The following is a 57,671-nucleotide window of genomic DNA, read 5'->3' as shown; positions in this document are numbered from 1 at the left end:
ATGGTCTCCTCGGTGGCCTCGGCCTCGACCATCATGATCGCGACGTCGCCGTCCTCCAGGGTGCGGCCCGCGACGACCATGTCGAAGACGGCGTCCTCGAGCTCGGTGTGCGTCGGGAAGGCCACCCACTGGCCGCGGATCAGCGCGACGCGTACGCCGCCGATCGGGCCGGAGAAGGGCAGACCGGCCAGCTGCGTGGACGCGGACGCGGCGTTGATCGCCACGACGTCGTACAGGTGGTCGGGGTTGAGCGCCATGATCGTGGCGACGACCTGGATCTCGTTGCGCAGGCCCTTCTTGAAGGACGGGCGCAGCGGGCGGTCGATGAGGCGGCAGGTGAGGATGGCGTCCTCGGACGGCCGGCCCTCACGACGGAAGAAGCTGCCGGGGATCTTGCCGGCGGCGTACATCCGCTCCTCGACGTCCACCGTCAGCGGGAAGAAGTCGAGCTGGTCCTTGGGCTGCTTGGAGGCGGTGGTGGCCGACAGCACCATGGTGTCGTCGTCCAGGTAGGCCACGGCGGAACCGGCGGCCTGCTTGGCCAGGCGGCCCGTCTCGAAGCGGATGGTGCGGGTGCCGAAGGAGCCGTTGTCGATGACGGCCTCGGCGTAGTGGGTCTCGTTCTCCACTAGCGTTTTCTCCGTTACTTTTCGTCTTTTGTCCCGGTCCGCCCGTGTGGCGGAGGGACGTGGTCGGAGAAGCGCTCCATCTGGTGCGGGCCGGTCTTCGATCGAAGCACCCGGGGTTCGCATCGCCCGGGGGCCACTACCGAGGACCGGCGGCGGCGAGGTGCACTTCTCCTCGTACTGCGTTGTGCTACCACACTACAAAGCGGGTGTGATACTCCGCACGTTTCCGTATGTACGGCAAAGGGAGCGGCTCCCGATCCTTCCGGGAACCGCTCCCCTCACGGCGTCTTACTTGGCGCCCGCCGCACCGCGGCGGATGCCGAGGCGGTCGACCAGCGCACGGAAGCGCTGGATGTCCTTCTTCGCCAGGTACTGCAGCAGGCGACGGCGCTGACCGACCAGGATCAGCAGACCACGACGGGAGTGGTGGTCGTGCTTGTGGGTCTTGAGGTGCTCGGTCAGGTCGGAGATCCGACGCGACAGCAGAGCGACCTGGACCTCGGGGGAGCCGGTGTCACCCTCCTTGGTACCGAACTCGGACATGATCTGCTTCTTCGTAGCGGCGTCGAGCGACACGCGTACTCCTCGTGGGTCTTCTTCTTGCCACCGAGTGCCCCTGGTCTGCTTCTCAGGGGAGCTTCCGTGACTCGGGAGGCGGGGATCCGCTGGGCGCAGCCCCCAGGTGGACCGGGGACGCGTACACAAACGGCCGTTACACAGCGTACCAGCCCACGAGCACGGTCCTGACCGGCGGCCGGGGCCGGTCAGACCCCGCCGCGGACCTTGCCGTAGACGTCGAGGACGGCCAGGCAGATCGGGACCAGGGAGAGCAGCACCAGCGAGTCGGCGAGGTCCAGCATGCGGCCCCAGAACGGGGAGAGCCCCTTCTGCGGCACGATCAGGGCGATCGCGATGAGCAGCAGCACGCCGACGCCGACGGAGGCGCCGAGCCACAGGGTCCGCACGTTGACCGGGCCGGAGTTGTTCTGGAGCAGCTCCATGATGATGTCGGCCGGCGGCGAGATCGCGAGGCCGAGGACCAGCAGGGCGAGCGTGACGACACCGGCCACGAACAGGCAGGTGACCTGCGCGGTGTAGCGGAACAGGCGGGCCCGCAGCATCGCGGCGAGACCGGTGCACAGGGCGAGCAGCTGGGCCCAGCCGTTGTCGCTGAAGCCGAGCACCGCGCCGCCCGCGCCGATGATGACGGCGGCGCAGCCGCCGACCATGCCGAGCAGCAGTTCGTGGCCGCGGCTGGTCTGGGCGACGATGCGCTGGACGTCGACGGCCTCCAGGTCGCCCTCGATGCCCTCGCGGCGGGCCCTGGCCAGGTCCTCCGGGTTGCGGAAGCCGATCGGCAGCTTGGCGAAGCGGGCCGACCAGCCGGGCAGGAAGCCGACGACCGCCAGGGCGACGACCGCGGTGCCGGCGGCGATCTCCCGCGGCTCCGCCTCGGTGAGCACACCGCAGAACACGGCGAGCGTGCCGATCGCGGCGGCGAGCGCGGCGGCCACGAACGGGGCGTCGCCCTGCGGCAGCAGCATGATCAGTACGACGGAGAAGAGCAGTACGGCGACGCAGCCGACGAGGAACTGGATCCGGCCGGGGCCTTCACCGGCGTCCTGGGGGATGGCGCCGGAGCCGGCGATGAGCGCGTGCGGCAGCGCCGAGATGCCGAGCGCGACGGCGGAGCCGCGGTCGTCGTACACCCGGGCCCGGACGCCGGCGAGTGCCGTCAGGGCGAGCGCGGTCACGCCGGCGAGGATGCCCTGGAGGCCGTGCATGTCGTGCCGGATCGGGTCCGCGAACCAGAAGACGAAGCCGAGCATGACCAGCAGCAGCGATCCCGCGACGAGACCGGCGATCCGCATCAGGTTGTCGTTCCAGCTGCGGGTGTCCTGCTTGACCGCGGCGGCGATCGCGTCCACCACGTCGTCGTGCACGGCCGGCGGCAGTGAGTCGGCGAAGGTGCGCAGCAGCAGCACCTCACCGTCCCTGACCCGGTGCTCGAGCAACGAGCGGCTGGCGTCGAGCACCTGACCCTCGCGGGTCACGAGGTGGTAGCCCGAGGGACTGGTGTCCGACTGGACCAGTCCCGAGAGCCTCACGATCTCCGGAAAGAGGTCCTGGATCGGCAAGTCCTCGGGCAGCGCGACGTCGACACGGCTGTCCGGTGCTGCGATGGTGATTCGGCAGAAACCTGTCGAAGTCCCCGTGCTCACCTGGTGTTCCCCCTGCTAGACAAGGCTTCCTCGCGCCGCTCGTACGACGCGGAGCGCCACCATATCCGTTGCCGCACGGGCCGCAGGCGCTACCTCCCCCATTCCTCCCAGGACCTGCTCCGCATCTCCATGCTCCTGCCTCCCTCGGGCACTGTGAGCATCAGTAGGATCGACCACTGCGCGAACGACGCCTACGCGAACGAGAACACGTCGCGGTACAAACGGGGGCGTCGGTGCCAGGACGTATCAATCGCGAAGGATGAGTGCATCGGTGAGCGTCGTCATCATCAAACGACCACCGCGGATAGTGCCGCCGGCCGTCCCGGACGGCGAGGTGAAACTGGAGACGCCGCCCGAGATTCCTCGCGAGGGCGAAGAGAGCATGTTGATGAACCTGCTGCCCATGATGGGCATGCTGGGTTCGGTCGGCTTCTTCTTCATGCCGGGTCTCCCCTCGTACATGCGGCTGGTCGGCGGGCTGATGCTGGCCTCCACGCTGGCCATGGCCATCGCCCAGTTCGCCAAGTCCCGGCAGCAGGGCGGCGGAGCGGGCATGGCCCAGGACCGGCGCGACTACTTCCGGTACCTCGAGCAGGTCCGCAAGGACGTGCACAAGACCGCTGAACTGCAGCGGCAGAGCCAGCTGTTCCAGCACCCCGACCCGGAGCAGCTGTGGGCGGTGGCGGCCGACGGCAAGCGGCTGTGGGAGCGGCGCCCGACCGACGGGGACTTCGCCTCCGTACGGATCGGTCGTGGCGTCCAGCAGCTCAACACCCCGCTCGTCGCGCCGGAGACGGCTCCCAAGGAGGAGCTGGAGCCGCTGACGGCGGCCGCCATGAAGGCCTTCCTCGACGCGCACGGCAGTCTGTCCGACCTGCCCGTGTCCGTCTCGCTGCGCGCCTTCTACCACGTGACGATCTGCGGAGAGACCGACACGGTCTACGGCAACGCCCGCGCGGCGCTGGGCCAGCTGGCGACGCTGCACTCGCCCGAGGACCTGATGATCGCCGTGGTGGCACACCCCTCCGCGGCGGCGGACTGGGACTGGATCAAGTGGCTGCCGCACAGCCAGCACCCGAAGGCCAAGGACGGAGCGGGTTCGGCCCGGCTTCTCTTCGACGACCTCGGCGAGTTGGAGGAGGCCCTGGCGGACCAGCTGGACGACCGTCCGCGCTGGAACCGTGAGGCGACCCCGGTCTACGACCAGCCGCACCTGATCGTGGTGCTCGACGGCGGCACCGTGCCGCCGGACGCCGAACTCGCCAGCGCCGAAGGCCTCCAGGGCGTCACCTTCCTGGAGATCGCCCCCGGCGAACTGGAGGAGGAGCTGCGCGCGGGTCTGACGATCTACGCGAAGCCGGACCGGATGCGGCTGTTCGTCGGCCACGAGTCCGCGTACACCGGCAAGCCGGACGTGCTGAACCCGGCGCAGGCCGAGTCGCTGGCCCGGCAGCTCGCGCCCTTCCGGGTCGGCTCCGCGGAGGAGGGCGAACCCCTCCTGTCCAACCTGGACTTCACCGACCTCATGGGCATCGGCGACGCGGGAACGGTCGACGTCTCCCGCACCTGGCGTCCGCGCACGCTGCACGAGCGGCTGCGGGTGCCGATCGGTGTCGGCGAGAACGGCGAGCCGGTCATGCTGGACCTCAAGGAGGCCTCGCAGGAGGGCATGGGCCCGCACGGCCTGTGCGTCGGCGCCACCGGTTCCGGTAAGTCCGAGGTGCTGCGCACCCTGGTGCTCGGTCTCGCGGTGACCCACTCCTCGGAAACGCTGAACTTCATCCTCGCGGACTTCAAGGGTGGTGCGACCTTCGCCGGTATGGCGGACATGCCGCACACCGCGGCCGTGATCACCAACCTCGCCGACGACCTCACCCTCGTCGACCGTATGCGCGACTCGATCATGGGTGAGACGCAGCGCCGTCAGGAGCTGCTGCGCTCGGCGGGCAACTACGCCAACCTGCACGACTACGAGAAGGCCCGGGCGGCGGGCGCCGCGCTGGAGCCGATGGCCTCGCTGGTGATCGTGCTCGACGAGTTCTCCGAACTCCTCACGGCCAAGCCGGACTTCATCGACATGTTCATCCAGATCGGCCGTATCGGCCGATCGCTGGGCATCCACCTGCTCCTGGCGTCGCAGCGTCTGGAGGAGGGCAAGCTACGCGGTCTGGACACCTACCTGTCGTACCGGATCGGTCTGCGGACGTTCTCCGCCGCCGAGTCCCGTACGGCGATCGGTGTCCCGGACGCCTACCACCTGCCGTCGATCCCCGGATCCGGCTATCTGCGCTACGACACCGACACCATGGTCCGCTTCAAGGCGGCGTACGTGTCGGGGCCGTACCACGGCGAGGGCCCGTCCCGAGTGCACCGCTCGACGCAGCTGCGGCCCGCGCTGTTCTCCGCCGAGCACGTGGAGCTGCCCCCGCAGCCGGTGATCGAGGAGCCGGAGCCCGACAACCGCGTCGACGACGCGCTCGCCGACACCGTCCTGGACGTCCTGGTCAGCCGGATGGTCAACCAGGGTCCGCCCGCTCACCAGGTGTGGCTGCCCCCGCTGGAGGAGGCGCCGTCGCTGGAGCAGCTGCTCCCCCAGCTGGCCGTCACCCAGGACCGCGGTCTGACCGCGCCCGACTACACGGCGCTCGGCCGGCTCAACGTGCCGGTCGGCCTGGTGGACAAGCCGTTCGAGCAGCGGCGTGACGTGCTGTACCGGGACTTCTCCGGCGGTGCGGGTCACGGTCTGTTCGTCGGTGGTCCGCAGTCCGGCAAGTCGACGCTGCTGCGCTCGCTCATCTCGTCGTTCGCGCTCACCCACACCCCGTCCGAAGTGCAGTTCTACTGTCTGGACTTCGGCGGTGGCGGTCTGATCTCGATGGAGGAGCTCGCCCACGTCGGCGGGGTCGCCAACCGTCTCGACGCCGAGAAGGTGCGCCGTACGGTCAGCGAGGTCGAGGGCATCCTCAACGCGCGCGAGGAGTACTTCCGCGCCAACAACGTCGACTCGATCCAGACCTACCGTCAGCGCCGCAACGCGGGGCAGCTGCCGGACCAGCCCTGGGGCGACGTCTTCCTCGTCATCGACGGCTGGGCGACCTTCAAGACGGACTACGAGCTGCTCGAGTCCACCGTCACGGAGATCGCGACACGCGGTCTCGGCTTCGGTGTGCACGTGATCCTGACGGCGAGCCGCTACACCGAAGTGCGGCCCGCGCTCAAGGACATGCTGCAGAACCGCATCGAGCTCAGGCTCGGTGACCCGACCGAGTCGGAGATCGACCGCAAGGTCGCGCAGAACGTGCCGGCCACCGTGCCGGGCCGTGGTCTGACCCAGGAGAAGCTGCACTTCATGGCGGCGCTGCCGCGGGTCGACGGCTCCTCGGAGACGGAGGACCTGTCCGAGGCGACGTCGATCCTCATCCGCGGTATCAACGACAACTGGCAGGGCGCCCACGCTCCGGCCGTCCGGCTGCTGCCCACGATGCTGGAGGCGGGCCGGCTGCCCAAGGGCTTCGAGCACCCGGACCGCGGTGTCGCCATCGGTATCGACGAGTCGTCGCTGTCGCCGGTCTTCGTCGACTTCGAGACGGACCCGCTGTTCATCGTGTTCGGTGAGAGCGAGTCCGGTAAGTCCGCGCTGCTGCGGCTGCTCGTCAAGCAGATCACCGAGCGCTACACGCCGGACCAGGCGAAGATCGTCATGGGCGACTACCGCCGCGCCCACCTGGAGGGGGTGCCCGACTCGCACCTGTCGCGCTACTGCGCGTCGGCGCCCGCCCTGACGGAGACGCTGGAGGGCCTGGCCGGTTCGATGAACCGCCGGATGCCCGGCCCGGACGTCACGCCCGAGCAGCTGCGCAACCGCAGCTGGTACAGCAGCCCCGACGCGTTCGTCATCGTCGACGACTACGACCTGGTGGCGACGGGCGGGAACCCGCTGTCCCCGCTCCTGGAGTACCTGCCGTTCGCCCGTGACATCGGTCTGCGCATCATCATCGCGCGTGCCTCGGGCGGTGCGAGCCGCTCGCTGTACGAGCCGGTGATGCAGCGCATGCGCGAGCTCGGCGCCCAGGGCGTCGTGCTTTCCGGCGACCGGACGGAGGGCGCGCTGCTCGGCAACATCACGGCGACGCAACTGCCGCCCGGCCGTGGCTACTTCCACACGCGGCGCCGCGGTGGGCAGCTCATTCAGACGGGGTGGCTGCCGCCCCGGTTCTGAGGATCGGTCGCGCTGCAGCCGGAGGGGCGGTACCCGCGTGGGTGCCGCCCCTCTCCGTTGCCCGTGCGGGGTGGGTCTCGTACGGGTGACACGGCTAAGGTGGCGTTGCGACAGAAAAGGCGAGCCACGGGGGGCAGTTGTGCCGTCGGAATACATGGACTCCGATCCCGCGGTCCTCAAGACCGAGGGCTTCCACATGTTCAACGTCGGGGTTGACTTCGCCAAGGCCGTGACGGCCCTGCAGGCCGGTCTGGGCGCCCTCGAGAAGGGCGAGACCCCGCCGTGGGGCGACGACGACATCGGCGAGAAGTTCGGTGTCGTCTACGAGGGGCTGCGCGACGGCATGTACGAGTCGATGGCCAGCCTGGCCGAGCGGATCGCCGGGATGGGCGTCGCCTTCGGCAAGATGGGCGTGGCACACGAGCAGAACGAGGCCGAGCAGGAAGCCATCTGGCAGAAGACGATGGCCGAGTACGACGGTCAGGTGGAGGTGCCGTCCGGCGTCGTGCAGGGCAAGATCACGCGCGCGCAACACCCCTGAGCCTCCTTGGATGTGCGGCGACCGCCCACCCGTTCAGCACCCGCACAAGTAGGGTGAGACGCGTATGTCGTTCGCACGTCAGGAAGAGGCCCAGCAGCATGACCGAGGCACGGGACAACGAGGTCGCGACTCAGGCCGAGGACATCAAGGCGCGCAAGGAACGGGAGCGGGACGAGCTGTACGCCCTCGACATCTCCGGGGTCGAGTGGCACTGCGCGCCCGGCACGGAGGAGCACGAGGAGCGCGTCGAGATCGCCTACCTGCCCGAGGGCGCGGTGGCCATGCGGTCGTCCCTCGACCCCGGCACCGTGCTGCGGTACACCGAAGCGGAGTGGCGGGCGTTCGTGCTGGGGGCGCGGGACGGGGAGTTCGATCTGGAGCCGGCGCCGGGCAACGGGGGTGTGGTGGCCGACTAGGCCGGGTCCTGGGCCGTCCCCGAGCCCGGCCGGGCGCCTAAGATCGGCGTCGTACGCGAAGGCATCCGCGACGGCGGAGGACGGGGATCCATGACCGGCTCGACCGAGGACTACGCACCGCACCCCCACATAGGCGGCCGGGTGGCTGCTCTGCGCGCGCTGGCCGCGTGGCGCGGGGCCGCTCCCGGCGCTCCGCGCGTGGTCTTGCTCACCGGCAGCGCCGGCAGCGGGCGTTCGCGGTTGCTCACCGGGTTCCTGATGCTGTGCGAGCCGGAGTACCGCAAGCGGCTGCCGCTGGACGAGATGGACCCGTCGACCGTGCCGCCGGAGCTGCCGGCCCCCGCGGTGCCGTCCGCCGAGGGGCTGACCGCGGCCCAGGTGCTGTGGCTGCTCGCCGACCACTACGGGCTGAACGCCACCAGCATCGAGGGCGTGTACGCCGAACTGGCCGCTCTGGACGAGCCGGTGACCGTCGTCGTACCGGACGTCGACCGCGCCGGTCCGATTCCGGCCGCGGGCGAGCCCGCGCGACTCGTACGGGAGGTCCTCGCGCCCCTGGCGGCCACCGGGACGGTGCGGCTGCTGGCCGAGGTGCCGCGTCCGCTGGCCGCCGAGCTGGCCGCGGCTCTGCCGAGCGGTGCCGTGCAGGTCATCGATCTCGATGAGCCGGAGTGGGCCGACCCGGAGGGTCTGGTGCTGCACGCCCAGGCCGCGCTGAACCCGGAGTTCGGCGCACCCGAGCTGCCGTTCACCGTCGACCCCGCCGCCCGCCTCGCCCTGGGAGCGGCCATCGGCCGCCGGGCCGGGACGAGTCCGTTGGTCGTCCAACTCGCCGTCCACTGCATCCTGATGGCTCCGGAGGGCTTCGACCCCGCCGACGAGAGCCTGCTGCCGACCTCCGTCGGTGAGGCCCTCGACCTGCACGCCCGGCGGCTCGGTGCCGACCCGCGGACGCTACGGCTGCTGCTGGCACCGCTCGCCCTCGCCGAGGGCGACGGGATACCGGTCCAGCTGTGGGGGCGGCTGGTGAGCGCGGTCGCCGGGCAGGACATGAGCGAGGCGATCGCGGGCGGGATGCTGCTTGCCGGGCCGTTCGTGCAGCCCGAGGAGCAGGAAGCGGAGGGGGCCGACGGCGGGCGTACGCTGCTCCGGCTGCTGCACCCGGCCCTCGGGGACGAGATCCGCGCCGGTCTGCCCAGCGTCCGTGCCGCCCAGACGCAGATCGCGATGGCGCTGCTGGAGGCCGTGCCGGAGCAGGACTGGGGCAAGGCCGACCCGTACGTGCGCGACCACATCGCCGGCCACACCCTGGAGGCGGGCCTGCTGCCCCAACTCCTCACCGACCCCGGGCTGTTCGTCCACGCCGACCCCGTGCCGCTGCGCGCCGCCGTCGAGGCCGTACCGTTCGAGGAGCTCGGCGCACCGGCCCGTACGTACCTGCGTACGGCCCCTCTGCTGACCCGCACCCAGGCGCCCGCCTCGCTGCGGGCGGCTCTGCTGGAGACCGCGTTCGTCGAAGACGGGCTGCCCGAGTACGCCGAGGCCATCCATGGTCGGCTCGGCATCGAGCTGCCCTGGCGGACGCTGTGGAGCCTACCCGTCCCCGGCATCAGCGCCGTGACCGTAGGCAGCCTGCCCCGGCCCGAGGGGTCGGCCACGCCTGTCGCCGTCCTCGTCGTCCCGGCGGGCACGCCGGGGGCGCGGCCGGTCGGGGCTGAGGCCGGCGAGGGGTCCGGTTCCGGGGTGCTCGTCCATGGGCTCGTACAGGCTGGTCAGCTCGACGACATCGACCCCGCCCAGATTCTGCGCCCCTCTGAGGACGAGCGGGCCGCCGCCCCGCTGGGGCTGAGCCGGGGCGCGGACTACCTGCGGGTCTGGGAACGGGCGAGTCAGGAGGTCGTCGCCGCGCTGATCTCCGACACGCCCTTCACCGCCGCCGACCTCTCCCCCGACGGCATCCTGGTCGTCGCCACCGAGCGCGGGGCGAAGGCCCTGCGCATCCTCCAGGCGGACCCGGCGATAGCCTCGTAGCCTCGTACTCGCGTACTCGCGTACGAGGCAGCCCGCCCCGTTCCGTCTTCTTCCTGATTCCTCTCGACCGACCACTCCCGAAGGAGCCTCCCCCGTGACCAGCCAGGAGCAGGCGCTCGCCATCGCCGACCGTTGGCTCAACCCGGAAGGCTCGGCGGAGCCGCGGCGCGAGGTGCGGATGCAGGAGTTCGACCTGGGCTGGGTCGTGTGGGCCGCGCCCGCGGAGCCCGAGCGTGACCCGGTGACCGGTGAGCGGCGGCCGCCCGCCGAGATCGGCAACGCGTGCGGGGTCGTGGACCGCCGTACCGGAGAGCTGACCGTCTGGCCGTCGGTGCCGGTCGACGAGGTCGTGCAGATGTACCGGCAGAAGCACGGCGGCGCGGCACAGGTCGCGGGCGCACCGGGAGGTGCCCGTCCGGTCACCGGCCCGGGCAACACCGCGGTCTTCACGTATGTCGACCCGGCGAACGGCGAGGAGACCACCCTCTTCCGCACCTCCGCCCCGGGCCTGCCCCCTGCCGAGTACCAGGCGTGGGCCGAGCTGCGGCGGATGAACGTCCCCGTCGACAATGTCGTGGCCATCCACACCGACCTGCGCCCCAGCCTGCTCCCCGGCGGATACACGGCCGAGCTCCTCAACTCCTTCCGTAACGCCCAGCTCTCCTGCTCACAGACCTACGGCGCCCGTCCCGAGGCCCGCGCGGAGGGTGTCGCGGCGCTGGTGGAGCAGGTCGAGACCATGCACCGCATCGCGGGCCAGCAGCCGCCGCCCCGCCCTCACCGCGTTCCGGTTCCCGCGCAGGTGACGCCCGCGGAGCCGATGCGGGACGTGGCGCTCGGCCGCCATCTCGTCGAGGTCTTCGGCGAGGACGGCGTACGCCGCTACGACGCCGACGACATCGCCGACAGCCCGCTGCCGGAGGCCGCGAAGGCGACGCTCACCTGGGCCGGGCTGCCCGTCGACCTTCCCCTGTTCTTCACCGCCGACCGTCCCGACGCCCCTCCGGCCGGCGGCCTGTTCACCGACGTGGCCACGAATCTGCGCGAGCGGCGCAGCCCGGCCGGCGAGGAGAAGATCGGCGCCTTGGCGCATCTGGTGCGGATCGGCTTCGACGGGGTCGCGGTCGTGGCGGTGCAGTGCCTGCCGGGTTCCGGGCAGCCGGACGGTCTCGGGGCGGTCTGGGCGGTGGATCCCGTCACCGCTGAGGCTCGCTACGTCAATGTCTCGGTCGCCGCCTTCGCCCGTTCCCTGGCCCTTGTCGCCACGGTGCGGCAGCGGATGCAGGGCCTGGATCCGGTCGCGGCCGGCGGGGAAGTCGCGGCGCTGCAGGAGCAGTTGGCGGCCGTCGACGCGTCCGCGCTGAGCAACGCGGAGACCTGGTGGTCGCTGATCGTCGAGCAGATGTGGCACGGGTTGTTCTGACCGGGCCCCCGAGCACCATCCCCGTCGAGCCAACAAGGAGCAACGACCCGTGACTTCGGACAACCCGACACCGCCCACGACCTCCGACCAAGCCCTCGCCATCGTGCGCAGCCGGTATGCGGAGCCCAAGCTGCCGGACGGCACCCCGGCCGAGATGCGCGTCGAGGAGTTCGACATCGGGTACCTGGTGTACGCCGTGTTCCCGCCTGTCACGGACCCCGCCGGGCGGCCCCAGCCCGCTCCGCCCGGCGGCAGCAAGATCGTCGTCTCGAAGGTGACCGGCGAGACCGTCACCGTCCCCAACTACCCGACCGAGACGGCCATCGCGCTGTACCGCAAGCAGTGCCGGTCGTGACTCGTACGTCGTGCGCCTGATCAGTACGTCGTGCGCGTGATCAGTACAGCGAGAACCCGCCGCTGTGGCGGCCCTGGTTCTTCTTCCCGGACTGCGAGGACTGGTCCTTGGAGCTGTTGGGGTCGGACTGCCCGGAGGAGGGGTTTCCGCTTGCCGGTACCTCTCCGTGCCTGATCCGGTCGCGCTCCTCCTCCGACAGCGACTCCCACTGGCCGCGCAGGGACGCCAGGCCTCCGCCGAGGGCACGGGCCACCGCGGGGTCGTCCAGGGCGTCGCGCAGGGCGAGGCGGCCGGAGAGCATCCTCTTGGCCGCCTCCTGCAGGTCCTTGCTGACGCCGTCGGTCTCGGTCAGCTTGCGCAGGGCGGAGTTCAGGGAACGTATCTGCTCCGGTTCGAGTGCCTCGTCCAGCACACCGCGGTCCGGTGAAGAGCCGTCCGGGTTCGGGGAGTTCTCGGGTCGCCTGGTCATGTCGCTTCTCCTCGCTGCTCCTTGCCCTTCGTCACCCGCAGTATCCCCTGTCACGTACGGATGCCATGCTGGCCCCCGCCGACGGAAGACGAAGGACCTCAGCGGAGAAGGACGGCATCGTCATGGCTCAGCCGGAGAAGGCGCGGGCGCAAGGCACAGGAAGCGGCACAGCGGTCGACCGTTCCCTCGCGGGCCTCGTCGGCAGAGCCTTCGGCCGCCTCGGGCGCACGGGCGGCCTGGTGTTCCTGCTCGCGGGGCTCGTGTTGAGCGGATGGGGTGCGTACGAGGGAGCGTACGCGGCGGGTTGGGCGGGCACGCGCGGCACCCTGACCGTGAAGCAGTGCGAGGTGAGCTATCCGAACAACGCCTCGCGCAGCAGCCGTAAGAACCGCCGGCCCGTGCGCTGCGAGGGCACGTTCGTCTCCGAGGACGGCAGGAGTACGGATGCCGATGCCGCCGTACAGGTCCGGAAACGGTACGCGGCGGGGACCGAATTGGCGGTGCAGCAGACGGAGCCCTTGACGGCCGCTGACGCGGCGGATGCCGAGTATCTCCAGAGCGGCATGGACCGGGCCTGGCGCTGGTTCGGGGGCTTCTTCGGGGGCTGGGTGCTCACGGGGCTCGGCGTCTTCTGCCTTGCCACCGGGTTCGCTCCGTTCGGGCAGAGCCGTATCCCGTTCGATGCGGCGTGGGAGGCGGCGGGGCAGGGAGCGACGCGGGCGGTTGTTATCGGGATGATCGGGGTGGGGCTGGTCGGGGCCGGGGCGTCGTTCCTGGTCAGCTACTTCGTCTGACCCCGGGCACCCAATGGCGTTCCGGCCGCCGTCGGAGGGTAGTCTGCGCCGGTCAACTTCGCGTTGATCTTTCTCCGTCCAGTCAACTTTCATCCAGCCAACCACGGGGTCTTCCAGGCATGTCGACGCCTCCACCGCAGTACCAGAACCAGCCGCCGTACGGGCAGCAGCCACCCTATGGGCAGCAGCCGTACGGATACCCGCAGCAGCCTCAGCCGCAGGCTCCGTACGGACAGCCGCAGCAGCCTCAGCCTCCGCGTGGACCACAGCGGCAGCCGGAGGGTGCGTTGCGTGCCGTGAAGTCCGCCGTCATCGTCCTGGCGGTGTTCGGTGCCGTGGGCTACTGGGTCTGGGACTACAACACCAGCCCCACCGGCGGCAAGGCGAAGGCGGAGGCTTCGGCATCGGCGGCGGCCGAGGAGGCCAAGACACACGAGCCCGAGGTCGGTGACTGCGTCAAGGTGGCGGACCCGCAGGGCAATCCGGTGCCCACGATCGTCGCCTGTGGCTCGTCCGAGGCCGAGTACAAGATGGGTGCCCTGCTGCCCGGCCAGGGCCAGGAATGCAGTGCGGAGTACGACTACGGCATCCAGCACTACGACCGCCGGGGCTTCGACTACACGATGTGCTTCACCAAGGTCTGACCCCGCTCTTCGGCTCGCTTCGGCTCGCTGACCGAGAACAGGCCGCCGCCCACAGCAGCGGGCAGCGGCCAGTTCGGGCTGACCATGGGGGTGGGGTGGTCAGGGCATCGCATCCGCCAGCGACGCGCCCGCCGCCCCGAGGATGATCGCCATCATGGCCCAGCGGGTGCGTGCGCGCCGGGCCAACTCCACGCTGAGGCCTGCGGAAGCGAGGGACAGGCCGTACACCATGGTCCCGATGCCCGTCGGCGTACCGCTGTTGAGGCGTCCCACGATCACGAAGAGGCAGACCAGCGCCACCAGCGCCCCGGCAGCCATGAGGCCCCCGCGAGCGCTCCGCGCCTGCTGCGACCGCTGTCTCGCGAACCCCGGATCCGATTGCCCTTGGAAACTCGCCCTGAACTCGTCCACACCGGGCCGGACCGGATCACCCTCGCCGCCTTGCACCTGCATCTGTACCTGCGCCTGTACCTGTTCCCCGCCGCGTTCCCGGCTGTCCGTCGTCATGACGAGGCAGCGTAGGTGAATTCGCTAAGCTCACGCACCATGTTGCCTTCGCACACGCCCTCCCCCGCGCCGGATGCCACGGTCATACGGACCGGCCGCCGCGGTGCCATGGTCGGACTCCCCTGTTCCGTGCTGCTCATCGCGATGGGTGCCGTCGGCGTCTTCGGTGCTGTCGTGATTGCCACCGGGAACCAGAAGGGCGAGTCCAGTCCAGCGGGGTTCGCGGGCCTGGTGTTCATGCTGGTGCTGGGCGTGGTCGGCGTATTCCTCTTCCTCGCCAACTGGGCCAACCGCAAGACGAGGATCCTCGTCGACCACACCGGCCTGTGGATCGACAGCGGAAAGCTGCGGAACGTCATCCCCTGGCAGACCCTCGCCGGAGTCGGGCTCTACTGGAGCAAGTTCGGGCGCCAGACGGTCCATTCGCTGGAACTGTTCCCCACCGGCCCCATCGACCGGGACGACCCGGTCCTGTGGACCCTGGTCCGCGACGAGGAGCCGCTGCACCCCAACCTGCCCCGCCTGCGCTACCGCGTCCCCTTCCCCGCCGGCTGTCGACAGGAGGTGGTCTCGGCGGTCCAGCAGCACGTCCCGCACATCTGGCTCGGCGAGTCCGAGCGGGCGGAGGGGCACGTCGGCCGTCCAGACGTGAAGGGGCACAAGGAGCGGACTCGGGGCCGTACGCAGTAAACGGTCTGGCATCGCTCGGCATCGCTCGGCTCGGCTCGGCTCGGTTCCGGCCAACGGTGGGGCCCTGCAACAGATTTGTGACAGCTAACCCCTGAGGTTGTCTGCGGGTGAGTCCGTAAACTTTGCGGACGGCTGTACTCCTGTGTGTTTTCCCTTGACGGATGAGGGAGTTGTACAGCCGAGCTGTCTGACGGGGGTGCTTTTCTGCTGTGGCGATGATGTTGCCGGACGAGCTCGAGTGGGTTCTCGAGATGCTGGGCTATCGCTGGCCGACGGCGAACGAGGACAAGCTCAGAGACTGCGCCGCCGTGTGGCGGCAGTTCGGCGAGCAGGTCACCGATCTGCACACCAAGGCGAACACCAGCGCCGGCCAGGTGCTCGAGCACAACGCCGGTGAATCGATCGACAAGTTCCGCAAGACGTACGAGAAGTTCGACGGCGGAGGCGGCCAGGACGGCTACCTCCGGAACGCCGCCGAGGCCGCCTTCCTCATCGCGAACGTGCTGGAGGCATGCGCCTACCTCGTCGAGTTCGCCAAGTGGGCGGTGATCGCCCAGCTGATCGCCCTGGCCATCCAGATCGCCGCCGCCGCTGCCGCCGCACCCTTCACCTTCGGTCTGTCCTCGGTCGCGGGCATGGGCGCCACCCAGGCCGCCCGCATGATCGTCCGACGCCTCCTGGACGAGCTCAAACAGGCGATGTTCGAGGCGCTCATCGAGACGCTGAAGGAGCCCGCGATCTCGGCGGTCGAGGCGATGATCACCGACCTCGTCCGGCAGACGGTGAACGTCGGCTTCGGCGCCCAGGAGGGCTACGACGTCGGCGCCACCATGAAGGCCGGCGGCGAGGCAGGCCTCGACGCCCTCAGGCAGAGCCCGCAGACCTTCGCCGAGGGCGTCCGGGACAGCCTGGGGCAGAAGGCCGGCAGTCGGGCCCGGCATGCGATCGACAGCCGTATCGACGGGTATGACGGGCCGTCGGGCGGCGACATCGGCAGCGACGGCGGAAACAGCGGGAGCGGTAGCTCCGACAGCCACGGCGATTCCGGGTCAGGCAGTTCCAACTCCTCGTCGTCCAACTCCTCGTCGTCCAACTCCTCGTCGTCCGACTCCTCGTCCTCCAACTCTTCATCCTCCGACTCGAGTTCGTCGGGGTCCGACTCCTCCACGTCGACGCGTTCGAGCAACGGCAGCGGCCCGGGCGTGAACATAGGCAGCGGCATATCCGCCGACACCGGCGGCAACGACATCGGCGCCCCCGATGTGGGGGCAGGCCCGGGCTCCAACTCGAGTTCCGGGTCCGATTCCGGGAACCCGTCCTCCTCGGACAGCCCGTACTCGCCGCCGACGCCATCGACAGGCCCGTCCCTGTCGGACTTCGACGACCCCTCGCCCGGCAGAACCTCACCCGGTGGTGCGGACTCCAACGGTTCGTCCGGCACGCCGAGCACGCCCGGTCCGTCGCACTCCGGCGGCGGCTCCCCCGTATCCGGCCTGTCCTCCCCGACCGCGCAGTCCGCGCCCACGCCCACGTCGTCCGGCGGTACGTCGTCCACGCCGGGGGGCGGCTCGATCGGCACCCAGATCGACGGGCTGGCCGCGAGCGCGCCCACGCAGTCCAACGCGGCGCCGGCGCCGACGACGGCCGATTCGTCTCCCACCGGCACCGGCGGCCGTACGGACAGCGGCTCGGCCATGCCTACGTCGCCCACAGCGCCTTCCACCGGGGGTGCGGCTCCGGGCACGGGCACGCAGCATGCCCCGAGCGGCTCGGGCGGGACCTCGTCCGCGACCAGCCCGAATCCCAGCGCCGGGCCGGCGAGGAACCCTTCCTCCGGCACGCCGACCACGCCCTCCACAACGGGGACCGGCCCGGCGTCCACGCCGAGCCCCACGTCGCCGACGACGCCTCGGAGCACGCCGAACCCCACACCGGACGGCCGCATACCCGGTACGGCGGACGGACGGGCTCCCGGCACGCCCGGCACGCCCGACGGGCGCATACCGACTCAGCGCACTCCTGGGAACACGACCCCGGGCGACCGTTCCACGCCCGGCACGACCCCGGGCGACCGCACCCCGAACCGGGAAAACACCAACAGCACACCCGGAAACCGCACTCCCAACCGAGACAATCCCGGCACCACGCCCGGCGACCGCACTCCGCCGCGTAACAACGCGGACCCGACCGGCACCCGTACGCCCGGCCAGGGCCCGAGTCAGACCAGCCCGAACCAGAGCCCGGCCCAGTCGTCGCCCTCCAGGACGCCGTCCGCGTCCACCAGCACTCAGACGTCCACGCCGTCCAGCTCCTCCAACAACGGCCCTGACCGAGGCTCGACGCCGAGCAACAACACCCAGAGCCCGTCGACACAGCCCGGCCGCGCCCACACACCCGGCACGCCGCCCACCCCGGGTACTCCGAACCAGCCGAGCCCCGGTACCGGCTCCACCCCGCCGCGGCCTCACCAGCCCGCCGGCAGTACGCCCAACACTCCGCCGAGCCCGAGCCCCAGCGCCCCGCAGCAGCCGGCCGCGCAGCCCCACAAACCGGAGAACGCGCCGTCGGACCGGGATCGGCAGCATCAGCAGCAGCAAGTGACGGCGGTCCCGATCCACACCGTCGTCACGACCCCGAGTCCCTCACAGTCCCCGTCACACGGGGACCCTGTCACGCCTCAGAACCCGGGTTCGCCCCAGGCCACGCCCAACGACTCCAACAACCAGAACCACCCGCAGCAGGACAGCCTGGATGACATCCGCGCCGACCTGGACCACGAACCGGGAGGCCTGTCCCACCCCGACCCCGCCGATCAGCAGGCTCTGGTCGACGCGGTCCCGCACAACGAGGACGGCACCCCACAGCGCTTCCCCGACCCCTTCGGCCCGTGGGCCCAGCTCCAGAACGACGGCGGCAACACGGTCCCGGGCCGTAGCAACAACTGCGCCGACTGCTCCCGCTCCTTCCTGGAGACCTGGTACGGCAACCCCCAGGTCTCGGCCCCCCGAACCATCGACCTCGACGAAAACGGCAAGCACAACCCGTTCACCCCCGAGGACAACGCGAACGACAACCAGATCCGCTGGACCGGCGCCGCCCACACCTACGCAGGTCCCGGCGGTGACCCCAACACCGCCAACACCATCGCCTCCACCCTCCAGCAGGCTGGCCCCGGCTCAGCAGCCATCGTCCAGGTCGACTGGCCCGGCGGAGGCGGCCACGCCTTCAACGTCGTCAACCACAACGGCAAGATCGTCTGGATCGACACCCAGAGCGGCGAGGTCAGCGACAAGCCCCTCCACATCGACAAGGCGGCACATGTCTGGCACATCCCGCTGGACGCCGACCGCAATCCCATCGACACCAGCCAGTCCGACGACACGGACTCCGAGGACGCCGACAACAAGGACTCCGAGGACGCCAAGAGCCAGAACGACGGGGCTCAGGACGAGACCGGGGACACGTCCCAGCAAGAGAATTCCGAGAACGGGCAACCGGAGAGCAACCAGAAGCCGGACGACGCATCGGCCGACAACCAGAAGCAGGGCGACGACACCGACACGGGAAACAGCTCCCCCAAGCCGGCGGACTCCCTTGCCCCAGATACATCGAACAACGCGGACCGCGCACAACCGTCGACGACCGACGCGCCTACGACGGACTCGACGAACAACGAGCCTGCAAACGAGAACGGCCGCGCACAGAGCCAGAGCAACAGCGCGCCCGAGACCTCCTCGGAACAGAACCGCCCGTCCCCGTCCGACACGCTCAGCACGCCAGACCACCAGTCACGCCCGGACCAAAGTGCGCAGCCGACCGCAACGGCGGAGAGCCCGATCCGGTCCGACTCTCCTGCGGAGCACCGGCAGTCGCCCACCTACACGACACCTGACAACACCAACAATGCTGCGCCGGACAACAGCTCTTCCAGCGCCCCTTCCTCACACCGGGACCGGGTGGCACCTGCTTCTCCGAGCAATCACAGGGCGCCGGCAGAACCCGCAGGCAGCAACGACAAGAACGAGAAAGAGAGCGAACAGAACGAGAAGAAGCCGAAGAAGCCCAAGAAGACCGCGGCCGAGAAAGCAGCCGAGATTGCCAGGGCGCGGGAGATCGCCAACACCCCGCTGGACAGCTCCGGCCCCGAGGGACACCCCGGTTACGGAGTCGTTCAGAACGGCGACGGCTCTTCGGTCCACCACCACATGCTCGGCGACGAATCCCAGGGCCTGCTGCGCAGAACCAACGAGGTGGTACAGACCGACCTGCACGCCATCGCCCAGCACCTCCACAACTGGGCCGAAGGCAGTCCATCGCCGCTGCTGCAGACCATCAGAGAGGCCTCCCAAAGCGGCAGTCTGACCCAGGAGCGGCTCAATGAGCTGTTGAAGCCCGGCTTCGCAGAAATGTCACGGGAGGACAAGGCGGCGGCGGTTGCCGCCATCGCACGTCTCAGCAGTGCATTTCACGATGCGCACGCGGTCGACGATTCAGGGGGCGCCGATCTCCACTCGCGGCACCAAGCCACTCGCGGTGAACAGCTGGATCCGGCTCCCCTCGCTCGCCGCTACGCCGCAACCCAGGACCTTGCAGACAAAGACGAACACGAGGCTGCGGAAAGCGGTGAGGCTCTCAACCAGGGCAATCAGCAGAAGAGTGAGAAGGAGATCAGACAAGAACGGCTCAACTTCAACAGGCTCTGGAACCGTCACGTCGGCGATGCACAGTTGAAAAAGGCCATTGAACAAGCCGAGAGCGAAGGCAAGCCACAGTCCGAGATCGATGGCTTGCGCGAGCATCGCCGCATGATGCGACCGGACTTCTCCGGCAAGAACTTTGCAGCGCTGGAGGTCATCGAACGCAAGCCTGACGGGAGCACGGAGACCCACTACATCATCGACTCCTCCAACCCCCCACTGGATCACTCCGAGCCTGTGCTCGGTGAGGCCTTCAGGCGACTCGATCAGGAGAACCCCGGCCGGTACGAAGCGCCCATCATGTACACCGAGTTCGAGCCGTGCGGCGATCAAACCTATCCCGCCTCCGCCAACTGTTCGGACTACATCGCACATGAATTCGAGCGACCGACCGACCAAGACCTGAAGAAGTACCACGAGAAGAGTGACGAGGAGAAGGCGGCGCTCCCCGAACAGAAGAACAAGACCAAAGTCGTCTACGGCGCCGGCTACCGCCTTGGTGAACTGACTCCTGACGAGATGGAGCGGATCAAGGAGCTGCCCCCTGAGGAACAGGCGGACGAGATAGCGAGGGTGCGGCAGCAGGCCGTGGATGCTCGTAACGCCGATATGCACCGCTTCCGCGGGGAACTTGCGAGGGTCTGGATGAAGCTCGCCGCGAGCACTGACGTACCCTGATCGGCCGGTCTGATCGGAGTGATGCACTGTGCTTACCGAAGAGGCGAATGACGAGATCGTCAGCTGGTTGGCCAACCCGCCGCAACACGCGCCGAAACTCAGATTGCGCGGCGCACCAGGCGTGGGCAAGACGGCGCTCCTCGCAGACCTGCACGAGCAACTGCCCGGCTCCCTCTTCCTGGACTGCCGGGGGCTGGCCGTGGAGCAGGTACTCGAGCGTCTACTCGCCCACTTCGACCTCCAGCCCATCCGTCGTCCCCTGGGCGACCCGCTGCACGACACGCTGTCGGCTCTGCGCAGGGGCGGGATCGTCTTTCTGGCCAATGTGCAATGGGCAGGCACCCTGTACTCGTCGACCGAACCACGCCTCATCGACCGTGTGGTGGGACACTTCAGCAGCCAGGGACGTGGTCACGTGCTTCCGGTCCTGGAGTTCGACGAGCCGAGCGACCCCGCACAGGCCGACCGGCCCAACGAGATCCTGTTGGAAGGGGATCCCGAAGGCCCTTCCCCCGCAGCGCTTCTCACCGAGCATCCCGCCCTCCGTGCCCTGGCTGCGATCGAGCTGCGTGAAGTCCCCTTGCGGGTTTGGCGATTCATGGACACTGCGTTGGGCGGAACGGACGCCGAGGACACTCTGCGCCGCATCGTGGACCAGTCGCCCGATGCATTGCATCTCGAGCTCGGCAGCGGCACGCCGATCGTACGGCTGGCCTCCGACGCACTCAGGCGCCTACTCCGCAGCGCGGAGCCGATCACCGCCGCAGAGCAGCTGGCCATCACCGACGCCCTCCTCTCCGAGGTCTCGGCAACGGCCGATGGCACAGCCGACGTGGAGATCGCGGCATACGCCGGCCGCGCGCTCGCCATCCACGCGGCGCTCTCCGGCGCGCTGCCCCGGCTCATCGAAGAACAGCCGGTACTGGCGGCGATCACTGATCGCGTCTCTCTGCAGCAAGCGATCAAACTGGCTTGGCCTGGAGGCCCTCCGGTCGGCGGCGTTGCCGCAGACGCCCACTACCTGGACTGCGACGGCGTCACCCCCGACTCCCAGAGCGAGTGGCTGGCCTGGCTGCATTGGGCGGCGGTGAACCGCGGTCGCCGCGACTGGGCAGACCGGCTCGAGAGCGCCGGCCCCGTGCCGCCGGCCTGGCGCACCGCATGGTCGAAGTGGCGTCCCTACGGCGTGCTGGGGCCCCGGCCCGAGCTGCCCGGACCCGTCGGCGGGGTGGACATCGGCACGTGTGCAGGTACCCCCGTCGTGGCCAGCGAGCACAGTGGCGTCTTCAGTCAGCAGGAACTCGAAGCGACCCTGTCCGGCAACCTCGACGAATGGGGCGATGTTCGCGTGCGGGAACGTGTGTGGCGAATGTCCGATGGCCAGGAGTTGTCGGCACCCAGAGCAGTCCATCTGTTCATCGGCGACGAAGGAAATGTGGAACGGGTGGTCGGAAGCGCCCTCGACACCCGTCGATACGTCGGCTCGTCCGCCGCGGACCGTCCTGACTGGCCAGGGCTCCTGATCGCAGGCACTGGAGCGGAAGCAGCCGACGAGGAACGCTGGGTGGCGTACGGCACAAAAGGCCTCTACGCCTTCGACGTTCTGCACCCGCAGGAACTGACGGCAGGGCCCGGGACCTGGCAGCGGCCGCTCGTCCCGTCGCCTCGGTCAACGGCCTTGTGGCCCATGCCCGCCCCCATTGCCGAACAAGGCCAGGGGCTCCACGCATGGTTCACAACCACGTTTGGCGACAATGCACTCCGCCGCCTTTCTCTCACCGCCCTACCAGTCGGCCTGACCGAGCCCCAGGCCCGCACGTTCCTCTCCGAAACCGGCTTCCCTGCCCTCGACGGGAGCGCACCGGCGTTCCTGACCACCGTCGCGCTCGACGAGACCGGTCTGGAACCGTGCAATTCTCTCGAAGGCTCCTATCTCCTGGGACACTGGCTCGCAGAGCCCGTGGTCCTGGAGGGCCGCACCGGCCGCGTCCTTCTCGTCTCGGCTGCCGGAACCGAACTCCTGGGCAGCAATCCGTCGCTGTTCACGACTCTCATCGGCCTGTACCGCCTGCTGCTCCTGAGCGGATTCGCCTTCCGGAGCGACGAAGGATGGGATGCTCGCCGGAGTGTGAAGGCTTGGGCGCGAGAGATCGACCCCGAAGCCACAGAGTCGTTCGCCTGGCAGCAGGCTCTCGACGGGCATCTGGACAACCTCTGAGTCGCTGTGACGATCGACGCCTGACTGGCGGAGCCGCATCGCTTGACGGGACCAGGCAGCGGACGGACGACTGCCCGCGGCATCGGAAGAAGGAGGCGTCGATGCCGGAGTCGAGGAGATGGGCGGTGAACCCGAAAGACGTGTACTGACTGCCCGCATCCGAATGGTGAACCAGCCCCCGGTCCAGCGGGAGTTCCGGCGCGGTCACGACGCCACAGAGCCATGTCCAGGGCGTCGAGGACCAGCTTGATCCGCTTCCTTGTGACAGCACTCGCATGGCTCTTTGGAGGTCTGATGTTGTGCGCTGTCAGCGGTCACGCAATTCCCCAGGATCTGCGTGATCAGCTCCACGTAACTCCACCTGCGTGGTCACGGTTCCCCACCGGGGCGCCGACCATCGATGCTGCCGCCGACCATGCTCGAACTGTCGTGATGTTCCCTGTTTCGGATGGTTTGAGAAGTAGTTAGCTATTCCTTGCGAAGCGGCTGGGTTCCCCATGGGCATGCCGGTGCCCGGGTTGAGGGTCTGGGCCTCTCGGAGCCGTCGCGGTCCCTTGACCTGCAAGCCGAGGGGTCGACGGACGCACCGGATGGCAAGGAGAACGTTCACCGTGGTCGACATCGTCGAGATCTACGTGCACTGGTAAGCGGGCCGGTCCAAGAGCCAGGTGTCCGCCTCGTTGGGGTGAACCGTAAGACGATCAGGAAGTACCTGGCGCCGGCGGAGGCGGCCGGGATCACCCCGGGCGGGCCGCCCATGAGCGAGGCGGACTGGGCCAAGCTGCTCAAGAGCTGGTTTCCGGAGCTGGCCAGCCGGAAGTTGAACCAGGTCAGCTGGGGCGAGATCGAGCCGCACCGCGACTACGTCAAGGAACTGCTGAAGACGACGACGGTCACCACGATCCACCAACGGCTCCGCCCCGAGGGCAGGTTGAAGGTGTCGCTGTCGACGTTCCGCCGCTGGGTGCACGAGAACCTGCCCGAGGAGGCGGCCCGCTCGAGGGTCACGGTGCTGCGGGCCTATGTCGAGCCGGGCTCGGAGGCCCAGATCGACTACGGCTTCCTTGGGTACTGGATCAACCCAACTACCGGGACACGACGGCACCGGATTTGGGCGTTCGTGATGGCGCTGCCCGCCTCGCGGCACATCTTCGTCCGCCCCGTGGTGCACATGGACCAGCACGCCTGGACCCTCGCGCACGCGGAAGCCTTCCGCTACTTCGGCGGCGTCCCGCGCCGCCTGGTGCCGGACAACCTCAAGACCGGGGTGGACAAGCCCGACCTCTACGACCCGGAGATCAACCGGTCGTATGCCGAACTCGCCTCCCACTACGGGACCTTGGTGGACCCGGCTCGCGCGTCGAAGCCGAAGGACAAGCCCCGGGTCGAGCGGCCCATGCCCTATGTCCGCGACTCGTTCTGGAGCGGGCGGACATTCACCTCGCTGGAGCACATGCAGGCCAATGCCCTGCTTTGGGCCACGAAAGGTCAGCGGCAGTGCCGCCCGCTGGGCGGCGCGAAGCCGCTCTCGGTGTTCGACGCGGTGGGGGCCCAGGCCCTGCTGCCGCTTCCCGAGGAGCCATTCGTGCTGGCCCGATGGTCGAAGGCGACGGTCGGCCCGGACATCCACATCAAGGTCGGCCGCACCCTCTACTCGGTGCCCTGGAAATTGATCGGCCGCCGTGTCGAGGTGCGCTCCACCGCCACGATGGTGCAGGTCTTCCACGAGGGCGAACTGGTCAAGACTCACGGGGCACTTCAGTAGGGAAAGCGCACCGACAGAGGCGACTACCCGCCGGAGAAGATCGCCTTCCAGCTGCGCACGCCGATCTGGTGCCGCGGCCAAGCCTCGCAGGTCGGTGACGCCTGCCGGGAGGTGATCGACCAACTGCTGGAGGTCAACGCCCTCTACCGGCTCCGGGCCGCCCAGGGAGTGCTCGGACTGCGCAAGAAGTACGGCGACACCAGACTCGAAGCTGGCTGCCGCAAGGCGGTCGCGGTCGGTGACCCGTCCTACCGGACCGTCAAGGGCATCCTGGTCGCCGGCACCGAGACCGACCCGGAACCGGAGACCGGCGACGCCGGAGCCTCGGCCTTCCTGCACGGGCCCGAGGGCTTGTTCGCCGCCGCAGTCCCCCTGCAGTTCCCCGGCGAGGTTCACGACGACCAGGGTCACGCCGACACCGAGGAGGCCGACCGGTGAGCGTGCTGACCACCGCCCTGCGCGAATCGCTGAAGACGCTGCGGCTGTCCGGCATGCAGGAGACCCTCGACGCCCGCCTCACCCAGGCCCAGAAGGGTGAGCTCAGGCACCTCGACTTCCTGCAAGTCCTCTGCCAGGACGAGATCACCCGCCGCGAGTCCGTCGCCCGCGAACGGCCCCTGCGCAGGGCGAGGTTCGAGCAGCAGGCCACCTTGGAGGGCTTCGTCTTCACCGCCTCCCCGAAACTGCCCGCGGCCCAGATCCGCGACCTCGCGGCCCTGCGCTGGCTCCACTCCGGCGAGTCCGTCATCCTCTTCGGGCCCGCCGGGGTCGGCAAGACACACGTCGCCCAGGCCCTCGGCCACCAAGCCGTCCGCCAGGTGCCAACGTCCGCTTCGCCAAGACCAGCCACATCCTCGCCGAGTTCGCCGGCGGCCATGCGGACCGCACCTGGGACAAGCGCATGCGTGAACTCATCCGCCCCGACTTGCTCATCCTCGACGACTTCGCGATGCGCCAGATGACCGCACCCCAGGCCGACGACCTCTACGAACTCGTCTCCGAGCGGCAAGGCCGGTCCCTGGTCATCACCAGCAACCGGGCGCCCAGCGACTGGTATCCGCTCTTCCCCAACCCCATCGTCGCCGAGTCACTGCTGGACCGGCTCATCAACGCCAGCCACCAGGTCATCATGAACGGCCCCGGAACTCGACCGACCCCACCGACCCGCCGCTCGTTAGCAGCTGCCGGGCCTTCGTCCCATCCGGGCGGATCCCGCCCGGATGGGACGTGGTGACATGATCCTCTCCGGCCACTATGAGGTTGGAGAGGATCATGCTGCATCTGCTGTCGCTGCACTACACAGCCCCGGAACAGGCGGCGGAACCCTTCGGCCGCGACCACGCCGCCTATCTGGAACGACACCACCAGGACGGTACCTTCCTGGTCTCCGGCCAGACCGTCCCTACGTCGGTCGGCAGCGTGATCACCGCACGCGGCGTCGACCGCCCGACCATTGAACAGATCGCGGCGCAGGACCCTTTCGTCCTCAACAACGTCGCGGAATACACCATCACGACCATCGCCCCCGGGCGAGTGCACCCCGACTTGAGTCCAGTACCGCAGCCCGGACGAGGGTGGGGAATTACGTGACGTTCGGGACTGGGAATTAACTGACCGTCGACATGCGTCTGGTTGTCTCGGGTTGAGCGGCTGTCGCCAGGTGCCTTGAACCGTCTTCTCTGCCCCTGCCGGCGCTGACGTAGCCTGATCGGTCAGGCCGGACAGAGGTGATGACAGTGTTGAGCGAGGACGCAGAGCTGGAAATCCTGGACTGGCTGCTCGACCCTCCGAAGGCCGCGCCGATGCTGTTGCTGCGCGGATCGCCGGGGGTGGGGAAGTCGGCCCTCCTGGCAGGCCTGCACGAAGACCTGCCCGATTCACTCCTCCTGGACTGCCGTGGCCTGACCGCAGAGGAAGTGCTCGACCGGCTTCTCACCCACTTCGGTCTCGAGGTCAGGCAGCGACCCCTGCGGGATCCATTGGAGGATGCGCTCGCGGGGATGCGCGCAGGGGGCATTGTGCTCCTGGCCAACGTGCAATGGGCAGGCCGCCTCTTCTCCTCGCCGGACGAGGCATACGACATCCAGCGTGTCGCCGCGCAGTTCAGTCGCCGGGGTCAGGGCCATGTGCTGCCCGTCCTCGAACTCGGCGGGCCCCCGAGTGGCCCAGCCCGGGCCAACGGCGCAGACGAGATTCTGTTGGAAGCGGAGGTCAACGGTCCCGACCCCGCCGACCTACTCATGGGGCACCCCGCGTTGCGCGCTCTGGCCGCGGCCGAGTTGCGTGAAATCCCGCTTCGGGTTTGGGCATTCCTGGACACCGCGCTAGGTGGACGGAGCACAGAGGACGACCTGCGCAACAGCGGACACGTACTGTCCACCGTGTTGCGCCTGGAACCGGACAGGGACGGCGCAACGGCCGTGAGGCTGTCGACGGACGCCCTCAAGCATCTGCTCCGCGAGGCCGCGCCCCTCAGTCGTGCCGAGCAGCAATCGTTGACCGATGCGCTCCTCGCCGAGGCCCGACGGACAGCCGAAGGCACGTCCGACGGGCGGATCGTGGCGTACGCGAATCGCGCACTCGCCGTCCATGCTGCACTCTCCGGAACGCTGCCCCAACTTATCGATGGCGAGCCGTTGTTGGCCGCCTTCGCCGATCGCGTCTCGCTGCAACACGCAATCAGGCTGGCATGGCCCGAAGGCCCGCCGGTGGGCGGCGTCGCCGGCGACGCCCACTACCTGGACCGCGACGGCGTTACCCCCGACTCACAGGGCGAGTGGCTGGCCTGGCTGCACTGGGCAGCCGTGAACCGTGGGCGCCGCGACTGGGCCGACGAGTTGGAGACCGCAAGCCCGGTACCGCTCGCCTGGCGCACCGCATGGTCCAAGTGGCGCCCCTACGGCGTCCTGGGCGACCGGCCCGAGCTCGCCGGGGTCGTGGACGGGGTGGACATCGGCACGTACGCCGGCACTCCCGTCGCGGCAAGCCAGTGCGACGGTTTCTTCGGCAAAGAGGACGACTACGACGTCGAGTTGGGCGACACAGAAGCCCTGGAACGCGTATGGCGGCTGTCGGACGGCACGGAGTTGCCGGCACCTCGGGTGGTCCAGCAGTTCATCACTTCTGACGGAGCCGTGGAACGGACAGCCGGAAGTGCGCTCGAAACCCGCCGCCACATCCGCTCCCCCGACCCGGCGCGTCATGAGTGGCCGGGGCGCCTGCTCCCAAACTGCGGGGCAGAAGCGGTGGACGGGGATCGCTGGGTGGCGTACGGGCCGAGAGGCCTCTACGCGTTCGACGTCCTGCGCCCCGAAGAGCTGACGCCTGGGACGGGCCCTTGGCGGCGCTCCCTCGTCCCGTCCTTCCGCTCCACGGCCGTATGGCCCATGCCCGCCCCCGTCTCCGGACAGCGCGAAGCGCTCACCGAATGGTTTGCCACCGCGTTCGGCGAGCAGGCTCTGCGCCGCCTCCCCGTCGCCGCCCTGCCCGCCACCCTGACCGACGCAACGGCCGGTGCGTTGCTCTCCGAAGTCGGCTTCCCTGAACTCGACGGAAGCGCACCGGCGTTCTTGACCACCGTGGCCGTGGACGAAGCCGGGCTCACACCTGTCGAACGTTCGGAATCCTCCGAACCCGCCTACCTTCTGGGCCATTGGCTCACCGAACCAATCATCCTGGAGGGCCGAAGCGGCCGCGTTCTGCTCGCCTCGGTCGCCGGAACCGAACTCCTCGGGAGCAGCCTGTCCCAATTCATGACCCTGGTCGGCCTGTACCGCCTCCTGCCCTTGAGCGATTTCCCTCGCAGGAGCGCCGAGAAGTCCGACGCTCACCGGAGTGTGAACGCCTGGGCGAAGGAGATCGACCCTGAAGCCGCCGCATCGTCCAACTGGCAAGCGGCACTGGCCGGATACCTGGACGACCCGGAATCGTTGTGACACGGGCGCCTCGGGACCACACCTGCTGAGAACCAAAGCCATAACCCACGCGACCGAGGGCCCCATCGGGGGAGGCTACAGGGGCTGGTGGCTGCCAGGGCTCGCTCTCCGGCTGCAGACGGGCGACTTCAACGCATCTCTGCGAGAGGGCGGCGTACTGGCGCACGTCGTGGTCGCGGTGGCGTCCGTACGGCAGGCTGCCTGGAGCGTGGAACTGTCGGCACCTTGAGAGGACGTCATGGCTCCAAATCCCACCCATGCCGCAACATCCGCCGACCAGTGCGTCTCCCGAATTCAGTCGTGGTGGCACGATGGTGGCCCTGAGCGATCGGTGGAGCTCCTTGGGGCTGCCGGGACCGGAAGGACCGAGGTCCTGCTGCGGCTGCGGGACGCACTCCCTGACCCTGTGTGGGTGGACGCCACCGGGCTCACTGCCGAGGAGATCCTGTGGAAGGTGATCGACGCTTTCCAGGTGCCCGACCTGTGGTCCCGCCGCGTGGATTGGATACGGGAGCTCAAGCGTGCGGGAGTGGGCAGCAGGCCTCTCATCATCGCCAACTCGCAACGGGCCGGCCGTACACGTCGATCCATCCAGCCCAGCCGATTCATCAAGCGCGTCCTGGGCCCGCTGGTGATGGATGCGGGGGCCAAGGTGATCGTCGAATCACGCCCGGAGGATCGTTGGATGCGGGACTGGCTGACCCTCCATCTGGAGGCATCGATGGGCCCCCCGCCCGGTCTTGGTGCCGCACGGAACCAGCCGGCCCTGCGCGCTCTCGCGTTCGCCGAGTTGCGCTGGGCGCCTTTCCGGGTCTGGTCGGCGTTGGCACAGGCCTTCGGTGCCAAAAGCATCGATGAGGACGCCCTGGCCGCCCTGACCCAGGAGTTGCCCGACATCGTCGAGGCGACCGAAGGTCGGGTCCGGTTCGTGGACGAGCGGATCGCCGATGCGCTACGGGAGGAGATGGCCCCTTCGGACCGGAGCCAGATTCACGCACGATTCACCAGTCAGCTGCATTCTTTGGCAGAGCAGTTGTCCCCCTCGGATGGCTGGGCGGCAAGCGGCCCCGTCGGGCACTACATCGCTCATGCGTTGGCCGCGCATGCGCTGCAGGCCCACAGATTTGATGAAGTGCAGGGTGAAGGGCGCCTAGTCGCTCATCTCGACCCTGCAGCGCTCCTCGACGCGGCGAATCAACAGGCCGGGGCGATCCCCAACGAGACTCTCATCGGCGACGCGGCCGCACTGTGGGTGGGAGGCGTTGGTTCCGTCAGTCAGCCTGAATGGGCGGCATGGCTCCACCTCATGGCCATCGCGCGCGGCGATTCGCCATCCGCACAGGCGCTGGAGAGCTCGGGAATCGAATTTCCGTGGCGCACACGCTGGGCGCATTGGCGCCCTCCGTACGGCTGGCGCAAAGCGTACCTCCGTGCCGGATCTGTGAGAGAGATCACCGAAGTCGAAGTGGGCGGACGTATCGCCATAGCAGGGGAGGGGCAGTGGGACAGACGGGTCCGCGTGTGGGACGTCGAGTCGGGCGACCTCATCGCCGGGCCATGGAGTGACGGAATTCCGGAGCCAGGACAGTCGGAGCCTCTGTGGCCACGTGATCAGGACAATCAACTGGCCCAACCGTGGCTGGAGTTGAACGCATATCGCAGCAATCTGGCCGCTCCTCAGTTCACCGAGATCCTGCAGGTGGGCGGCGGTGTCGTACTGGCCGGGATCGGTGGTGTGGTGAGGGTCGATCCGCGTGATCCGGCCACATTCAACCGGCCGGAACGGACCTATGGAGCGGCCCTGCTCGGCCACTTCGGGCTGGTCGACAACGATGCACAGGACTGGTGGGAAGAGCCGGATCGCACGGTGCTCGAGGAGCTCTTCGAGCCGCAGGCGGTACAGCGACTCGGTGTGACAGAGCTGCCGCCAGGGCTGCGGAACGAAGATGCCCGGCACCTGCTCGGCGAAGTGGGCCTGCCCGCCTTCACCGGCGCTGAGATGAGCCTGGTGGCTGTTGCCGAGGAGGGCCTCACCGAGCTGACGGCGGAAGAGGTGTGGGGCGAGGACGACGGCAGCAACGTCTACTACCAGCTCGGAACCTGGTTGAAGGGCCGCATCGTCGTCGACGGCGACAGTGGCACCGTCTATCGCCTCCCCGCGGAGGACGAGGAGGCGGACTCCGACCCCGAGGTAGCTGCGAGCTTGGGGCAGTTCGTGGCCATGCTGCAGAACTACGTGCTGGGACGGTGCCTGCTGACCATGGCATCAAGCCGCACTGAACGCGAGGATATCCGGGATGAGATCGAGAACCTGCTGACCGCGATCGACGAGGACGGCGGAGCCTCCCCGGCCTGGACCTGTACGCTCTATGACAACGGCTGAAGCTACATCGCGTTGCTCTCGAAATCCTGCGGGGCGGGTCGAGGAAATCGACTCGGCGGCTCCGGCCGGGAACTTCGTTCATCGACCAGCTCGACGGCTTCACGCTGGCCGACAACGAGGACGAGGCCGAGGAATACGCCGACGGCGTTCCGTCCGCTCGCACGGCAGCCGACCTCCTCTCCGTGGAACCAGGCCGCGTGTCCGCGTCCCGTACCCACGGCCACGGCTGCCCTGCCACCACCCACCGCGCCATATCAACTCCCGATTCAAGGGCGCCCTACGCAGCCCTACCCATCTGATGGAGTCAGCGAATTCAGCCATGACTATTGACATGCCCAAACCGTCGCCAGTGTCAGCTGAACAGGCTCTGACCGAGTTGGTGGAGTGGCAGAACAAGGGAACGCAGGGAGTGGCCGAACTGACCGGCTCCCCGAATTCCGGACGGACCCGGACGCTGATTCGGCTGCGCGATGCCGTCCCCGACGCGACGTTCTTGGATGCCACCGGCCTGACCTGCGAGGACCTCATAGAACAGGTCATGGAGACGGCTGAACTCGACTTTCCGCAGGAACGCCGCGCCGACTGGAGCTACGCCCTGGAGGACTCCTCGTTCGCAGGCGGCTTGGTCATCATTGCCAACGCTCAGCGGGCAGGCCGTACGCGACGCTCCGGGGAACCGGAGCGGATGGTGCACCGCTTCGCCGTCGAGCTGGCCGTGGCCGGCCGCCTGCAGGTTCTGATCGAACGAGACCTGCCCGATGTCAGGCGATTCCACGGGAACTTGGTGGTGACACTCCAGTCGCCCTCCGGCCGGGAGCGAGCGGAGCAGCCGTTCGTCGGTACGGACGCCGACGCGCTGACGGCGCTCGCCCTGGCCGAGGTACGTCGTGCCCCACCGGCCATCTGGACGGCGCTCGCCCGGGCGTTGGAATCGCAGACCGGTCGTGCGGTGGACGTCACCGCAGCACTGCAGTCCGCCGGCGATCTACTCGACACGGATGCCGATGGCTGGGTCTCCTTCCGCGATGAGCGCGTCGCCGAAGCCCTCCGCCGCAGCACGGACCCCGACGTCATACGTGCGGTGAACCTGGCATTCGTCGACTGGCTACGGAACCAGCCCGTGGCCGAGGCAACGGGCCGGTATCTGGCACAGGGGCTGGCCATGCACGCCGTGCAGGCCGGGCAGTTCGACTCCGTACAGCGCTCCGGTCGCCTGGTTGCCCATCTCGACCAGGTTGCCCTGATCGATGCGGCGCACTGCGACGATCCATACCGGGTCGACCACGACTGCCCCGCCGGAGACGCGGTCAATCTGTGGATGTCCGGCGTCGATTCCCTGCCCCAGGCCGAATGGGCGTCCTGGCTGCACCTCATGAGTACGGTACGCGGCGACCGGCAGACCGCCGCCGACATCGCCGCCTCCGGACAGCAACTCCCGTGGCGAGTGCGCTGGGCGCACTGGCGGCCACCGGGGGCGCTGAGCCCGGCGTTCATCCGGCCCGGCCCCCTGGATCAGCTCTCCGTCGCCCCTGGTGACTACTGCCCCGGGCGAACAGCCGTGGTCGCACAGGGCGACTGGGACCGGCGATATCGCGTATGGGACGCCGAGACCGGCGAACCACTCGCCGGCCCCTGGCCGGATGCCGTACCCGCGCCCGGGATACGGGAGCCGCTCTGGCTTGCCGACACCGACCGTAATGTCACGCCCGCATGGATCGACCTGACCGAGTACGACTGCTTGAGCCCTGCCTTCATTTCGGATGAGGCAACGGTGGGCGATGTCACGGTGGTCACCGGCCTCGGCGGCATCTTCGCGGTTGAATCCACCGGCTCTGCGAAAGCACCCTTGCTCAGCGCGGTTCACGGTGAGCCGATGTTCGATGACGACAACTACGTCTGTGCCCTGCAGGACAGAACGCAGCACCCCCGAGGCACATACCACCCCGACCTCTTCGAACCGGGCGTCGTGCGCCGCTTGCCCGCCGAACGACTCCCCGCGGGCGTGACGGACGCGGATACGCGCCGCATCCTCACCGAGGTCGGTCTGCCCGCCTTCGAGGGGGTCGAGATGAGGCTCGTGGCCCTGGACGAAGAGGGCCTGCCCCGGCTGGACACCGGGAGCCTCCCGGCCGGCGGCCTGCAGGGGGCGTACTGCAAGATCGGCGTATGGGGCGGTGGCGAGGTGATACTCCACGGTGCCACGGGCCAGGTCTTTCTGCTGTCCGCGGGCTTTTCGAGCAGCGCCTGCTTTGACGACGAAGAGGGAGACGAAGGACAGGGCAGCCAAGCCGAGTTGATCGCCGGCAGCCTGGCCTCGTTCATCGATCTTCTCCAGCACTACGTCGTCTCCCGCAGCATGCTGGCATCAGCCGGCAGCCGCATCGAACGCCAGGCAATCAGGGACGACCTGGAGCTTTCGCTGTCCAGCATCGACGAGGCGGGAACCGCCGCAGGCATCTGGACGGCCGACCTCGCTGAGACCGACTGCCCCCTCGTCAGCACGAAGGACTAGCTGGAGACCTGGGAAGCCTGCGTCACCGCGATGCAGGTCGGCCACGCCCTCTTCGTCGCGGCCCGCACCTCGACACCGACCGTCGAATGCCAGGTCGGCCGCCAGAAGCACGTCTTCCGTTCCGGCACCGGGCCCTGGGCCCACGCGGGGAACTGGCTCACGGCCTTCTGGCTGTCCTGCGTATGTCGTGAGAGGCAGGGCACGAACGATCTGTGCGAGGTGCCCGTTTCCCTGCTGCGTGAAGCCGGCGGCTTCGACGAGTACATCTACGACTGGGTCGAAGCGCTGCGGGCGTACTGGCTCAAGCGGCCGGAACTCGGCGACAGACTGCTCGCCGCGGTGAACGGAACCGACCCCGAGATGCATCGGCCCGCCTCGCGAAGCGCCGTACTCAACCTCATGTACCCGCCCATGAACCTCCTCACCCAGCTGGTACGCGGCGACCAGGACCGGTTCAACACCGAGCTGGCCAAGACCATCGAATGGCACAAGGACTACTGGACCCGCGACGAGGAGCGGGCACGCGAATCCGACGGACTCATCGCCCTGGGTCCCCTGGCCGTCGCCTGCCTGGCCCGGGACTCGGGTTTCCACCATCGAGGTCGAGTCGGAGTACCTGCCCAAGTACCTGCTCGACGGCGGCGTCATCGAGGTGGAGTGCGACTACGTCCCCAAGTACCTGCTGGAACGCGGCCGCGTCGGAGACTTCCCCATCTGACGCCGACGCGTAGTGCACGCGCTAGAAGCCGTCCACCCCCAGCTCAGTGATCCCTGCATAGAGCCAGCTCCACACCACCCCGCTGGGCGCCTCCGGATCGAACAGGCCCGGAGCCAGCTCCTCCACCTCATCTATGAACGCCTGTGCCACCGCCTCCTGGTCCCCTTCCACCGGATAGGGATGCCAGCAGGCGTTGCTGTAGCGGTAGACGGCCTCGAGGATGCGGGTGAAGACATCGAGGTCCGGCGCGAGCTGCACCAGCGTGCGCTTCGTGGGACCGTCCAGTTGGCTCCAGATGTGCACGGTCCCGTCGTGTCGGTGCAGATACAGCTCGCCGTGCTCGCACGCGCCGAAGGCGATCAGGTCCGCGGCGGCCACGCCGGCGGGCAGGCCGTTCTCGGACAGGTCGCTCTCGGCTGGGGAACGCATGGCGTCGGCCGGGTGGGTCTCGTACTCGACCCAGTAGCACACCCACCACTTGGGCAGACCGACGTCCCGCAAGTGCCGCCTGCTTCCCCTGTGTTCGAGCCCCTCGGGCAGAGCGCTCTCGGGTACCCGAATCACGTGCCGTTCACCGAAGGAGTCGTCGACCCGGGCCGGGCTGAGCGGGCCCGTCGGCCGCCGACGTACCGGTTCGGGGCCGGGCGACGGTTCTTCGGAGGACGTGGGGTCGATCCTCCTGCCGCGCGGCCAGTCCCGCAGCGCCTCGGCGTCCGTCTCGAGCACCGCGATGCCGTGAGCGTTCTCGGCGAGATACCGGGTCCTGCCGCCCTCTGCGGCGAACGCAACCGCCCCGTCCCAGCTCTCCGGTGCGGTCAACGCCCAGTCGTCCAGAGCAGGTGCATCAAGCACTTCGGGTGGCAAGGGCGCTTCTGACAGCGCTGCTTCGTCCCTGACCTTCACCCTCCGCCCCGTCTCCGCGTCGAGCCAGAGCGGGCCGCGGTGGTCGACCACCTCGATGAGCTCCTGGCCTTCGTAGAGGCGGCGGTGGACCTGGTAATAGTCGCCGTTCAGACTCGGGTGGGCCATGAACCAGTTCGCCGGCCGCCACCACGCCCATACCGTGCGCCACGGCATCCCCGGCTCGGCCTTCGCTATCTGCTCGGCGTACTCGTCGTGGCCGGTCGCCTTCGCCGCGAAGTGCAGCCAGGAAGCGAACTCGGCGGGTGTCACGTCCGCGCCGCCGAATATCGCTTCGGCCTGCAGGAAGACCTCATGTCCCACGCCGTCGGCGTCCTTCGCGGCGGCGATGTGGTCCCGCACCGCCGCACGGTCAGCGTTCAACAGCCGTGCGGGGTCGGCCAGTACGGCGTCCAGCTCCTCGATCATGCGGTCATCCTCGCACCCACCACTGACAGCGACCCCGCAGTGCGTGCCGGGATCACTACTTGCTGAGAGCGCTAGAAGAGCACGGCGTTCACGAGGGCACAGAGACCACAGCCCAGCAGCCCTCCGAAGAGCAGGCTGAGACCCGTGATGAACGTGGCGCGCCGCATGGGGCGGTTCCCGCGGCGGAAGGCGGCGCTCAGCGGGAAGAGCGCCACGCCGAACATGGCGGCAGCGACGCACCAGACCTTGACAGCCTCGACGTAGAACTCCGCGAAGGTGCCACGCCTGAACCAATCCGAGTCGTATGCCACCGCCTCGACCTTCTCGCCCTTGTCGTGCTCCTCACCGGGCTCGAAGTCCTCCACGTCGGAGCCGACCTTGCCATCGTCGGAACGGAAGGTGCCGGAGCACTCCACGTCGTCCCCGATGATGTCCTTGCCGCAACGCTCGATGGTGATCGTCCCTTGCGTGCCGCCGGACACCTTCCTGGGGCCTTCCTCGTAGCCCACCCCGACGAGAATCAGGCCGAAGAGCAGCGTGAGTACGCCCAGCACTCCGATCCCTATCCGGCTGCCGACGCTCCGTTTCCTGGCAGCGGCCAAGCCGGGAACTCCCGTTCCGGCCTTCCGCAGGTTCCGCCCGCCGCTCGCGTCCGTCTTCAATGCTGTTCCGTCCCTCTGCATCGTGCCTTTGCACCGTGCTCGTGCCCCGGCCGGCTCCGGAGATCTTGGCGACGCCGGTTCATGCAGGTCAAGCCGCTGCCCCAGCGCCGCCATTCGGCCTGCCCTGCCCAAGCCGGCCGACCCTTGCGGGACAGGCGCTCCCAGCAACCGGCGTAGCCGATCACGCGTCGTCAGGAAGGATGATCCATATGCCTGAGAACCGCGACGCCTCCCCCATAGCTGAACTACGTAAGGCCTGGAGCCGGGTTGGTGCGGACACCGACCCCGCCGAGGCCGACCCCCTCGTGCTCGACTGCGCACGCCGCCTCATAGCTGACCCCGACGGCGACACGGCGCACGTGTGGGTGGCCGGGCTGGCGGAGATGGTGCCGTACCTCGCCGGGCAGCCCACCCCCGACGTCGAGCGAGCAGCCGTAGAGGCACTGCTGGCTGCCGCGGCGGCCTTCGGCAGGCGCAGCTGCGCGCACGAAACGCACCCGTACGAGGAGGAGTTCGGGGAGCTTGCCGAGGACGATCCGTCCTGGCTCGGGCTGCCCGCCGGATACCTGTTGGCCGACTGGCCGGCACGCCCCCGCCAGGAGGCCGATCTGTGCCCGGCCAACATCGCCGGCACGGCTCGTGTCACCGCCGACATCGTCAGGCCCTTCTCGGCCGACGGCATACCCGCGGTCGTACCGGAGGACCACACCTCATCGGTGGAGAGCCTGTCCTCGGTCCTCTCCGACTATCCCAGCTGGGACCCTGTCGCCGTCCTCGAGTCCAACGCGGGCGTCGACGGCTGGCTCGCCACCAGAGGGGCACGAGCGGGCTACGTCATCACCCAGCACGCGAGCTGCTGGTACGCCATCTACCGGATCACGGAACGGTCGGTCTTCGACGCGATGATCCAGGGCTTGGAGTCGGTGCTGCCGAAGCTCGGGGGCCCCGCGGACTGCACACACAGCGACGACGAGCATCCGGACCCCGAGTTCGAGTCGGCCGACACCGCCGAGATCGGCTTCCACTTGCGCAGCCCCGGTGGCCGCGCCGAGCTGAGGGACATGCTCGACGAGTATCCGCCCGATGCCTGGCTGTGCCCTCGTTACCTGCGCGGCCTCGCGGACGAGGCGCTCACGGAGCTGCGTGCCGCGCATGCGTCGAAGTTCGGGGTACGCGACACCAGCGCCCTGGACGGGACGTACGTAGGACCCGACGGGACCCTGGATATCGACAAGTTGACGAATTGCGTCGTCGACGGCGACGACTTCGACGAGGGACCGGAGAACATCGCGGTGTGGGCCGCGCGCCGGCACCCCACAGCGGATGACCCGCAGGAGCGACTGGTGCTGCTGCTCCTCGCCCTCTGGATCGCCCAAGTGCGCGATCTGCCGTACGGCGTCGGACGCGAAGTCCGCACCCTGTTCCGCGCTGTCGACTCCGGGCCGCTCGAAGCCGACTGCGTGCACGGCATCGACGACCATCCGGACGAGCGCCTCAGGCGCTGGGACCGGCGCGGGTTCGCGGCCCACCTCCGGCACCTTTACGCATCCGACTCGTTCCCGGCGCCCGAGGCCGCCCGGTCCGCCGACGTATGGGGCTGCCCACACTTTCTCGCCGAATGGGCCCGCGATCTCATCCTGAGGCTGGACGAGGAGTACCAGTGGATGGACCAGGAGGACGGCTACGAGGGGAGCACATACGGCCACAAGGGCTGACTGGCGCCCTTCACGCAGCCCGCTCCAGCTCCGACGGCCCCTCCTGATCTCACTGATAACTTGCTGTTCCTATCAATTCACCCCGTGGGAAACCGATGAGCCAGCCGCCCTTCCAGCCGCCCCCTCAGCCTCCCCAACCGCCGCAGCAACCCCCGCACCAACCCCCTCAGCCACCGCAGCAGCAGCCGAACGCCTACAACCCGTACGCCCAGCCCGTCCCGCCGCAGCAGCCAGCGGGGTTCGGAGCGCCTCCCGCCCCCGGGCAGCCGCCGATGCCGGGTGGCCAGCAGCCGATGCAGGCCGGGCAGCCGCACATGCCCGGACAGGCCCCGATGTACCCGGCTGCGCCGTACCAGGCGCCGCCCTTCGGGCAACGGCCGAACGCCAGCGGTCATCCGGTCGGTGCGGTCTTCCTGGCATTCTTCGCCTCGGTCGTCGTCTCGCTGCTCTACAGCGGCCTGATCCTGGCCACGTACAAGGACCAGACGGTCACCGTGGCCAACACCCTCTACTTGGGCCACGCCCTGATCAACGGAGCGATCGTCGGCGCCTTGGTCGGATCAGTCGGCCACCGGCACACGGGCGCCTGGATCTGGGGGACCGTCATCGCCGCTCTCGGCGCATTCTTCGGCTACACCAACGCCTGGCCGCTCATCGTCGCCGAGAGCCAGTCGCTCGGTACCCTCTGGGACCTGCTGAGGTACGACGCCCTCCTCCCGGCCAAGGCCTGGTGGAACGACGAAGCCGCGGGCGGAGTCGACTGGTTCTCCCCGCTCGGCCTCGTGCTTGCGGCGGCCGCCGCCTGGGGCCTCGCCTACCTCGTCGGCAACAAGCGCCGCCAGGTGTGACTTCTCCTCGAGCCCGCCTCAGTGGAAGGCGGGGCTGTCGCCGAGCCCCGCCAACGCTGCCCCGATACAGGTGACGGCCATCGCCCACCGGGTACGCCCGATCCGCGCGAGCACAAAACCCCACCCGCTGAGGGCCACACCCACGGCATACAGGGCGACCCAGGCACCCACCGCGTCGCCCCTGACAAGGCGTACGACGATGAGGACGAGGCAGATGACGGCGACCAGCGGGGCCAACGCCGCGTACGTCCAACGTGCCTGCGTCACATCGCGCCGCCGGCTCTCCACGAGCCCCGGTTGCCCCTGAGCCTGGAAATGCGCCCGCAGTTCGTCCGCGCTCGCCCCCGGGCCGTGGGGCTGGGGCTGCCTGCCCGTTCCGTCCGGCCCGTTCGCCGCCTCACCGTCGTGCGTGGTCATGGCAGCGGAGCTTAGCCCTCCGCCAAGACCAGCCTGACGGCAGGCGCCGAGGCAGCGGGCGGCAAGCCGATCACGTCACATGCCTGCGAGATACCCCAGTGCAAGCATCAACGGCAGCGAAACGAAAGCCAGCCCGAATGCCGTAGCCGACAATCCCGTACGTATTTCCCGTTTGCCACGGATCCCCAGATAAGCAGCGATCAGTGGGAGGACGGCGCCCAGCAGATAGCTGAAATGCCAGCCGGAATCCGCTGCTAGGAAGACCATGAGGGCCCAGCAGACCGGGACGGACGCGATGCTCAAGTAGCAGGAGCGCGTGAGGAAACGCTCCAGGTCGTCGACTCCGCCCAGGAAACCCATGAATTCTGTCCGCCTTCTCCGCTACACCGCGGCGTGATCATAAGCACCGGTCCCCACCTGGGGAAACCCGTCCGCCGCCGAGAACCCGTTCACGGCCGTGGACATCACCACACCGAGCGCGCTCAGCGCCGCCGCGAACGTGTCGAACGCCTTGGCCGCCTCGGCCCACATCTGCATGAGCCGAATGGCCTCGGCCGCGGCCAGCGCGAACATGGCCGCCGAGGCGACCTGCCCGCCGACGGGGATCGCGTTGACGGCCTGCGCCGCGAGCAAGTTGATCAGCCAGATGACGAGCAGGTCGCAGAACATCACCAGGAACGACTTGAGGAATTCGGCAAACTGGAACGCCATCTGCGCCGCCTGCGAGTAACAGCTCTGCAGGGACTTGAAGGTCTCCTTGATCTCGTCCAGTTTCTTGGTGAACTCGTCGAAGTACACGGTGGCGGCGTTCGCGGCGTTGCCGTCCCAGCTGAGACCGACGTTCTGGTTTCCCTTGCGCACATTGGCGGCCACGGCATCGCAGAACGACGCGAGATTGCCCCATACGTCGGCGCAGTCGTTGTACTTGTTCCAGTCCCCGAACACCCAGTTCGTGCATTCGGCGAAGGGGTCGAAGTCGAAGAGCAGCTTGGACGCCTCCACGGCCATCGCCGAGGGGCTGCCCAGATCGAGGGCGCTGCCGAGCGTCTTCTGCACCGGGCTCATCTTGTATTCGTCCGCATGGCCCGACGCGTACTTGGCGAGCGGGTTGGTGGGGTCGCTCGGCGGCTTCAGCGTGTCCACGGCGTCACTGGCATCGGAGAAGTCCTGCGGATCGCCGCCGGAACCGCCGCCCGACACCTTGGAGCCCGGGTAGGTGGCGTCGAGTTTGGCCGCCTCGTCGGTGTCGGTCTCCCGGTAGTACTTGGCCGTTCCCCTCAGTTCCTTCTGGGACGCCTCCAGAACGCTCTTGACCTTGTCCAGAGCCTTCTTGGCCTCGCTCACATAACTGTCGTGGTCACCCGCGACGAGATCCCAGGCCGCTCCGCCGACGGAATTGTCGATCTGAGCGTGGGTGCCGACGTACGCGGAGGCCTGCGCACTGCCGTCCGCGGCACGCCCCACCAGCTTCGCGAAGCCGTCGATCGCGCCGGGCTCTACCTGAAAGTTCAAAGCTCCCCCATCGCCTGCATCACCGGGTACGACCGCTCAGTACAAGGACCAGCCACGCCCGTCGTGACGCGACTTCGTACCCGACCGGTTCTCGGACTCCGCGCGCCGCTCCTCGTCGAGTTGCCGCCGCTCCTCCGCAAGCCGGCGCTCCCCCTCCGCGGCGAGCTCGTCCCGCTCACGGTCGGACATGGAGGCCCACTTCTCGGCGAGCGGCGCCGCCTGCTCCACGGCCTGCTCGGCGTACGCCGACACATTGGCTGCCTCGCGCAGTCCCATACGTCCGGAGAGGACCTCTTGCGCCATTTCCTTGAGCGCGTCGCCTCCCAGCCCCGAGGCGAGATGCTCCAGGGACTGCCGAAGAATCTTGGCCTGAGCGGCGTCCTGCTGGGTCATCTCCAGGAATTCGGAGTCGTCTACGCGCTTGTCGGAACTGTCGCGGGCGCTGTCCAAGGGGTACCTCATAGGGAGGGTCGGCGGTCTCGACCGGCGTGAACCTACCAATGCGCCCGCGCCTGCATCAACACACCGCCGACACAGGGAACCCCCTGGGTGGTGTCAACTCGACGTCAGCTCGAGCCCATTGGCCTTTACGACCTGTTGCCAGGGAGATTTCGAGGAGAACCGGGAAATGTATGGCCACTGGCCACCGCCCCCTGGCGCCACTTGGCACTGCTGGTGCCGGCCCTGCGCCGTGGGGCGCGCGCGGGACGCGGGACGCGGGGGCAGGGTGAGCGGCCGGGATGGGATGACATGGGCAAGGGGCGACGTGGCACGGGTCAGGGGCGAGGTGGCGCGGGCAGGCGGTGAGTGGCAGGGGCGCGTGGTCATGGCCGCTGTGCGCGTCGTACTCGTATTACTGCTGGTGCAGGCGGCTGCCCTGTACCGGGTCTATGAACCGGATCCTTCCGGCGGCACGACTCCTCGGGGCTGACGCCGGTGCAGGGCGGGGCAGCCACGCCTCACCCCTGTCCCAGCCCGCCCGACATCGGCTGCCTCAGCGCTGGGTCCGCCACGCTTCCCGGCCGGAGTCGTACACCGGCGCATCCCGCTCGGCACGTTCCCGGTCCAGCTCGGCCTGCTGCCGTACGTCCCACTCCGCGAACTGCGCCTTGGACTGCCGGCGTTCCGCGTACGTCTGGGCGTCGGCCGCCCGGCGCATCTCGTGGAGCCGTTGGAAGACCGCTTCGGTGTAACGCGGGTCCTGGAACGCGGCTTTGACGTCGACGTGCCCACTCAACACCTCACGCGCCATCTCGCGCAGGGCCGGGTCGAGCGATGTCGCGCCGGCGATGGTGCGCAGGGAGCGGCGCAGCCGCAGCGCCTGCTCGGGGTCCTGGGCGACCCCCATGAGTTCCTCGTCCTGGATCTCCCGGTCGGCGGTCACGGGTGCGGCACGTCCTTCCTGTTGCTTCGCATGCTGTCGGAGGCGGGGGTGGTGGGTCAGGGCGGTGGGACGAGGGCGATGTGATGAGGGCGTGTGATGAGGGTGGTGGGACGAGGGCGGTGAGGAGCAGCGGCGGCGTCACCCGAACTCGCTGCGAGCCCACTCCTGCGCGCCCCCCGTGCTGCCCGAGGAGCGGGAGCCCGCGGTGGAGGTGGCGGCTGCGGGCCTGTTGGATACCTGCCCGGTGCCCGAGGAGCCGGAGCCCGTCGGCGCGGGGGCGGTGTCGGCATCCGTGTCGGAACCCTGCGTGGTGTCGGCGCCGTGTCCGGACAGCGCGTCGACGCCCTGCTGTACGCGATCGCCGGCCGCCCCGGTGACACGCTCGGTCGCGGCGTCCACGGCGTTGTTCACATGCGTGGTGGGGTCGACGTAGTCGGCGAAGGTCGATCCCTCGCCCCCGGTGACCTCGTTCTTGAGGCCGTCCACATAGTCGCCGGCCGCCGTCTTGGCGACGTCCGCCGTCTCGCCGAGGTCGATGCCGGACCGCGCGTCGAAGTAGGTCTCGATGCTCTGCTGGCCGAGGTTCTGCGCCATTCCGATGGCGGCTTCCTTGGCCTTGTCCTTGGCGGCGTCGACGACCTTCTCCTGAACGAACTGCTTGCCCTGCTCCTTGAGTTGGTCCTTGGCGAACTGCTTGACCTTCTCTTTGGTGATCTTCTCGAGCTGCTCCCTGGCGATCTTCTTGAGGGCGTCCATGGTGGCGTGCTCCATGGCCTTGGTGATCGCCTCCATGACCTCCCTCTTGAGCCTGTCCAGCAGCTCCCGGACGATCAGCCGCGTGGCCTGTGTCGCCCCGAGCGCACCGATCTCGGACAGCCCGAAGGTGAAGGGAGCCGCCGCCTGCGCCGCGATGATCTCGATGGCCAGGGCGACAAGTTGGGCGATCACGGACAGCTTGGCCGTGAGCACCGCCACCGCGGCCGCGTCGAAGGCGAAGGCGATGACTTCGCACGCGGTCTTCGCATCCGGCAGGTAGCTGTCCTCACCGTTCGCGCCGGTGTAGGCGCCCCAGTCCTTGCTGAATCCGTCGACGGCCGTGCCGAAATTGTGGGCGACGACGGTGCGGGCGAGGCCCTCGCCCTCCCTCTGGACCGCTTCGAGTTGCTCGCCGAAGGCCCGCCAGGTCTCGGCGACCTGGTGCAGCGCTTCTTCGTCGGCCTCGGGCCAGGTGTAGCCGAGGAGGTCGAGCACCCAGACAAGCTCACCGGGCAGCGTGAGCGACATGCCATTTCCCCCGAATTTGATCAGAGTTGATTCAATTAGAGTTGACCGGTGAGACCGTTCATCAGGCCGCTGTTCGACGTTTCCGACTCGTCGTAGTTGCGCGCCATGCCCTGCAGGTTGTGCCCGATCTTCTGAAGCCGTTCGGCGAGACTGTCCATCGATGTGAAGATTCCGTCGCGAATCGGCGTGTAGACCTCACCGAAGATTTCTCCGAAGTCCGCGTCCGCCCAGGGCTCTCCGAGGCCTTCGAGGCTGCCTTGAAACCGCTTGGAAGCACTCGCGAAATCGACCCCGAGATCAATGAACTTCCCTCCCTGCCGCCGGAGTACATCCGTGTCCACGTCGAAGGTTTCGAACCCCATGGCGCTCCCCCGAACTCCCGTTTGCCGTAGTTCATATTGGACGACAGACCGATACCTTAGACTCCTCGCGCACTGCCCTGCCAAACCCGCCAGTCAAGAGATCGTCAAGTCATTCAAGGGGACACCAAAAGTGGTCACAACACAGCCTCATTACGGCAGTACGGGGACCCTCTGGAAGGGAAGACTCCTCGGACTCGGGCTGCTTCTCGTGGCTGTGGTCGTCGCCGCGGTGACCATTCCGGAACTGCGCAGTGAACTCGCCGGGGAAGGCGCCGAAGGGACCCTCACGGTTTCTTCATGCGAGACACACACGAAGACCCACTACGGCAGGCACAGGCGTTCTACGGAACTCAAGTTCAGCTGCACGGGAAACTGGAGCGCAGAAGACGGTAAGACTTCTTACCAAGACGTGGCGGTGGAGACGTCATCACGTTTCGAGGCCGGGGCGAAAATTCCCGTGGTCGAGGTGGACGACACCTTCGAGCAACCGCAGGACCGGGATCCCGGAGACGACGCGGCGATCCTCGCGTTCTGCCTCTCCCTCCTGGCCTTCGGCGCCTACTGCCTCCTCACCGGCTTCGGCACCCGCAACGGCCCCGGCTTCACGGCCTCTTGGCAGCGCCTGCCGGCCCAGACGGTGACCGGCCCCGTCCTGGGCGGCCTCTTCACCGTGGGCGTCCTGGCAGCGCTCGTCTGTGCCCTCGTCCTGTGACCCCCGTATCGCCTCCCGCATCCCCTCCTGAGGAACCCTCAATGACACAAGTGCACGGGAACGCCGCGCCGAACGCCGCAGCACCGGAAGACCGCTCGAACCTCGGCCGCCTCATCGGCGCCGGCCTGATCCTCGTAGGCGTCGTCCTCCTGGCCCTCGGCGCCTACCTCGGCCCTTACACCTACGCCACCTCCACACCGGGCAAGTTGACCGTCGAGACCTGCACCGTCGACTACAAGTACCGCTCGAGCACGTCGAGCAGTTCCCGGAAGAAGACGAAGACCAGGTGGTGCTACGGCACCTTCACGTCCGACGACGGCACCGTGAAGGACCTCAACGCCGAGCTCAAGAGCGACGCCCTGCACCAGCGCGGGTACGTCATCGAGGCCCTCAAGACCGGGGACACGTCCTACAAGCTGGACCAAGGCTGGGTCTACGCCATCGCGGTGGGCTGCGCGTGGTTCTTCGGCGCTCTGATCTCCCTCGCCACCGGCTTCTTCGCCACCGTCACCGGCTTCCCGTTCGGGCGGACGCCGAGTCAGGGGCTGTTCCGCACATGCCTGGTAGTGGCCGGGGTGGGCGTGGTCGGGCTCGTCGTCAGCTCGCTGGTGGCGTTCTTCGCGTGACGAAAGCCCCGGCGCTTCCCCTGGAATGGGGGGTGCCGGGGCTTGGCGAGTGCCGACAGGCTTGTCGGCTCCTACCCGACCCTTCAGTTGGCGGCCGGGTTACGCGCGCCGGGAAGACGGGCAACGCCGCGCAGCGCATGCTCGAGGAAGACAGCACCGGGATCCTCGACATCTGGGCCAGCACACGGGGCGAGGACCTCGACTCCGAGAAGGTGAACGCCCTGCGACAGGAGGCCGCAAACGACGCCAACACCAGCCCGGTGGAGACAGAGAAAGCCCTGCGGTGCACCAGATACGCCACGGAGTGCAGGTAAGGGACGGGGCCCCAACCTCATGGCCCAATGCGTCGCCCTCACGCTCCGCCCGGCCCATCGGAGCGATACGACAGGGCAGTTAGTGCCCAAAGGACCAGTGGCCTTCGCTGATCGATCAGGGCTCACAGATCACCGAGTGTCCCGAGCACAGCCAGTCGCCGTCCGGCTGGTCGTCGAGATCGCCGATGGATTGGACGAGCCCCCCTGCCGCATATAGCGCAAATGCAATGCAGGACAACATGAAAAGCCAAATCAGGACACGTTTGCCGGACGGGCGCCGCAACCATGGGAGACGGCTGGGCGTGTACTCCACCCTCTGTCCGTTCGACGTACCTTCCACTGGCGCTCGCCCCGTGTGACGGCCGACGTACCGGGGACTCAAGCCGACGTTCCGATCGTGTTCGAGCTGCCCACGACTTCGAAGTCACGGGCCAGGCCGATGGAATTGAGGTGGGCAAGGTCGGCTTGTTCAGGTTCCATCTTGAAGGGACCGCCGAACTTCTCCTGCGCGCTCCCGTGTTCGCTGGGGACCCCCCAGTCGTACCGCTTCTTCACTTCCACTCGGTACGTGTTCTCGTCACCGTGCTTCTCTCCCACGAGGCGGTACTGGAAATGGTTCGGGACGTAGTACCAGTCTATGCTCGTGTCACCGTCGGCAGTGTTTGGCGCAGTCGTCCCCCACTCGGTGGTGAACGGGCGGTGGGGACGAGTCCGCACGTCCTTTTCCAGGGTCTTGTCCACGTGGCTGTCCTCTTTGCTACTTCGCCATCTGGTTGATCAGGTCGCGTGACCGGTCAGGTTTGAGCGACGTGCTCGGTGAACTCATCCGGCATGTCCCGGGAGGGCCAACCGCCAAGAACTGGGCCAGCTCTGGGAAGCGCACCTGCGCGTGCGAGTCCTCTCCGCGCGACCACCACTCAGGGGATCACGGGCCCCGACTTACTGCCCACGACGGCGATCAACCTGGTGCGAGCACACCAACCCACACGCCGGGCCAGGGCATTGTGCGCCTTGACAGCCCCAGCCCTCATGGGTGCTACAAGACACACCGGCGGCGACATAAGCGTTTTCGGTACTGCGGACCCGCTCGCCGGTGTCGCCGGACTGGCGCCCATGCCGAAGGACTCGGAGCGGATCAGCGGCAACTTGCGCCGGCCTCGACGATACTGCCGTCGCCTGTTGGGCGTCTTCTACATGTCCGCCCAGGTCGCCGCCCGATCCTGTCCCGTCTCCAAGGCGTTTTACGAGCGCAAGAGGACCTAGAAGAAAACCCATAAGCAGGCCGTCATCGCCCTCGCACCCCGCCGCCTGAACGTCCTGCGGGCACTCCTACGCGCCGGTCACCCCTTCGATAGCAGTCCGCTACCCGCGCTGCCTGCCTCGGCTGAGCTGGCTACGGCTAGTCACAGTCAGGCATTGACAAGAACGGTGGGAATCAGCCGTCGATGATGAAAGACCAGAATACCCCGACTTCGGAGTCGGAGACCACGATCAGGCCGCAGTCCAGCATGTAGTCGGTGAATGACTCACAAATCGCTTCTCTGAGGAACATGTCCGCGCGAGGATTCCCCTTCGCCGCCATTGCATTTGTGTAATAGCTTGCGGTCGTCCCAAAACGTCCAAGGATCACTCCAGCCTGCGCCAGGAGTTCTCCCTTCTTGGCCTCGAAGTGGGGAATACCTGCTGCTTGAAAACAATCGCCTTGCAGCGTCACCAGCAACTGAGCAGCGGACTCGCGGGAGACCTCGAAAACCGAGTTGAAGTCGTCCAATGAGGGAGGCAGGAAGGGCACAGTCGGACCGCAGGTGGTCCATACATCCCCCTCGGGCGCCCCGTTGATCGAAGTCCAGCCGCGAGCGTCAACGGCCTTGAGATGCATTACGTTCGCAGCATCGCGTCGCCAGTCCGCATGATCCCGCCCCCCAGTCATGGCGAAGGCCATGCCGCCAAACAACGCCAGTACGGCATCGTGCCACCGATCCCCGTCTACCTCAGTCATGTCACCTCGACTCTCTCGCCGTTTCTCCTAGGCGGGGGCTGGTGGTCAGCATCCAGGTGAGGACAACGTACGGCGGGTGCCCTCCAGGGCGCCCCTCAGGACCCTTGGACGTTGTTGGCATCGCGAGAGGCGCTGGCACCGCGTTCTCAAGTACGCCCCACCGATCCCGGCCTGGGCCGCTACACCGCCCCTGACCCGTTGGGGCTTGCTCCGGCCGTCAGGCACTACGCGTACGTCCCGAACCCCTTCATCCCTGCCCACCCGTAGAGACTCGCGGGGTGCGAAGCCGACCCCACATGGGACGGGAGGGCACCCAAGGCCAAGACTCGTAAACCGCCACCACTACCACGCCTGTGCGGTGCATCAAGAGCCATTAACGTCGAGGATGCCGAGCACAGGCCTCCCTCATCCGCTCTGCGCGACGCCGGGTAGCGCAGCGTCAAATGAGGAGTAACCAAGGTTCCGTGTTTTTCACAGGCTCTTCGAGAGGGGGGCTACCCCTACTATCCCTGGTGCGGGGGCTGTTGGGCGTAGGGTTGGGGTACTGCGGGGACTGTCCTGGAGGCGTGGGGTAGCCCTGGTTGGGAGCGGTGTTGGGATACGGCTGGTAGCCAGTCAGGGGCTGGGGCGGGTAGCCCGCTCCGGCAGAAGGAGTCCCGCCGCCGGAGCCGGGGCCGCCGTTACCACCGTTGCGGCGACTGCGAATTACCACGAAGGCAATCGCACCGATGACAACACCGGCTGCGATGCCCCCGGCAGGGACGAGGAAGTCGCTGGAGGAGAACCTCCCGTTAGCCTGGGTCGAAGAGCCCGTTCCCTTAGATGACTGGCTAGGAGTCGAACTGGACGACGACATTTGCCCGAGAGGGTTCGTCTTGGGGCCGGCCGGGATGTCCATCGTGAGAGCCTTGTTAGGGCGGAGGATTCCGTAGCCGTATTCGCGATCAGGGGCCTTCAATCCCTTTTGATGAAGGAATGAAGCTGACTTGATGAGGCGGTTGATTACCTGGCCTGCGGTGAGGTCAGGATACTTGGCCCGGACAAAGGCTGCCGCGGCGGAAACATAAGCCGTGGCGTCCGAAGTTCCACTGTCCAAGCTATATCCATCGGATCGATTCTTGTTCGCAGAGACGATCTCAACGCCTGGAGCAACGAGGGTCAGTCCCTCTCCAGTATTGGGTTTGTCCCAGAGCCTCCGTCGTTATCCGCGGCCGCAACAAATACGACGTCGTGTGCTTGGGCATACGCGATTGCCTCGCGGCCACTAGGGAGAGTCCTACTGCCTCCTCCTGCGCTGAGAGAAAGATTGATGACCTTCGCGCCGTTGTCCACGGCATATCGCACAGCCGCAGCCCAAGTGTCGTCCTCGAAATCATCATCTTTGTCCTGAAGAACGCGCAGCGGAAGAATCCTTGCTTTTGGCGCGAGCCCCACCATGCCCGCGCCGTGGCCATGGCCAGCAATCAAGCTCGCCATGCCGGTGCCATGTCCGGCCACATCCTCCTAAGCATTTCCTCCTCCGGTGAAGTCTTTCCCCTGGCGGACTTGACCAGTCAGATCAGGGTGACTGCCGTCGACACCTGAGTCGACGACGGCAACGGTGACTCCCTCACCCTGAGTCAACGCCCAAGTCGCATCCATCTTGTAGGCATCCAGGACCCACTGCTGGTCCCGAAGATAATCGGCCGAGGCAGTCGGTGCTGAAGTGAGCAGCAAGGCTCCTGTCAACGCCACAACGCCCATCGTGGACCAGACTCGTCTGGCGCCAACGTTCCTTGCTCCTCACTCAACCACGGCTGGTTCCGCCAGCCTTCATGCGGGCGAGCCGCACGGAGATCCCGTGCAGCTCGCTCAGGTGTGCCTATTCGATGTTGCGCGGCACGTTGCGGTCACGGTCTTCCTGCGAGATCCAGGTCGCTTCGTTCTCGACCAGGTAGTCCGGACGGTCACTCTGGCTGTTCTCCTCTGAGCGTCGACCGTCGCGACTCGTCATGCCGCCTGCCGTGGCGCCGCGCTGAGTTCCGTTTCGGCTACCGGGCAAGCCCGCCCCGCCGCCGTCCCCTTGCCCGTGTCACCCTTGGCCGCGCCGACCACACCGCCACGAGGCTTCGCGAAGGCTCCACGACCGCTTGCGCCGTTCGGCTCGGCCTCCAGCACTGTGGCCTGCTGGAGAACTCCACAGCCCACCTACCGCCATCAGCTTCTGAAGGATCCTGGCGGCGATGCCATGGCCGTCACACCGGCACCGCCCTTACGGCGGCCGAGCAGCGCCAAGAGCAGCCCGCCGATCAACATCAGCAGGCCCACGCCGGCAGCACCCAGACCGGTCAGCCACACCTCCTGTTCCATGGGAGGGTGGGTGGTCTTAGACGTGCCCACTGGGGAAGCAAAGTGCTCCTTGCCCTCGTACTTCACCGGCACCGTCTTGTCGTTGGGCGGCGAGGCCGCAGCCTTGACAGCCGCGGCGGCGTTGATCTGCCCGTACCCGAGGAGGGCGTTCCACCCGCCCTGCGGGTGGCGGGCGGTGCTGGTGAGGATCGCGCGCGTCTGGGCCGGGGTGAGCTTGGGGTTATGAGAGAGCATCAGCGCGACGACGCCTGACGCGAGCGCGGCTGCTGGGGAGGTACCGTCGACCGCTGCGAAGCCGCCCGTGTTCTTCGCACTGGTGATGTCCACGCCTGGGGCGGCCACTTCGTTGTACGTGTGCACGGTCGAGAACTCGGCGCGCCCGCCACTCTGATTCGTGGCGGCCACGGCTATGGCGCCGGCGTAACCAGGCGGGAAAGCGATCTCATTGAGTTTGTCTCCACTGTTGCCAGCCGACGCGAGCACCGGCAGACCATGGCTCAGGGCATAGCCGATGGCTGCAACTTCGTCCTCATTCGCGGAGTTGGCGACCTCACCGGTTCCGAGAGACATCGAGATCACATCGGCGCCGTGGTCCACCGCGTAGTAGATACCCTCCGCGATCGGACTCGTGCCACGCCGCAGTTCGACGCTTCCGTCGTCGGACTCCTCCTCGTCAGAGATGACCCTCACCGAAAGGATCTTGGCCTTGGGTGCGACCTTGAGTATGTCCGACGCCATGGCGGTGCCGTGCACTCCCCACTCGGGGCTCTGCGAGTCAAGTCCGTCCTCGAAATAGTCAGGGCCGGTTGTCACTCGCCCCTTCACCGCAGGATGGTCCGGGACCACTCCACTGTCCAGAACGGCCACCGTGACGCCTTCGCCCTGGCTGAGCTCTTGCGCTGATGAAAGGCCAATGGCATTGCCCTCCCACCCCACGGGCGTCGAAGTGGCGGCGTGCGCGGGGCTCATCGGCAGTACACAGATGAGACCGGTCAGCGCAGCACCGACGACGGCCGTCCGCGTACGTCGGTTGATCACCACTTCGACCCCCCGAGCTGGAGGTCATCCATGTGCACTCCGAACATCCTCACCAGAATTTCCGCCTCGGCGAACCAGGACTCCCGGTCGGCCATGATTTCAAGGTCGTCCTCCGCCCAATCGTCCGGCAGATTGCCCGCAAGCCGCCCGTCGACCGCACCCGTGGTGGCAGCGATGGCATAGGGCATGTGTTCACCGCTGGTTGAATCCAGCGCCGACCCGTTCCGGTCGATCCTCTTCCACTTGGCGGCCAGAGTGCCCGGCACCGCCAACGGGGCCACCGCCCCCTCGTTCTTCATGCCCTCGTAGGCCTGAACGAGTTCCTCCTTCTTCGATCCGTCTCCTGGCAGGACAATTAGGGCGACCGTTGCCACCATGTCCCCGGTGGGATCGACATAGGTGGCGCGCAGCACGGCCTTGCACCCGACCTGCTTCGCTTTCGCCAGTGTCTTCCCCGTCAGTCCCTTGTCGCAGGAGGTCTCAGGGGAGATACCGAGCCGACGCCAGTACGCGTGCTTGGGATTGGTGAGATCACCGAGTCGACCGTCACGACCGCCTATGGTGTCCGGAAAAATGCTATCCGCGGGTTCGTCGGACCAGATCACCTCTCCGTACTCGGGATTGGCGATCGTCTGCTGGCTATTGCTGTAAGCGTGCGCAGCGAGCGCCCCGCCTCCCACAAGTGCGAGGACGCCGAAGAGGCCAATGATCGAACCGATCACGATACGGGCAGTGCGCCGACCCCCGCCAGGAGCGCCGGGAGGAGCTGCAGGAGCCATCGGCTGCATCCCCGGAGGCATGGGCGGCACTTGAGCCAGCCCCTGCCACTGCTGTTGCTGCCAGCCCGCTTGCTGGGGCGGCTGCCCATACGGGTTAGTGCTGCCCGGGCCTCCAGGCGGCGTCGGATAGGACATGGGTTTCCTCACACGTCTGCTGGTGAGGGGCATGATGCACGGCTCGATCAGGTGCTACAGAGGTCCGCACCTTCGGGTGCCCTGCAACCCGGTTACGCCTCTGAGCTCAACTTCAGGAGCAACTCCCGCCCCCTCAAGCGCATCTTCCCCGTTCAGTCACACGACAGCTTATGGGGTTCGCTGAGGCAGCAACCCACGCCCTCGTGGGGCTTCTATGCACGACCTGTGCTCAATGCGTGAACCCCTCGCCGCTTCACGGGGCGCAACGTACAGACAGGACACTGAGGGCAGCACCCCGGCGTCCCAGGAGGACTACGGCGGGCGACGAGCGGTCACGGATGAGAAGCGTGAAGGTTCCGCGAACGGGAAGACCCAAGTTCAGACCCCTGGTGCCGACTGGATATCTTGTTGCAGCAGGAAATGATCACGCCATGAGGAGTCAGGGGGATGCAGGCGCCATGGGAGCGGGCTTCAAGGTAGACATATCCGAGCTGGACACCTTGGTCAGGGAACTCCACAGGAGTCAGGACGAAATGCGTGCGGCGCTGAACGCACTGCGGGACACCGGCCCGAAGACCACGGGGAGCAAGGAACTCGACAACGCCTGCGACGAGTTCCACGACAGCTGGGACGACGCGATCACGAAGATCGCCGAAGGCACGCAGGCCATCGAGGACGGGCTGAAGAAGACTCGCGACACCTATCGGGATGTCGAGACGGCCCTGCGTGACGGCTTCGCCGGGAAGGGCGGCGCCCAGTGAGCGGCGACTCGTACCCCTCGCTCGGCTTCGACCCGGCACCGGGCAACCCCAGTAACGTGGACTCGCTGGCCGCCCGTACTCAGAAGGCGGCAGCCGCGCTCGACAACGCGCAGAACAGCATCAAGCGCCTGACGGGGAACGTCACTTGGGCAGGAGACGCTGCCTCGGCGTTCTCGAAGAAGGTCGGGGAGCTGCCCCGCTATCTGAAGGACAGCCAGGAGGCGATGCGCACCGCGTCATCGGAGCTGTCGAAGTGGCGCGATGCACTGACCCACTATCAGAGCACGGCCCGTACGTACGAGGCCCAGGCCAAGGCGGCCAAGGGCCAGGTCAGCTCCGCCGAAAAGGCCAAGGACTCCGCGACAAGCCGCTACAACCAGGCTGCGTCTGATCCGGCGTTCCGGCTCAGCGGCCAGTACTTCACCGGACCGGCTCTGCAGGACGCTCAAGCGAAGATCGACGCAGCAAGCGCCCGGCTGCAACGGGCCGACGGCGAGCTGTCAGAGGCCTCAGCGCGGCTGGACCAGGCTGAGCATGAACTCGAGGAGATCATCAAGCGCGCAGAGCGGCTGTTCGAGGAGCACCAGGCCGACGCCCGTGGGATCGCGAGCCACCTCCGTAAAGCGACCGACGGCGCACCTGACCCCGGCTTCTGGGAGAAGTTGGGCGATCAGTTCCAGAAGCTCGGGCACGCGATCCAGGAGTGGTGCGCCCGGCACAAGGACCTGCTGAAGTCGATCGGCGACTGGCTGAGCAACATCTCTGCCGTCCTCGGCGTCCTGGCGTTGCTGACCCTGTGGTGCCCGCCGCTGTCCGGCGCCCTAGCCCTGGCCAGCGCCGGTTTCTCCGCGGGCGCGCTGCTTGCACACGGAGCTGCCAAGATCGGTGGGGCCGACGTGGGGATGATGGACCTTGTAGGTGACGCGATCGGGGTTATTCCTGGGGCCGGGTTCGCGAAGACAGCAGTCACCGGTTCTGTCAAGGTCGCGGTACGTACCACGAAGATCGTGGAGGAGGGCGTGGAAAGAGTCGTCGCGAATGTCGACGACGTGCAACGGGTCCTCCGACTGAACCGCCTCGCCGACGAAGGGATCGCGCAGGCGAGCGACTTCGCGAGAGAGGCCGGCCGCATCCTCCCTGCAGCTGAGGGCCGCGTCTTCAAGGCCGCGGACGGCATTGGGAATCGATTTCAACTGGCGTGGGAGAATTCCGTAGCCAAGAATCTCGGATCCAGTTTCGGCGAGGCCAAACTCAGCCAGATCGTCACCAACACCCCCGTCCTCAGGGACCTCGACTCCCTGAAGGCAGCCATACGAGCAGACGGAAGTCTCGACCCGACCTCCTGGTGGTCCAAGGGTCCTCTGCTCGCTTCTTCTGTTCCGGGCGCCGTCAGCGGCATCTGGGACAGTGTCACGGGGGAATAGGTATGGCATCCGCATCCCGCTCGCAGTCGTCCGTCGACCCCGTTCTTCCCCATCCTTCAAGGCCTGGGCTCCTCTTGTGGTTCATGGTGCAGTGGATCGTCATCCCAGTGGACATTCCCATCCGGACCCTCTGTCGGATCCTGCTCGTAATCGGAGACGGCGACGTCGGTTCGTTGATGCCTGAGCGCTTCGCGTTTCACTCGTTCCTGTCACCACGCAGGCTTCTGCTCCGGCTGTCTCATGATTCGTCCAAGCACGAGGCCTATCTGGACCAGGAGTTCGCCCGCTTGTCACAGGAGATCGGGCGGCAAGAGTTCAGCCGACGTACCAACTTCCACCACCTCGGACTGCCTGCGCTCATGCCCGATGGCGGGTTCCTCAAAGGCGTCTGGCTGTCCCCGCGAGAGTTCCGAGGGACCCCGCTGAGCACACTCACACGCCTCGCGCACAATCACGGCCTCGACCTCGATGCGTCAAAGGCTCCCTGGCGCGTGGCTCTACTCCCCAAGCACGGGAAGGTCCAGTAATGCAGTCCGCTGAACCTGAGCTTCACCTGGACATTCCCGGAGGGTTCTATTCCCTGGGTCTCGACCTGGACGGCGAGGAACGCCTGGAGCAGCTCTGGGCCATCGCGGAGGAGATATGGCCGACCGGAACCGACTTCCAGCGCGAGGTCGCCTTCCACTCCTACCGAGAGATGGCCGACCACGCCCTCGCCGAGAACTCCTTCTACGCCGGCTTCTGCCTTGACGAGGCCCCCGACGGCCGCCTCACCACGGCCTCGCTGCTGGCCCGCCTCGACCCGCTGGACGAGCCGGACGCGGAGCTCTCGGCACGCGGTCTCTTCGAGGCGCTCTCCACGAACGACAACAACACGGTCGAGGAGATTCGTGTCCCAGCAGGACCCGGTGTCCTTGTACTGTGCGGCGTCGAGTGGCATTCGGATCCGGCAGATGACACGGCCCCCTCTCTACCCCTCGCCCGAGCCGACGTGTACCTCCCGCTGCCACGTATGCAACGACTCCTCGTTCTGAGCCTCACCACTCCCTCCCTGCCCGACCTCCCCTTCTACGTCTCACTGTTGTCCAAGACCGCACACGACTTGATGATCTCCAGCGGCTCAGCGGCTGACTCCAGCCCGGACAGCCAGGGCGGGAAGAGAAGCGCCATCGCCGAGCAGATCACGGCCGACTTCGGGTAATGGTCCGGAACGGGTTCCCAGGGTTCGAGGGACCATCGAACCCAATGCTGCCGCCTTGATGCGGCGAACAGGACTCACGGAGGTCGGCCATGCAATGGCAAACAATCATGGTGTCCGCAATGGTGCTCATCGTGGGTGCCATCGGTGTTGCCGAACTGAAGCGCCGGATGAAGCCGGAAGAACAGCGCGTTGCGGAAGCCGAGCAACGTTTCTTCGCTGGCGCGGAACCACGAGTGGAAGTCGGCGCATACGAGGCAAACCTGAAGGGCGAGCCGCTGGCGCGCCTTGCATTGCGCCACGGCTACGAGCTGGAGCGAACCGAGCGGCGTGGGACGGGGCACAACAGAGAGTTCAAGTATCACTTCGTGCTGCGTGGCCCCGAAGCGAAGCCTGCTCCATTCTTGTCCGAATCACCCGAGTACGAGGCGTATAAGCGCTGGGAGGCGGCTCGCAACCGGAGGATTCGGCGATTCGACGCCATGGTTTGGGCCGTGCTGATCACCGTTGTCGGGCTGCTCGTGGTACTCGCGCTCCGCTAACTACCACTGCCACTGCCGCGGATCGCCGGCAAACGCGGACGCCGGCGGACTGTCGTCGACGCCACTGCCGTTGCCGAACTGCCGAGCCTTGGTCCTGTCGCATCTGGTCGGTCACCGCAGAGGCCAAAGAAAGGCGCTCCATGCGTGGTGGCTGAAGGCGAGCACGGGGCCGACCGGACGCTTGCTGTCACGTTTGGGGACTATGCAGGGGAGATCATCTGCGACCTCGAGGCACTCGTTGTTGCCGCCGCTATGGACTGCTACGCCATTTCGCCCCAGACAGTTCGTAATTGCTGAGGCGCGCGTTGTTCATGATCCGTGCTCCTTGGCTCTGCGAGGGATGAGAGTACGGGACTCCACCGGAGAGAGCAGCTGTGCGTGCGGCGTCGAACAGGTCCCGGTAGCACGCGACTTCTGCCTCTCGCTCAAGCCACGTGGATCCGGTCGGGTTGTCCGCCAACACCACGGCCAGCGCTCCTTCTTCGGGAAAGCCCAGCACTACGTACGGGCCGAACGTACTCGCACGGGCGCAGCGGGCGAACGGCAGTACCTGGACCGTCACGTTGGGACGCTCAGAAGCGCCCAGAAGATGCTGCAGCTGATCCTTCATCACCTCTGGCCCGCCCACTTGCTGCAGAAGAACGGCTTCCAACAGAACCGCCCAAAGACATCGGGCAGCTCCAAGAGCCTCTTGCGGTTGATCCGGACTCCTGGGCAGCCCGGCCGACCTCGTCCAGCCGTGCGGTCAGCTGCGCGATCTGCTCCCTCGTCTGGGCCTGCGCTGTCAGCACGGCCCAGCGATTTCAAACGCTGCTGCCCTGTGCCGCAAGACCCGAAGGCTCATGCGGAGCGCGAGCGGGACCGGGTGGCGCCCGCCGGACCAGTGCGCAATCGAATGTACGAGAAGGGGTGCCCACTGACCGGCTGCTTACTACTAGTTACTGTCCTTGGTACGGGGGTTGCTGGGGGTAGGGATTGGGGTGCTGGGGCGGCTGTCCAGGGGGATTGGGGTAGCCCTGTTGGGGAGTTGGCGGGTACGGCTGCTGGGCGGGTGGGTGGATCGGCTGCTGGGGCGGATAACCCATGTTCTGGGAGTAAGTTCCGGGGCCGGGATTGACTGGGCCGTGACCGGGGTTGCGGCGGCTACGCAGTACGGCGAAGACGACGCCGGCGGCAATCACGGCTCCAATGCCGATCACGCCGACGATAAGGACGATGGCGCCCATTGAGGAGGGTCCCTTCTCGTTCTCGGACTGGATTCGCTGCGCTGACCTGGTCGTCGGATGCCCTCGGGTGGTCAGCCATGACCACTTAGGCAAGTCTCCACGTAGGAAGAGGGCGCAACGATGCGCCCTCAGCCTTGGATGGAGAATTGGTCTCCGCCTACTGCCCCTGATGCGGAGGCTGCTGGCTGTAAGAGTTGGGGTGCTGCGGGAACTGTCCCGGAGGAGCGGGGTGCCCCTGGTTCGGGGCAGAATTGGGGTACGGCGAGTGCGAGGGGTGCTGGGCGCCGCCGGAGCCGGGGCCGCCGTTACCGCCGTTGCGGCGGGAGCGGAGTACTACGAAGGCGATCGCGCCGATGACCACGACAGCCGCGATGCCGCCGGCGAGGAAGAGGGTGTTACTGGAGGAAGATTTTTTCTTCTTGGACTGGGTCGAGGTGTCCGTCTGTTCAGATGCCTTGCCGGATGTCGAGTCAGACAACTTGAGTTGGCCGAGAGGATTCCCCTTGGGCCCGGCAGGGATGTCCATTGTGACCGCCTGGCGGGGGCGGATAATCCCGTAGCCGTACTCATCGTCAGGTGCCTTCAGTCCCTTGTGGCCAAGGAACGAGGCCGACTTAATGAGGCGGTTGATAACCTGACCAGCGGTGAGGTCAGGGTACTTCGAGCGGACCAATGCGGCAGTGGCAGATACGTAAGCTGTAGCATCCGAAGTTCCGCTGCCCACACCATACCCACTGGAAATCGTTGGATTTGCTCCAACGATTTCGACACCGGGAGCCGTAAGCGTTAGCCCTTTGCCCGTGTTCGAGTCTTCCCAGACATTAGCTTGTTTATCTACAGCGCCGACAGAGACAACACCGGGTAGCGCTGCAGGCTCGCTCACAGCAGACACCCCGTCATTGCCCGAGCCAGCCACGACTACAACATCGTGAGCCTGCGCATACGCGATCGCCTCTCGCCCAGCGCTCAGCGTTTTTCCGCCATCGTTTGCGATGGAGAGATTGATTACCTTCGCGCCATGGTCTACTGCATACCGAACTGCAGCACCCCATGTCTCATCATGGTTGCTGTCATTTTCCGTCCGAAGGGTACGCAAAGGCAAGATTTTAGCCTTCGGTGCGAGTCCTATCACGCCAGCAGAATTCCCTGGACCATGACCATGGCCTGCGATAAGGCTTGCCATCTTTGTTCCGTGCCCGAGAGTATCCT

The 57,671-nt window shown here is 67.5% G+C and carries 50 protein-coding genes and 3 pseudogenes (2 of these 53 cut by a window edge); 30 read left to right on the top strand and 23 right to left on the bottom strand.

Annotated features, from left to right (window positions below):
• From ACZ7L6_RS40055 to eccD, 3 genes are all read right to left on the bottom strand, one after another.
• Nucleotides 1–629 carry the 5' portion of a polyribonucleotide nucleotidyltransferase gene (locus tag ACZ7L6_RS40055; RefSeq protein ID WP_471932866.1) on the bottom strand. The gene continues 1,594 nt to the left of window position 1, outside the view, so 629 of the gene's 2,223 nt are visible here — the first part of the coding sequence; it begins with the start codon at nucleotides 627–629; the stop codon falls past the left edge of the window.
• Nucleotides 630–917: 288 nt separating this feature from the next.
• Complete coding sequence (gene rpsO, locus ACZ7L6_RS40050; protein ID WP_010042739.1) at nucleotides 918–1,205, bottom strand: 30S ribosomal protein S15; 288 nt, start codon at nucleotides 1,203–1,205, stop codon at nucleotides 918–920.
• 188 nt (nucleotides 1,206–1,393) lie between these two features.
• Entirely contained in the window at nucleotides 1,394–2,851 is a 1,458-nt protein-coding gene (gene eccD, locus ACZ7L6_RS40045) for a type VII secretion integral membrane protein EccD (RefSeq protein WP_471932864.1), read from the bottom strand.
• A 271-nt stretch (nucleotides 2,852–3,122) separates the two neighbouring features.
• On the opposite strand from eccD, the gene eccCa reads away from it, so the two are divergent.
• The 6 genes from eccCa to ACZ7L6_RS40015 all read left to right on the top strand — a co-directional run bounded on the left by eccCa (nucleotide 3,123) and on the right by ACZ7L6_RS40015 (nucleotide 11,836).
• Complete coding sequence (eccCa, locus tag ACZ7L6_RS40040; protein WP_471932862.1) at nucleotides 3,123–7,070, top strand: type VII secretion protein EccCa; 3,948 nt, start codon at nucleotides 3,123–3,125, stop codon at nucleotides 7,068–7,070.
• Between the two features lie 154 nt (nucleotides 7,071–7,224).
• Complete coding sequence (locus ACZ7L6_RS40035) at nucleotides 7,225–7,611, top strand: hypothetical protein (RefSeq protein ID WP_471932860.1); 387 nt, start codon at nucleotides 7,225–7,227, stop codon at nucleotides 7,609–7,611.
• Between the two features lie 98 nt (nucleotides 7,612–7,709).
• Nucleotides 7,710–8,027 (top strand): DUF397 domain-containing protein, encoded by a 318-nt coding sequence (locus tag ACZ7L6_RS40030; RefSeq protein WP_471932858.1) that lies wholly within the window; start codon nucleotides 7,710–7,712, stop codon nucleotides 8,025–8,027.
• A 90-nt stretch (nucleotides 8,028–8,117) separates the two neighbouring features.
• The gene (locus tag ACZ7L6_RS40025; protein ID WP_471932856.1) at nucleotides 8,118–10,058 is read left to right on the top strand and encodes an ATP-binding protein; all 1,941 of its coding nucleotides are present in this window, start codon (nucleotides 8,118–8,120) and stop codon (nucleotides 10,056–10,058) included.
• A 94-nt stretch (nucleotides 10,059–10,152) separates the two neighbouring features.
• Nucleotides 10,153–11,481: an SUKH-4 family immunity protein gene (locus ACZ7L6_RS40020; protein WP_471932854.1), complete on the top strand. Its 1,329-nt coding sequence runs from the start codon at nucleotides 10,153–10,155 to the stop codon at nucleotides 11,479–11,481.
• Nucleotides 11,482–11,530: 49 nt separating this feature from the next.
• Nucleotides 11,531–11,836, top strand: a complete 306-nt coding sequence (locus ACZ7L6_RS40015; protein ID WP_471932852.1) for a hypothetical protein — start codon at nucleotides 11,531–11,533, stop codon at nucleotides 11,834–11,836.
• Nucleotides 11,837–11,876: 40 nt separating this feature from the next.
• Here ACZ7L6_RS40015 and ACZ7L6_RS40010 read toward each other — a convergent pair whose 3' ends face one another.
• Nucleotides 11,877–12,305, bottom strand: coding sequence for a hypothetical protein (locus ACZ7L6_RS40010; RefSeq protein WP_471932850.1), 429 nt, complete (start codon nucleotides 12,303–12,305; stop codon nucleotides 11,877–11,879).
• A gap of 122 nt (nucleotides 12,306–12,427) precedes the next feature.
• Here ACZ7L6_RS40010 and ACZ7L6_RS40005 point away from each other — a divergent pair, with 122 nt between their 5' ends.
• Nucleotides 12,428–13,099, top strand: coding sequence for a hypothetical protein (locus ACZ7L6_RS40005; RefSeq protein WP_471932848.1), 672 nt, complete (start codon nucleotides 12,428–12,430; stop codon nucleotides 13,097–13,099).
• 119 nt (nucleotides 13,100–13,218) lie between these two features.
• Nucleotides 13,219–13,743: an LppU/SCO3897 family protein gene (locus ACZ7L6_RS40000; RefSeq protein WP_471932846.1), complete on the top strand. Its 525-nt coding sequence runs from the start codon at nucleotides 13,219–13,221 to the stop codon at nucleotides 13,741–13,743.
• 99 nt (nucleotides 13,744–13,842) lie between these two features.
• On the opposite strand, the gene ACZ7L6_RS39995 is transcribed toward ACZ7L6_RS40000, so the two are convergent.
• Complete coding sequence (locus tag ACZ7L6_RS39995) at nucleotides 13,843–14,061, bottom strand: hypothetical protein (protein ID WP_471932844.1); 219 nt, start codon at nucleotides 14,059–14,061, stop codon at nucleotides 13,843–13,845.
• A 66-nt stretch (nucleotides 14,062–14,127) separates the two neighbouring features.
• Here ACZ7L6_RS39995 and ACZ7L6_RS39990 point away from each other — a divergent pair, with 66 nt between their 5' ends.
• From ACZ7L6_RS39990 to ACZ7L6_RS39940, 11 genes and pseudogenes are all read left to right on the top strand, one after another.
• The gene (locus ACZ7L6_RS39990; RefSeq protein ID WP_471932842.1) at nucleotides 14,128–14,265 is read left to right on the top strand and encodes a hypothetical protein; all 138 of its coding nucleotides are present in this window, start codon (nucleotides 14,128–14,130) and stop codon (nucleotides 14,263–14,265) included.
• Between the two features lie 24 nt (nucleotides 14,266–14,289).
• The gene (locus ACZ7L6_RS39985) at nucleotides 14,290–14,940 is read left to right on the top strand and encodes a hypothetical protein (RefSeq protein ID WP_471932840.1); all 651 of its coding nucleotides are present in this window, start codon (nucleotides 14,290–14,292) and stop codon (nucleotides 14,938–14,940) included.
• A 215-nt stretch (nucleotides 14,941–15,155) separates the two neighbouring features.
• Entirely contained in the window at nucleotides 15,156–20,315 is a 5,160-nt protein-coding gene (locus ACZ7L6_RS39980) for a toxin glutamine deamidase domain-containing protein (RefSeq protein ID WP_471932838.1), read from the top strand.
• Nucleotides 20,316–20,343: 28 nt separating this feature from the next.
• Complete coding sequence (locus ACZ7L6_RS39975) at nucleotides 20,344–22,533, top strand: SUKH-4 family immunity protein (protein WP_471932836.1); 2,190 nt, start codon at nucleotides 20,344–20,346, stop codon at nucleotides 22,531–22,533.
• Between the two features lie 668 nt (nucleotides 22,534–23,201).
• Nucleotides 23,202–24,736: pseudogene (gene istA / locus ACZ7L6_RS39970) on the top strand (IS21 family transposase).
• A pseudogene (gene istB / locus ACZ7L6_RS39965) lies at nucleotides 24,733–25,532 on the top strand (IS21-like element helper ATPase IstB). Before istA ends, istB begins: the two co-directional pseudogenes overlap by 4 nt.
• A 38-nt stretch (nucleotides 25,533–25,570) precedes the next feature.
• A complete protein-coding gene (locus ACZ7L6_RS39960; RefSeq protein WP_471932834.1) occupies nucleotides 25,571–25,888 on the top strand; it encodes a YciI family protein in 318 nt (105 codons plus the stop codon).
• 149 nt (nucleotides 25,889–26,037) lie between these two features.
• Entirely contained in the window at nucleotides 26,038–28,233 is a 2,196-nt protein-coding gene (locus ACZ7L6_RS39955; RefSeq protein ID WP_471932832.1) for an SUKH-4 family immunity protein, read from the top strand.
• 412 nt (nucleotides 28,234–28,645) lie between these two features.
• The gene (locus ACZ7L6_RS39950; RefSeq protein WP_471932830.1) at nucleotides 28,646–30,616 is read left to right on the top strand and encodes an SUKH-4 family immunity protein; all 1,971 of its coding nucleotides are present in this window, start codon (nucleotides 28,646–28,648) and stop codon (nucleotides 30,614–30,616) included.
• Nucleotides 30,617–30,935: 319 nt separating this feature from the next.
• On the top strand, nucleotides 30,936–33,128 hold the full coding sequence (locus ACZ7L6_RS39945; RefSeq protein WP_471932828.1) for an SUKH-4 family immunity protein: 2,193 nt from the start codon (nucleotides 30,936–30,938) through the stop codon (nucleotides 33,126–33,128).
• Complete coding sequence (locus ACZ7L6_RS39940) at nucleotides 33,129–33,896, top strand: immunity 49 family protein (RefSeq protein WP_471932894.1); 768 nt, start codon at nucleotides 33,129–33,131, stop codon at nucleotides 33,894–33,896.
• Here the strand turns inward: ACZ7L6_RS39940 and ACZ7L6_RS39935 are convergent.
• Nucleotides 33,868–35,175 (bottom strand): SUKH-4 family immunity protein, encoded by a 1,308-nt coding sequence (locus tag ACZ7L6_RS39935; RefSeq protein ID WP_471932826.1) that lies wholly within the window; start codon nucleotides 35,173–35,175, stop codon nucleotides 33,868–33,870. The two genes, ACZ7L6_RS39940 and ACZ7L6_RS39935, sit on opposite strands and share 29 nt — an antisense overlap.
• Nucleotides 35,176–35,246: 71 nt before the next feature.
• Nucleotides 35,247–35,777 carry a hypothetical protein gene (locus tag ACZ7L6_RS39930; RefSeq protein ID WP_471932824.1) on the bottom strand — a complete coding sequence of 177 codons (531 nt, stop codon included), beginning with the start codon at nucleotides 35,775–35,777 and terminating at the stop codon, nucleotides 35,247–35,249.
• A gap of 269 nt (nucleotides 35,778–36,046) precedes the next feature.
• Here ACZ7L6_RS39930 and ACZ7L6_RS39925 point away from each other — a divergent pair, with 269 nt between their 5' ends.
• Complete coding sequence (locus tag ACZ7L6_RS39925; RefSeq protein WP_471932822.1) at nucleotides 36,047–37,552, top strand: hypothetical protein; 1,506 nt, start codon at nucleotides 36,047–36,049, stop codon at nucleotides 37,550–37,552.
• Between the two features lie 95 nt (nucleotides 37,553–37,647).
• Entirely contained in the window at nucleotides 37,648–38,400 is a 753-nt protein-coding gene (locus ACZ7L6_RS39920; RefSeq protein ID WP_471932820.1) for a hypothetical protein, read from the top strand.
• An 18-nt stretch (nucleotides 38,401–38,418) separates the two neighbouring features.
• On the opposite strand, the gene ACZ7L6_RS39915 is transcribed toward ACZ7L6_RS39920, so the two are convergent.
• The 4 genes from ACZ7L6_RS39915 to ACZ7L6_RS39900 form a co-directional block, all read right to left on the bottom strand.
• Nucleotides 38,419–38,817 carry a hypothetical protein gene (locus ACZ7L6_RS39915; RefSeq protein ID WP_471932818.1) on the bottom strand — a complete coding sequence of 133 codons (399 nt, stop codon included), beginning with the start codon at nucleotides 38,815–38,817 and terminating at the stop codon, nucleotides 38,419–38,421.
• 75 nt (nucleotides 38,818–38,892) lie between these two features.
• On the bottom strand, nucleotides 38,893–39,177 hold the full coding sequence (locus tag ACZ7L6_RS39910) for a hypothetical protein (RefSeq protein ID WP_471932816.1): 285 nt from the start codon (nucleotides 39,175–39,177) through the stop codon (nucleotides 38,893–38,895).
• Between the two features lie 21 nt (nucleotides 39,178–39,198).
• Nucleotides 39,199–40,329 carry a hypothetical protein gene (locus ACZ7L6_RS39905; protein WP_471932814.1) on the bottom strand — a complete coding sequence of 377 codons (1,131 nt, stop codon included), beginning with the start codon at nucleotides 40,327–40,329 and terminating at the stop codon, nucleotides 39,199–39,201.
• A 36-nt stretch (nucleotides 40,330–40,365) separates the two neighbouring features.
• A complete protein-coding gene (locus tag ACZ7L6_RS39900) occupies nucleotides 40,366–40,779 on the bottom strand; it encodes a hypothetical protein (protein ID WP_471932812.1) in 414 nt (137 codons plus the stop codon).
• A 316-nt stretch (nucleotides 40,780–41,095) separates the two neighbouring features.
• Between ACZ7L6_RS39900 and ACZ7L6_RS39895 the strand changes: the two genes are divergently transcribed.
• Complete coding sequence (locus ACZ7L6_RS39895) at nucleotides 41,096–41,260, top strand: hypothetical protein (RefSeq protein ID WP_471932810.1); 165 nt, start codon at nucleotides 41,096–41,098, stop codon at nucleotides 41,258–41,260.
• A gap of 63 nt (nucleotides 41,261–41,323) precedes the next feature.
• Here the strand turns inward: ACZ7L6_RS39895 and ACZ7L6_RS39890 are convergent, their stop codons facing one another.
• The 3 genes from ACZ7L6_RS39890 to ACZ7L6_RS39880 all read right to left on the bottom strand — a co-directional run bounded on the left by ACZ7L6_RS39890 (nucleotide 41,324) and on the right by ACZ7L6_RS39880 (nucleotide 43,359).
• A complete protein-coding gene (locus ACZ7L6_RS39890) occupies nucleotides 41,324–41,713 on the bottom strand; it encodes a hypothetical protein (protein ID WP_471932808.1) in 390 nt (129 codons plus the stop codon).
• 138 nt (nucleotides 41,714–41,851) lie between these two features.
• On the bottom strand, nucleotides 41,852–42,997 hold the full coding sequence (locus tag ACZ7L6_RS39885; protein ID WP_471932806.1) for a WXG100-like domain-containing protein: 1,146 nt from the start codon (nucleotides 42,995–42,997) through the stop codon (nucleotides 41,852–41,854).
• A 35-nt stretch (nucleotides 42,998–43,032) separates the two neighbouring features.
• Complete coding sequence (locus ACZ7L6_RS39880; protein WP_471932804.1) at nucleotides 43,033–43,359, bottom strand: hypothetical protein; 327 nt, start codon at nucleotides 43,357–43,359, stop codon at nucleotides 43,033–43,035.
• 415 nt (nucleotides 43,360–43,774) lie between these two features.
• On the opposite strand from ACZ7L6_RS39880, the gene ACZ7L6_RS39875 reads away from it, so the two are divergent.
• The 3 genes from ACZ7L6_RS39875 to ACZ7L6_RS39865 all read left to right on the top strand — a co-directional run bounded on the left by ACZ7L6_RS39875 (nucleotide 43,775) and on the right by ACZ7L6_RS39865 (nucleotide 45,011).
• The gene (locus ACZ7L6_RS39875; protein ID WP_471932802.1) at nucleotides 43,775–44,071 is read left to right on the top strand and encodes a hypothetical protein; all 297 of its coding nucleotides are present in this window, start codon (nucleotides 43,775–43,777) and stop codon (nucleotides 44,069–44,071) included.
• A 41-nt stretch (nucleotides 44,072–44,112) separates the two neighbouring features.
• The gene (locus ACZ7L6_RS39870) at nucleotides 44,113–44,697 is read left to right on the top strand and encodes a hypothetical protein (protein WP_471932800.1); all 585 of its coding nucleotides are present in this window, start codon (nucleotides 44,113–44,115) and stop codon (nucleotides 44,695–44,697) included.
• A gap of 137 nt (nucleotides 44,698–44,834) precedes the next feature.
• Nucleotides 44,835–45,011, top strand: coding sequence for a hypothetical protein (locus ACZ7L6_RS39865; protein WP_471932798.1), 177 nt, complete (start codon nucleotides 44,835–44,837; stop codon nucleotides 45,009–45,011).
• A gap of 378 nt (nucleotides 45,012–45,389) precedes the next feature.
• Here the strand turns inward: ACZ7L6_RS39865 and ACZ7L6_RS39860 are convergent, their stop codons facing one another.
• A complete protein-coding gene (locus tag ACZ7L6_RS39860; protein WP_471932796.1) occupies nucleotides 45,390–45,752 on the bottom strand; it encodes a hypothetical protein in 363 nt (120 codons plus the stop codon).
• Between the two features lie 306 nt (nucleotides 45,753–46,058).
• Here ACZ7L6_RS39860 and ACZ7L6_RS39855 point away from each other — a divergent pair.
• Nucleotides 46,059–46,346 (top strand): annotated as a pseudogene (locus tag ACZ7L6_RS39855) (transposase); the annotation flags it as partial.
• A 100-nt stretch (nucleotides 46,347–46,446) separates the two neighbouring features.
• Here the strand turns inward: ACZ7L6_RS39855 and ACZ7L6_RS39850 are convergent.
• From ACZ7L6_RS39850 to ACZ7L6_RS39830, 5 genes are all read right to left on the bottom strand, one after another.
• On the bottom strand, nucleotides 46,447–47,010 hold the full coding sequence (locus ACZ7L6_RS39850; RefSeq protein ID WP_471932794.1) for a hypothetical protein: 564 nt from the start codon (nucleotides 47,008–47,010) through the stop codon (nucleotides 46,447–46,449).
• Between the two features lie 439 nt (nucleotides 47,011–47,449).
• On the bottom strand, nucleotides 47,450–48,145 hold the full coding sequence (locus tag ACZ7L6_RS39845) for a S8 family serine peptidase (RefSeq protein ID WP_471932892.1): 696 nt from the start codon (nucleotides 48,143–48,145) through the stop codon (nucleotides 47,450–47,452).
• A 23-nt stretch (nucleotides 48,146–48,168) separates the two neighbouring features.
• Nucleotides 48,169–48,486, bottom strand: a complete 318-nt coding sequence (locus ACZ7L6_RS39840; RefSeq protein ID WP_471932890.1) for a S8 family serine peptidase — start codon at nucleotides 48,484–48,486, stop codon at nucleotides 48,169–48,171.
• Between the two features lie 720 nt (nucleotides 48,487–49,206).
• A complete protein-coding gene (locus ACZ7L6_RS39835; RefSeq protein WP_471932792.1) occupies nucleotides 49,207–50,400 on the bottom strand; it encodes a S8 family peptidase in 1,194 nt (397 codons plus the stop codon).
• Complete coding sequence (locus tag ACZ7L6_RS39830; protein ID WP_471932790.1) at nucleotides 50,394–51,119, bottom strand: hypothetical protein; 726 nt, start codon at nucleotides 51,117–51,119, stop codon at nucleotides 50,394–50,396. Before ACZ7L6_RS39830 ends, ACZ7L6_RS39835 begins: the two co-directional genes overlap by 7 nt.
• Before the next feature lie 725 nt (nucleotides 51,120–51,844).
• Between ACZ7L6_RS39830 and ACZ7L6_RS39825 the strand changes: the two genes are divergently transcribed.
• The 4 genes from ACZ7L6_RS39825 to ACZ7L6_RS39810 all read left to right on the top strand — a co-directional run bounded on the left by ACZ7L6_RS39825 (nucleotide 51,845) and on the right by ACZ7L6_RS39810 (nucleotide 55,236).
• On the top strand, nucleotides 51,845–52,072 hold the full coding sequence (locus ACZ7L6_RS39825; RefSeq protein ID WP_471932788.1) for a hypothetical protein: 228 nt from the start codon (nucleotides 51,845–51,847) through the stop codon (nucleotides 52,070–52,072).
• The gene (locus tag ACZ7L6_RS39820; protein WP_471932786.1) at nucleotides 52,069–53,496 is read left to right on the top strand and encodes a putative T7SS-secreted protein; all 1,428 of its coding nucleotides are present in this window, start codon (nucleotides 52,069–52,071) and stop codon (nucleotides 53,494–53,496) included. Before ACZ7L6_RS39825 ends, ACZ7L6_RS39820 begins: the two co-directional genes overlap by 4 nt.
• Nucleotides 53,497–54,022: 526 nt before the next feature.
• On the top strand, nucleotides 54,023–54,697 hold the full coding sequence (locus ACZ7L6_RS39815; protein WP_471932784.1) for a hypothetical protein: 675 nt from the start codon (nucleotides 54,023–54,025) through the stop codon (nucleotides 54,695–54,697).
• A gap of 119 nt (nucleotides 54,698–54,816) precedes the next feature.
• Nucleotides 54,817–55,236, top strand: a complete 420-nt coding sequence (locus ACZ7L6_RS39810) for a hypothetical protein (RefSeq protein WP_471932782.1) — start codon at nucleotides 54,817–54,819, stop codon at nucleotides 55,234–55,236.
• A gap of 111 nt (nucleotides 55,237–55,347) precedes the next feature.
• Here the strand turns inward: ACZ7L6_RS39810 and ACZ7L6_RS39805 are convergent, their stop codons facing one another.
• The 3 genes from ACZ7L6_RS39805 to mycP form a co-directional block, all read right to left on the bottom strand.
• The gene (locus tag ACZ7L6_RS39805) at nucleotides 55,348–55,440 is read right to left on the bottom strand and encodes a DUF397 domain-containing protein (protein ID WP_471932888.1); all 93 of its coding nucleotides are present in this window, start codon (nucleotides 55,438–55,440) and stop codon (nucleotides 55,348–55,350) included.
• Between the two features lie 46 nt (nucleotides 55,441–55,486).
• Entirely contained in the window at nucleotides 55,487–55,864 is a 378-nt protein-coding gene (locus ACZ7L6_RS39800) for a Scr1 family TA system antitoxin-like transcriptional regulator (RefSeq protein ID WP_471932886.1), read from the bottom strand.
• Between the two features lie 755 nt (nucleotides 55,865–56,619).
• A protein-coding gene (mycP, locus tag ACZ7L6_RS39795) for a type VII secretion-associated serine protease mycosin (RefSeq protein WP_471932780.1) crosses the window boundary here: on the bottom strand, nucleotides 56,620–57,671 show its 3' portion. The gene runs 268 nt beyond the window's last position; the window shows 1,052 of its 1,320 coding nt (coding positions 269–1,320); its start codon lies beyond the right edge, outside the window; the stop codon is at nucleotides 56,620–56,622.

Source organism: Streptomyces sp. NPDC107522, from assembly GCF_055657525.1.
This window is presented reverse-complemented; position numbering and strand designations above follow the sequence as displayed.

Excerpts from the sequence above, each read along its gene's own strand:
- ACZ7L6_RS40035 (WP_471932860.1), top strand. The coding sequence starts at position 7,225 with ATGGACTCCGATCCCGCGGTCCTCAAGACCGAGGGCTTCCACATGTTC.
- ACZ7L6_RS40030 (WP_471932858.1), top strand. The coding sequence starts at position 7,710 with ATGACCGAGGCACGGGACAACGAGGTCGCGACTCAGGCCGAGGACATC.
- ACZ7L6_RS40025 (WP_471932856.1), top strand. The coding sequence starts at position 8,118 with ATGACCGGCTCGACCGAGGACTACGCACCGCACCCCCACATAGGCGGC.
- ACZ7L6_RS40010 (WP_471932850.1), bottom strand. The coding sequence starts at position 12,305 with ATGACCAGGCGACCCGAGAACTCCCCGAACCCGGACGGCTCTTCACCG.
- ACZ7L6_RS40005 (WP_471932848.1), top strand. The coding sequence starts at position 12,428 with ATGGCTCAGCCGGAGAAGGCGCGGGCGCAAGGCACAGGAAGCGGCACA.
- ACZ7L6_RS40000 (WP_471932846.1), top strand. The coding sequence starts at position 13,219 with ATGTCGACGCCTCCACCGCAGTACCAGAACCAGCCGCCGTACGGGCAG.
- ACZ7L6_RS39995 (WP_471932844.1), bottom strand. The coding sequence starts at position 14,061 with ATGGCTGCCGGGGCGCTGGTGGCGCTGGTCTGCCTCTTCGTGATCGTG.
- ACZ7L6_RS39985 (WP_471932840.1), top strand. The coding sequence starts at position 14,290 with ATGTTGCCTTCGCACACGCCCTCCCCCGCGCCGGATGCCACGGTCATA.
- ACZ7L6_RS39980 (WP_471932838.1), top strand. The coding sequence starts at position 15,156 with ATGATGTTGCCGGACGAGCTCGAGTGGGTTCTCGAGATGCTGGGCTAT.
- ACZ7L6_RS39960 (WP_471932834.1), top strand. The coding sequence starts at position 25,571 with ATGCTGCATCTGCTGTCGCTGCACTACACAGCCCCGGAACAGGCGGCG.
- ACZ7L6_RS39945 (WP_471932828.1), top strand. The coding sequence starts at position 30,936 with ATGACTATTGACATGCCCAAACCGTCGCCAGTGTCAGCTGAACAGGCT.
- ACZ7L6_RS39935 (WP_471932826.1), bottom strand. The coding sequence starts at position 35,175 with ATGATCGAGGAGCTGGACGCCGTACTGGCCGACCCCGCACGGCTGTTG.
- ACZ7L6_RS39925 (WP_471932822.1), top strand. The coding sequence starts at position 36,047 with ATGCCTGAGAACCGCGACGCCTCCCCCATAGCTGAACTACGTAAGGCC.
- ACZ7L6_RS39920 (WP_471932820.1), top strand. The coding sequence starts at position 37,648 with ATGAGCCAGCCGCCCTTCCAGCCGCCCCCTCAGCCTCCCCAACCGCCG.
- ACZ7L6_RS39915 (WP_471932818.1), bottom strand. The coding sequence starts at position 38,817 with ATGACCACGCACGACGGTGAGGCGGCGAACGGGCCGGACGGAACGGGC.
- ACZ7L6_RS39910 (WP_471932816.1), bottom strand. The coding sequence starts at position 39,177 with ATGGGTTTCCTGGGCGGAGTCGACGACCTGGAGCGTTTCCTCACGCGC.
- ACZ7L6_RS39885 (WP_471932806.1), bottom strand. The coding sequence starts at position 42,997 with ATGTCGCTCACGCTGCCCGGTGAGCTTGTCTGGGTGCTCGACCTCCTC.
- ACZ7L6_RS39880 (WP_471932804.1), bottom strand. The coding sequence starts at position 43,359 with ATGGGGTTCGAAACCTTCGACGTGGACACGGATGTACTCCGGCGGCAG.
- ACZ7L6_RS39870 (WP_471932800.1), top strand. The coding sequence starts at position 44,113 with ATGACACAAGTGCACGGGAACGCCGCGCCGAACGCCGCAGCACCGGAA.
- ACZ7L6_RS39865 (WP_471932798.1), top strand. The coding sequence starts at position 44,835 with ATGCTCGAGGAAGACAGCACCGGGATCCTCGACATCTGGGCCAGCACA.
- ACZ7L6_RS39850 (WP_471932794.1), bottom strand. The coding sequence starts at position 47,010 with ATGACTGAGGTAGACGGGGATCGGTGGCACGATGCCGTACTGGCGTTG.
- ACZ7L6_RS39840 (WP_471932890.1), bottom strand. The coding sequence starts at position 48,486 with ATGGCGAGCTTGATTGCTGGCCATGGCCACGGCGCGGGCATGGTGGGG.
- ACZ7L6_RS39825 (WP_471932788.1), top strand. The coding sequence starts at position 51,845 with ATGCGTGCGGCGCTGAACGCACTGCGGGACACCGGCCCGAAGACCACG.
- ACZ7L6_RS39815 (WP_471932784.1), top strand. The coding sequence starts at position 54,023 with ATGCAGTCCGCTGAACCTGAGCTTCACCTGGACATTCCCGGAGGGTTC.
- ACZ7L6_RS39810 (WP_471932782.1), top strand. The coding sequence starts at position 54,817 with ATGGTGCTCATCGTGGGTGCCATCGGTGTTGCCGAACTGAAGCGCCGG.